This is a genomic window from Curtobacterium sp. VKM Ac-2865, from assembly GCF_015350905.1.
GTDB lineage: Bacteria > Actinomycetota > Actinomycetes > Actinomycetales > Microbacteriaceae > Curtobacterium.
The window spans coordinates 1-55,484 of the sequence record NZ_JADKRZ010000008.1 but is presented as its reverse complement, the minus strand read 5'-3'; the positions used below and the strand labels follow the sequence as shown (position 1 = coordinate 55,484).

56 protein-coding genes, 1 tRNA gene and 1 riboswitch (1 of these 58 running past the window's edge) are annotated in these 55,484 nt (G+C 71.7%); of the genes, 27 read left to right on the top strand and 30 right to left on the bottom strand.

Annotated elements, in window-relative coordinates; all coding sequences use genetic code 11:
- The 4 genes from ITJ54_RS16955 to ITJ54_RS16940 all read right to left on the bottom strand — a co-directional run.
- A protein-coding gene (locus tag ITJ54_RS16955) for a lactococcin 972 family bacteriocin (RefSeq protein ID WP_194630309.1) crosses the window boundary here: on the bottom strand, positions 1-107 show its start. 274 nt of this gene lie to the left of the window's left edge; the window shows 107 of its 381 coding nt (coding positions 1-107); the start codon lies at positions 105-107; the stop codon falls past the left edge of the window.
- A gap of 114 nt (positions 108-221) precedes the next feature.
- A complete protein-coding gene (locus ITJ54_RS16950) occupies positions 222-1,076 on the bottom strand; it encodes an anti-sigma factor domain-containing protein (RefSeq protein WP_194630308.1) in 855 nt (284 codons plus the stop codon).
- A complete protein-coding gene (locus ITJ54_RS16945) occupies positions 1,073-1,672 on the bottom strand; it encodes a sigma-70 family RNA polymerase sigma factor (protein WP_194630307.1) in 600 nt (199 codons plus the stop codon). Before ITJ54_RS16945 ends, ITJ54_RS16950 begins: the two co-directional genes overlap by 4 nt.
- Before the next feature lie 593 nt (positions 1,673-2,265).
- Entirely contained in the window at positions 2,266-2,895 is a 630-nt protein-coding gene (locus tag ITJ54_RS16940; protein ID WP_194630306.1) for a DNA-directed RNA polymerase subunit beta, read from the bottom strand.
- Positions 2,896-2,957: 62 nt separating this feature from the next.
- On the opposite strand from ITJ54_RS16940, the gene ITJ54_RS16935 reads away from it, so the two are divergent.
- The 5 genes from ITJ54_RS16935 to ITJ54_RS16915 all read left to right on the top strand — a co-directional run bounded on the left by ITJ54_RS16935 (position 2,958) and on the right by ITJ54_RS16915 (position 6,803).
- A tRNA-Lys gene (locus ITJ54_RS16935) sits at positions 2,958-3,030 on the top strand.
- A 237-nt stretch (positions 3,031-3,267) separates the two neighbouring features.
- A complete protein-coding gene (locus ITJ54_RS16930) occupies positions 3,268-4,251 on the top strand; it encodes a helix-turn-helix transcriptional regulator (RefSeq protein WP_194630304.1) in 984 nt (327 codons plus the stop codon).
- A gap of 79 nt (positions 4,252-4,330) precedes the next feature.
- The gene (locus ITJ54_RS16925) at positions 4,331-5,473 is read left to right on the top strand and encodes an acyltransferase family protein (RefSeq protein WP_194630302.1); all 1,143 of its coding nucleotides are present in this window, start codon (positions 4,331-4,333) and stop codon (positions 5,471-5,473) included.
- Between the two features lie 57 nt (positions 5,474-5,530).
- Positions 5,531-6,322 (top strand): SGNH/GDSL hydrolase family protein, encoded by a 792-nt coding sequence (locus ITJ54_RS16920; RefSeq protein WP_194630300.1) that lies wholly within the window; start codon positions 5,531-5,533, stop codon positions 6,320-6,322.
- A 160-nt stretch (positions 6,323-6,482) separates the two neighbouring features.
- A complete protein-coding gene (locus tag ITJ54_RS16915; protein WP_194630297.1) occupies positions 6,483-6,803 on the top strand; it encodes a hypothetical protein in 321 nt (106 codons plus the stop codon).
- Positions 6,804-6,891: 88 nt separating this feature from the next.
- Here ITJ54_RS16915 and ITJ54_RS16910 read toward each other — a convergent pair whose 3' ends face one another.
- Positions 6,892-7,824, bottom strand: coding sequence for an aldose 1-epimerase family protein (locus tag ITJ54_RS16910; protein ID WP_194630295.1), 933 nt, complete (start codon positions 7,822-7,824; stop codon positions 6,892-6,894).
- Entirely contained in the window at positions 7,821-8,660 is an 840-nt protein-coding gene (locus ITJ54_RS16905) for a DeoR/GlpR family DNA-binding transcription regulator (RefSeq protein WP_194630293.1), read from the bottom strand. The genes ITJ54_RS16910 and ITJ54_RS16905 overlap by 4 nt, the downstream gene beginning before the upstream one ends.
- A gap of 64 nt (positions 8,661-8,724) precedes the next feature.
- Here ITJ54_RS16905 and galT point away from each other — a divergent pair, with 64 nt between their 5' ends.
- Together galT and galK are read left to right on the top strand one after the other, a co-directional pair.
- Positions 8,725-9,822 carry a galactose-1-phosphate uridylyltransferase gene (gene galT, locus ITJ54_RS16900; RefSeq protein ID WP_194630290.1) on the top strand — a complete coding sequence of 366 codons (1,098 nt, stop codon included), beginning with the start codon at positions 8,725-8,727 and terminating at the stop codon, positions 9,820-9,822.
- Complete coding sequence (gene galK, locus ITJ54_RS16895) at positions 9,819-10,955, top strand: galactokinase (protein ID WP_194630289.1); 1,137 nt, start codon at positions 9,819-9,821, stop codon at positions 10,953-10,955. Before galT ends, galK begins: the two co-directional genes overlap by 4 nt.
- Before the next feature lie 463 nt (positions 10,956-11,418).
- Here the strand turns inward: galK and ITJ54_RS16890 are convergent, their stop codons facing one another.
- Genes ITJ54_RS16890 through glyA form a run of 3 tightly spaced genes read right to left on the bottom strand, consistent with a single transcriptional unit; the run spans position 11,419 to position 14,133 of the window.
- The gene (locus ITJ54_RS16890; RefSeq protein ID WP_194630287.1) at positions 11,419-11,922 is read right to left on the bottom strand and encodes a hypothetical protein; all 504 of its coding nucleotides are present in this window, start codon (positions 11,920-11,922) and stop codon (positions 11,419-11,421) included.
- 46 nt (positions 11,923-11,968) lie between these two features.
- Positions 11,969-12,880: a bifunctional methylenetetrahydrofolate dehydrogenase/methenyltetrahydrofolate cyclohydrolase gene (locus ITJ54_RS16885; protein WP_194630483.1), complete on the bottom strand. Its 912-nt coding sequence runs from the start codon at positions 12,878-12,880 to the stop codon at positions 11,969-11,971.
- A gap of 38 nt (positions 12,881-12,918) precedes the next feature.
- Positions 12,919-14,133, bottom strand: coding sequence for a serine hydroxymethyltransferase (glyA, locus tag ITJ54_RS16880; RefSeq protein ID WP_416354918.1), 1,215 nt, complete (start codon positions 14,131-14,133; stop codon positions 12,919-12,921).
- 172 nt (positions 14,134-14,305) lie between these two features.
- Positions 14,306-14,391: riboswitch (ZMP/ZTP riboswitch) on the bottom strand.
- 37 nt (positions 14,392-14,428) lie between these two features.
- On the opposite strand from glyA, the gene clpS reads away from it, so the two are divergent.
- The 10 genes from clpS to ITJ54_RS16830 all read left to right on the top strand — a co-directional run bounded on the left by clpS (position 14,429) and on the right by ITJ54_RS16830 (position 21,618).
- Complete coding sequence (gene clpS / locus ITJ54_RS16875) at positions 14,429-14,746, top strand: ATP-dependent Clp protease adapter ClpS (protein WP_194630284.1); 318 nt, start codon at positions 14,429-14,431, stop codon at positions 14,744-14,746.
- A gap of 8 nt (positions 14,747-14,754) precedes the next feature.
- Complete coding sequence (locus ITJ54_RS16870) at positions 14,755-15,219, top strand: DUF2017 family protein (RefSeq protein WP_194630282.1); 465 nt, start codon at positions 14,755-14,757, stop codon at positions 15,217-15,219.
- Positions 15,216-16,145, top strand: a complete 930-nt coding sequence (locus tag ITJ54_RS16865; RefSeq protein ID WP_194630280.1) for a GNAT family N-acetyltransferase — start codon at positions 15,216-15,218, stop codon at positions 16,143-16,145. Before ITJ54_RS16870 ends, ITJ54_RS16865 begins: the two co-directional genes overlap by 4 nt.
- 49 nt (positions 16,146-16,194) lie before the next feature.
- Positions 16,195-16,620: a MarR family winged helix-turn-helix transcriptional regulator gene (locus tag ITJ54_RS16860; RefSeq protein ID WP_194630278.1), complete on the top strand. Its 426-nt coding sequence runs from the start codon at positions 16,195-16,197 to the stop codon at positions 16,618-16,620.
- Positions 16,621-16,776: 156 nt separating this feature from the next.
- Complete coding sequence (locus ITJ54_RS16855) at positions 16,777-18,117, top strand: MFS transporter (RefSeq protein WP_323741773.1); 1,341 nt, start codon at positions 16,777-16,779, stop codon at positions 18,115-18,117.
- 71 nt (positions 18,118-18,188) lie between these two features.
- Positions 18,189-19,058 carry a formyltetrahydrofolate deformylase gene (gene purU, locus ITJ54_RS16850; RefSeq protein ID WP_194630274.1) on the top strand — a complete coding sequence of 290 codons (870 nt, stop codon included), beginning with the start codon at positions 18,189-18,191 and terminating at the stop codon, positions 19,056-19,058.
- Between the two features lie 8 nt (positions 19,059-19,066).
- Positions 19,067-19,486 carry a YrdB family protein gene (locus tag ITJ54_RS16845; protein WP_194630272.1) on the top strand — a complete coding sequence of 140 codons (420 nt, stop codon included), beginning with the start codon at positions 19,067-19,069 and terminating at the stop codon, positions 19,484-19,486.
- Complete coding sequence (gene nagA, locus ITJ54_RS16840) at positions 19,483-20,649, top strand: N-acetylglucosamine-6-phosphate deacetylase (protein ID WP_323741771.1); 1,167 nt, start codon at positions 19,483-19,485, stop codon at positions 20,647-20,649. Before ITJ54_RS16845 ends, nagA begins: the two co-directional genes overlap by 4 nt.
- A gap of 52 nt (positions 20,650-20,701) precedes the next feature.
- The gene (locus ITJ54_RS16835; protein WP_194630270.1) at positions 20,702-21,298 is read left to right on the top strand and encodes an NAD(P)H-dependent oxidoreductase; all 597 of its coding nucleotides are present in this window, start codon (positions 20,702-20,704) and stop codon (positions 21,296-21,298) included.
- Positions 21,295-21,618 carry a hypothetical protein gene (locus ITJ54_RS16830; protein WP_194630268.1) on the top strand — a complete coding sequence of 108 codons (324 nt, stop codon included), beginning with the start codon at positions 21,295-21,297 and terminating at the stop codon, positions 21,616-21,618. The genes ITJ54_RS16835 and ITJ54_RS16830 overlap by 4 nt, the downstream gene beginning before the upstream one ends.
- Positions 21,619-21,673: 55 nt before the next feature.
- Here the strand turns inward: ITJ54_RS16830 and ITJ54_RS16825 are convergent, their stop codons facing one another.
- Both ITJ54_RS16825 and ITJ54_RS16820 read right to left on the bottom strand, forming a co-directional pair.
- A complete protein-coding gene (locus tag ITJ54_RS16825) occupies positions 21,674-22,552 on the bottom strand; it encodes a DUF3761 domain-containing protein (protein ID WP_228509592.1) in 879 nt (292 codons plus the stop codon).
- A 97-nt stretch (positions 22,553-22,649) separates the two neighbouring features.
- On the bottom strand, positions 22,650-23,597 hold the full coding sequence (locus tag ITJ54_RS16820; RefSeq protein ID WP_194630267.1) for a hypothetical protein: 948 nt from the start codon (positions 23,595-23,597) through the stop codon (positions 22,650-22,652).
- Between the two features lie 146 nt (positions 23,598-23,743).
- Between ITJ54_RS16820 and ITJ54_RS16815 the strand changes: the two genes are divergently transcribed.
- Complete coding sequence (locus tag ITJ54_RS16815) at positions 23,744-24,865, top strand: sensor histidine kinase (protein ID WP_194630266.1); 1,122 nt, start codon at positions 23,744-23,746, stop codon at positions 24,863-24,865.
- Positions 24,862-25,515, top strand: coding sequence for a response regulator (locus ITJ54_RS16810; RefSeq protein ID WP_194630265.1), 654 nt, complete (start codon positions 24,862-24,864; stop codon positions 25,513-25,515). Before ITJ54_RS16815 ends, ITJ54_RS16810 begins: the two co-directional genes overlap by 4 nt.
- A gap of 4 nt (positions 25,516-25,519) precedes the next feature.
- On the opposite strand, the gene ITJ54_RS16805 is transcribed toward ITJ54_RS16810, so the two are convergent.
- Entirely contained in the window at positions 25,520-26,026 is a 507-nt protein-coding gene (locus tag ITJ54_RS16805) for an AAA family ATPase (protein ID WP_194630264.1), read from the bottom strand.
- Between the two features lie 13 nt (positions 26,027-26,039).
- Positions 26,040-26,438 carry a MerR family transcriptional regulator gene (locus ITJ54_RS16800; RefSeq protein WP_194630263.1) on the bottom strand — a complete coding sequence of 133 codons (399 nt, stop codon included), beginning with the start codon at positions 26,436-26,438 and terminating at the stop codon, positions 26,040-26,042.
- Between the two features lie 94 nt (positions 26,439-26,532).
- On the opposite strand from ITJ54_RS16800, the gene ITJ54_RS16795 reads away from it, so the two are divergent.
- A complete protein-coding gene (locus ITJ54_RS16795; RefSeq protein WP_194630262.1) occupies positions 26,533-27,234 on the top strand; it encodes an SDR family oxidoreductase in 702 nt (233 codons plus the stop codon).
- Positions 27,235-27,301: 67 nt separating this feature from the next.
- On the opposite strand, the gene ITJ54_RS16790 is transcribed toward ITJ54_RS16795, so the two are convergent.
- Together ITJ54_RS16790 and ITJ54_RS16785 are read right to left on the bottom strand one after the other, a co-directional pair.
- The gene (locus ITJ54_RS16790) at positions 27,302-29,767 is read right to left on the bottom strand and encodes a GH92 family glycosyl hydrolase (protein ID WP_323741770.1); all 2,466 of its coding nucleotides are present in this window, start codon (positions 29,765-29,767) and stop codon (positions 27,302-27,304) included.
- Between the two features lie 99 nt (positions 29,768-29,866).
- A complete protein-coding gene (locus ITJ54_RS16785) occupies positions 29,867-30,757 on the bottom strand; it encodes an SDR family NAD(P)-dependent oxidoreductase (RefSeq protein WP_194630259.1) in 891 nt (296 codons plus the stop codon).
- Between the two features lie 79 nt (positions 30,758-30,836).
- Between ITJ54_RS16785 and ITJ54_RS16780 the strand changes: the two genes are divergently transcribed.
- Together ITJ54_RS16780 and ITJ54_RS16775 are read left to right on the top strand one after the other, a co-directional pair.
- A complete protein-coding gene (locus ITJ54_RS16780; protein WP_194630257.1) occupies positions 30,837-31,421 on the top strand; it encodes a TetR/AcrR family transcriptional regulator in 585 nt (194 codons plus the stop codon).
- A 263-nt stretch (positions 31,422-31,684) separates the two neighbouring features.
- Complete coding sequence (locus ITJ54_RS16775) at positions 31,685-32,869, top strand: MalY/PatB family protein (protein WP_194630255.1); 1,185 nt, start codon at positions 31,685-31,687, stop codon at positions 32,867-32,869.
- Positions 32,870-33,115: 246 nt separating this feature from the next.
- Here ITJ54_RS16775 and nagB read toward each other — a convergent pair whose 3' ends face one another.
- On the bottom strand, positions 33,116-33,901 hold the full coding sequence (gene nagB / locus ITJ54_RS16770) for a glucosamine-6-phosphate deaminase (RefSeq protein WP_194630253.1): 786 nt from the start codon (positions 33,899-33,901) through the stop codon (positions 33,116-33,118).
- A 17-nt stretch (positions 33,902-33,918) separates the two neighbouring features.
- Entirely contained in the window at positions 33,919-34,575 is a 657-nt protein-coding gene (locus tag ITJ54_RS16765; RefSeq protein WP_194630251.1) for a hypothetical protein, read from the bottom strand.
- Between the two features lie 36 nt (positions 34,576-34,611).
- On the opposite strand from ITJ54_RS16765, the gene ITJ54_RS16760 reads away from it, so the two are divergent.
- Entirely contained in the window at positions 34,612-35,091 is a 480-nt protein-coding gene (locus ITJ54_RS16760; RefSeq protein ID WP_194630249.1) for an NUDIX hydrolase, read from the top strand.
- Positions 35,092-35,243: 152 nt separating this feature from the next.
- Here ITJ54_RS16760 and ITJ54_RS16755 read toward each other — a convergent pair whose 3' ends face one another.
- The 4 genes from ITJ54_RS16755 to ITJ54_RS16740 are packed head-to-tail and all read right to left on the bottom strand — an operon-like array spanning position 35,244 to position 39,323.
- Positions 35,244-36,314: an ABC transporter ATP-binding protein gene (locus tag ITJ54_RS16755; RefSeq protein WP_194630247.1), complete on the bottom strand. Its 1,071-nt coding sequence runs from the start codon at positions 36,312-36,314 to the stop codon at positions 35,244-35,246.
- Positions 36,311-37,198, bottom strand: coding sequence for an ABC transporter permease (locus tag ITJ54_RS16750; RefSeq protein WP_194630245.1), 888 nt, complete (start codon positions 37,196-37,198; stop codon positions 36,311-36,313). Before ITJ54_RS16750 ends, ITJ54_RS16755 begins: the two co-directional genes overlap by 4 nt.
- Positions 37,195-38,166: an ABC transporter permease gene (locus ITJ54_RS16745; protein WP_194630243.1), complete on the bottom strand. Its 972-nt coding sequence runs from the start codon at positions 38,164-38,166 to the stop codon at positions 37,195-37,197. Before ITJ54_RS16745 ends, ITJ54_RS16750 begins: the two co-directional genes overlap by 4 nt.
- A 5-nt stretch (positions 38,167-38,171) precedes the next feature.
- Positions 38,172-39,323 carry an ABC transporter substrate-binding protein gene (locus tag ITJ54_RS16740; RefSeq protein ID WP_194630241.1) on the bottom strand — a complete coding sequence of 384 codons (1,152 nt, stop codon included), beginning with the start codon at positions 39,321-39,323 and terminating at the stop codon, positions 38,172-38,174.
- Between the two features lie 288 nt (positions 39,324-39,611).
- On the opposite strand from ITJ54_RS16740, the gene ITJ54_RS16735 reads away from it, so the two are divergent.
- Together ITJ54_RS16735 and ITJ54_RS16730 are read left to right on the top strand one after the other, a co-directional pair.
- Entirely contained in the window at positions 39,612-40,049 is a 438-nt protein-coding gene (locus ITJ54_RS16735) for a YdeI/OmpD-associated family protein (protein WP_194630239.1), read from the top strand.
- 45 nt (positions 40,050-40,094) lie between these two features.
- On the top strand, positions 40,095-40,931 hold the full coding sequence (locus tag ITJ54_RS16730) for a hypothetical protein (RefSeq protein ID WP_194630236.1): 837 nt from the start codon (positions 40,095-40,097) through the stop codon (positions 40,929-40,931).
- Positions 40,932-41,101: 170 nt separating this feature from the next.
- On the opposite strand, the gene ITJ54_RS16725 is transcribed toward ITJ54_RS16730, so the two are convergent.
- The 9 genes from ITJ54_RS16725 to ITJ54_RS16685 all read right to left on the bottom strand — a co-directional run bounded on the left by ITJ54_RS16725 (position 41,102) and on the right by ITJ54_RS16685 (position 54,359).
- On the bottom strand, positions 41,102-41,965 hold the full coding sequence (locus tag ITJ54_RS16725) for an NAD(P)H-hydrate dehydratase (RefSeq protein ID WP_194630234.1): 864 nt from the start codon (positions 41,963-41,965) through the stop codon (positions 41,102-41,104).
- The gene (locus tag ITJ54_RS16720) at positions 41,958-42,704 is read right to left on the bottom strand and encodes a histidine phosphatase family protein (RefSeq protein WP_194630232.1); all 747 of its coding nucleotides are present in this window, start codon (positions 42,702-42,704) and stop codon (positions 41,958-41,960) included. Before ITJ54_RS16720 ends, ITJ54_RS16725 begins: the two co-directional genes overlap by 8 nt.
- A 133-nt stretch (positions 42,705-42,837) precedes the next feature.
- Positions 42,838-45,846 (bottom strand): alpha-mannosidase, encoded by a 3,009-nt coding sequence (locus tag ITJ54_RS16715; protein WP_194630230.1) that lies wholly within the window; start codon positions 45,844-45,846, stop codon positions 42,838-42,840.
- 33 nt (positions 45,847-45,879) lie between these two features.
- The gene (locus ITJ54_RS16710; protein ID WP_267425533.1) at positions 45,880-46,710 is read right to left on the bottom strand and encodes a carbohydrate ABC transporter permease; all 831 of its coding nucleotides are present in this window, start codon (positions 46,708-46,710) and stop codon (positions 45,880-45,882) included.
- Between the two features lie 68 nt (positions 46,711-46,778).
- Positions 46,779-47,729, bottom strand: coding sequence for a carbohydrate ABC transporter permease (locus ITJ54_RS16705; RefSeq protein WP_194630226.1), 951 nt, complete (start codon positions 47,727-47,729; stop codon positions 46,779-46,781).
- Between the two features lie 106 nt (positions 47,730-47,835).
- Positions 47,836-49,191 (bottom strand): extracellular solute-binding protein, encoded by a 1,356-nt coding sequence (locus ITJ54_RS16700; RefSeq protein ID WP_194630224.1) that lies wholly within the window; start codon positions 49,189-49,191, stop codon positions 47,836-47,838.
- 321 nt (positions 49,192-49,512) lie between these two features.
- Complete coding sequence (locus ITJ54_RS16695) at positions 49,513-50,349, bottom strand: PhzF family phenazine biosynthesis protein (protein ID WP_194630222.1); 837 nt, start codon at positions 50,347-50,349, stop codon at positions 49,513-49,515.
- 124 nt (positions 50,350-50,473) lie between these two features.
- Positions 50,474-52,936: a lamin tail domain-containing protein gene (locus ITJ54_RS16690; protein ID WP_194630220.1), complete on the bottom strand. Its 2,463-nt coding sequence runs from the start codon at positions 52,934-52,936 to the stop codon at positions 50,474-50,476.
- Positions 52,937-53,117: 181 nt separating this feature from the next.
- A complete protein-coding gene (locus tag ITJ54_RS16685) occupies positions 53,118-54,359 on the bottom strand; it encodes an ROK family transcriptional regulator (protein ID WP_194630218.1) in 1,242 nt (413 codons plus the stop codon).
- Between the two features lie 85 nt (positions 54,360-54,444).
- On the opposite strand from ITJ54_RS16685, the gene ITJ54_RS16680 reads away from it, so the two are divergent.
- Both ITJ54_RS16680 and ITJ54_RS16675 read left to right on the top strand, forming a co-directional pair.
- Positions 54,445-54,897, top strand: a complete 453-nt coding sequence (locus ITJ54_RS16680; protein ID WP_194630216.1) for a GNAT family N-acetyltransferase — start codon at positions 54,445-54,447, stop codon at positions 54,895-54,897.
- Positions 54,897-55,277: an MGMT family protein gene (locus ITJ54_RS16675; protein ID WP_194630214.1), complete on the top strand. Its 381-nt coding sequence runs from the start codon at positions 54,897-54,899 to the stop codon at positions 55,275-55,277. The genes ITJ54_RS16680 and ITJ54_RS16675 overlap by 1 nt, the downstream gene beginning before the upstream one ends.
- Positions 55,278-55,484 lie beyond the last annotated feature (207 nt).

Here is a 55,484-nt window from a genome sequence, read left to right as displayed (position 1 = left end):
CCTGATCCGAGCACCTCGGTGGGCGATGCCGAAGCTGCCGTGGCAGTCCCGGCGATGAGCGCGGCTGCTGCTGCGGCTGCCATCACGATGGTCGTGCGCTTCTTCATGGTGTTCCCCCGTTCCCGTCACTCCGGATGAGCGACGGGGACCACCATTCCACACGTGATACGCCAGTGTAAAACTGGCAACTGCGAGGACTTGTAGCAGCGGGCAGGAACTGACTACGCGGACGTGGTCGGGACCGCGACGATCGGCGTCGTCGTCGGCTGCTTCGACCCACCGGCCGGCTCGACCGTGATGCCCACGGTGGCGCCCTGCGACTTCGCGCCGCTCAGCACTGCCGACCGGACACCGCCGTCGACGTCGTTCATCAGGCCGGCGGACTCGATGGTGCCGCCGGACTCCGCGGAACCGATGTACCAGAGCTCGTAGGTCTTGTCCTTCGGCGCGGCCTTCACCCCGTCGAGGATGACGGCCGACTTGCCGAGCTGGTCGGACCAGACGACCGTGGCCGTCCCGCCGCCCTTGACCGACGACGTGCTCCGAGCGAAGTCGGGGGACGCGTAGATCTGGTCGAGGCCGGACGCCGCCTGCGAGCTGCTCGGGCCGGGGTTCGAGCCCCCGTCGAAGAGCACACCGCCGGCACCGAGACCGACGCCGAGGAAGATGACACCCACGGCGGCAGCAGAGGCCAGGTACCCAGCGGGACGCTGGAACCAGCGACGGTGTGCCGCAGCACTGGCCGAGCCACCGGCGGAGGCGAGGTCCGTGACGGGGGCGATGGGGGCCTCCTGGACGGGTTCCTGTTCTTCGGGGCGGGCGTGAGCCGGTCCGGCCGACGCCTGGGGCGTGGTCTGGATCGCGGCCATCAGCGATGCCTTGAGGGACGCGGGCGGCTCGATCGGCTCGACCGCGTAGGCCAGTGCCCGGGCGGTCTCCGAGAGCGAGTCGGCCTCGGCGCGGAGTTCAGGGAAGGCCGCGAGGGCTTCTTCGATGTCGTGGCGCTCCGCGTCACTGAGGGCGTCGAGGGCGTAGGAGCCGGTCAGGAGCGCGGGGTCGTCGTGTCGTTGGGTCATGACGTCACCCCCATCTCGTCGCGTAGACGGATCATCCCGTCGCGGAGACGGGTCTTCACGGTGCCGATCGGCACTCCGAGTTGTTCGGCCATCTCGCTGTGCGAGTAGCCGCCGTAGTAGGCCAGCTGGACTGCCTGGCGCTGGAACTCCGTCAGGCGGCCGAGGGCACGGCTGACGCGTTCGTGTTCGATGCGGATCTCGACCGATTCCGACACCTGGTCGAACCCGGACTCGAAGTCGCGGATGCCGATCTTGGTGTCACGGTCGCGGGAGGACTGGGCAGCGCGGACACGGTCGACGGCCCGGCGGTGTGCCATGGTCAGCACCCAGCTGGCGGCACTGCCGCGCTTGGTGTCGAACTTGGCTGCCTGCTGCCAGACCTCGAGGAAGACCTCCTGGGCGACTTCCTCGGACTGGGCGCGGTCCCGGAGGAGCCGTGTGATCAGGCCGAGGACCCGACCGGAGAGCTCGTCGTACAGCTCGGAGAAGGCCTGCTGGTCACCTTGGGCGACACGGAGGAGGAGGCGATCCGGCGACGCGGGTGCTGGCTCGTCCGAGCTCCAACTGTCCGTGTCGCGTTCCACGAGGGCAAGCATTGCAGGTTTTCCTCCTTCCGGTGTCGTGCGTTCGTGCTGCGTTCAGGTTGGTGCGTTCAGGACACTTCGTCCTGGGTGTTTCGTTCAGGGTGCTTCGTTCTGGGTGAGGCGAGGGCCCCGCGCGATCCGCAGGGAATTGACCAGCTGGTGGAGCCGGACCGGGTCGAGCAGGACCCTCGCTTCGTGGCCTTCCGTGAAGTCGGTCACGCTGATGATTCGGCACCCTCGCCCGGACGGATTGGCCGGGGTGGCTGCGGTTTCCCGCAAGTCATCCGTGGCACGCCCGGGAACCGGTCTGTCCACCGTGAGTGAACAGGGCAGCGCGTACAGCTCGCGTCTCCTACAATTGACATCGCCGGGCCGCAGCAAGCCCCGGGCTCCAAAATTCGCCGCTTCGAGCGGCCTCGCGCCGAGAGGCGCTTCTGCGGCCCGGTCTTTCTCTGCCCGGATGCGGGCTCCGCACGTTGCGGGTCGGCGGGGTTGGCTCACGCTCGTCACGGGTCGACGGTGCCGGCTCACGCTCGTCGCGGGTCGGCGACGACTGCCGGGAGGCTCGGCTGGTGTCCGGCGGGCCGGTGCGGTCTGGCGGGTGCTCAGTCCAGGGCGTCGCGACGCCAGAGCGCCGCTGCCGCTGACAGGTCCTCGGCGAGCTCGGCCAGGCGGAAGGCGCGGACGGTCAACACGCTCGCACGCTCCTCGGCCGTGATGTCGGAGTCGTCCGCCACGCTCGTCGCTCCCGCGGCGGCGAGACGACAGAAGGCGGCACCGCGGTCGAGCGCCACGGCGAAGTCGCCCGTGTAGAGCCCGTGCAGGATGCTGTCCGCGAGCGCCAGGATCTCGGCGGGACCCGTCGGGGCCTCGGCGCCGGCGACGGCCTGGTCGATCGTGCGGATGCGCTCCGTGCCGCGGGTGAAGAGGTAGGCGACCTCGTCCGGGTTCTGCCGGATGACGGTGCGCATGAGGTAGATCCGCCACAGGGTGCCGGGCAGCGTGTGCGGTCCGACGCGGGCCCAGAGCTCGGCGACGGCTTCGATCCCGTGGACGTCTGTGTAGGTCACGAGGCGCTCGACCACGGCGGGGTCCGGGTCCTGCCGCACGCGGTGGAGCAGGGCGTTGGCGGTCTCGTGCGCGACGCGGTTCACCAGCGCGGGGTCCTCGCCGCCCTTGATGGCAGCGAACTCGGCGTCGGTGAAGTGGACTGGACGGTGGTGATCGCGAGGCACCCGGGAAGTGTAGGCGGCGCCGGTGACACGGGCGTCCTGTCGCCCGATACCCTGGTGGACGAGGGCCTCTAGCTCAGTTGGTAGAGCACCGGACTTTTAATCCGAGGGTCGTGGGTTCGAGCCCCACGGGGCCCACCTTCGGTCATGACGTGCCCGACGCCGGTCGTCCTGCTTCGCTGAGATCGCACTTCGTGTCGCCTCCTCGCGCAGGGAGGCGACACGAAGTGCGACCTCACGCAGGCGTGGGGGGAAGGTCGCGGCCGGTCGGCGGGATCTGTCCCGGGCATGCCGGAAAGCTCCCAGAGCGCGGGACGGTTGAACTCGGCCGCCGCGGGACTTAGCGTGGATCGAGTCCTCTGGGAGGAGGCCGCGATGACCACCGAGCCGCACGCATCCGGCGGAGCAGACACCCCTGCGCCACCGGAGCCCCTGGTGTCGGTCGCCGGACACGACACCGACTCGGCGATCAGCTCCCTCGCCGGCATGTACGCGGGCAGGGCCTGGTACTCCCGGCCGGTGGACGAGCGCTTCTGGTACCGCTACGTCGGTGTCGGCGACGACCAGCTCAGCATCCGACGATCCCAGATGCACGGGTACCTCCGCGGCGACGTCGCCGTCGAGGGCGAGGTCGTCGTGCAGTGGCTCGAACGTGGTCGTGCGCGGGTCGACGTCGGGGGCGACGAGGTCCGGATGCGACCCGGCGTCCCGACGATGTTCCCCGTCGAACGGCGCTTCGACATGGAGTACGAGGACTGGGACCAGCGCCTGGTCCACGTCGACCGCGACCTCGTCCTCGACGTCGCCGCAGAACGCTGGCTCGTCGACGGCACCCTGTCGTTCGACCGCGCCGCTCCTCAGGACCCCGCGGCGGTCGCCCGCTGGCGGAGCGCCGTGTCCGGTGCCGTGCACACGCTCCGCGAGGACGGCCAGGCGTCGCTCGCCTGGCACGAGGCACGACGCACCGTCGCCCGTGCACTGCTGGACCTGTACCCGCTGCAGGCCGAGCTCCTCGGCGCCGGCACAGGCGACCCCGCACATCGACGACTCCGTGCTGCGGTCGAGTTCGTCCACGAGCACGTGCACGAACCGCTGACCGTCGCCGACATCGCGCAGGCCGCCGGGCTGAGCGTCCGCGGGGTCCAGGACGCCTTCCAGCGGACGCTCGACACCACGCCGATGGCCTACGTGCGGGACGTCCGCCTGAGCCGCGCGCACGAGGAACTGCAGTCGCTCGACCCGCGGTCGGCCTCCGTGGCCGAGGTCGCCCGGCGCTGGGGGTTCGCACACATGGGTCGGTTCTCCTCGACCTACGCCTCCCGGTTCGGGGAGTACCCCCGCCAGACGCTGCGACAGTGAGCCACGACCGGGAACGATCTCGAGCGGTTCGAACTGAAGGAGTTTCGTCTTCCGGCTCGGCATTCCGTAGGATCGATGCATGCGCGATCGCCCCGCGGGCAGGATCGGCTCGCTCGACGGCCTGCGCGGTGTCGCTGCGGCCGTGGTCCTGATCCACCACAGCCTGCTCACCATCCCGTCGTTCGCCAACGGGAACCTGCACCTCCCCGTCCCGGACACGCGGGCCTGGCTGGTCTACAGCCCGCTCCACGTCTTCTGGGCCGGGGGCGAGGCCGTGTTCGTCTTCTTCGTCCTCAGCGGGTTCGTCCTCACCCTGCCGGCACTCCGCCGGACACAGGACTGGAACGCGTACTTCCCGAGCCGGCTGATCCGCCTGTACCTGCCCGTCATCGCGTCGGTCCTGTTCGCGCTCGTCCTCTTCCTCCTGGTCCCGAGGACACCGACGACGGGCCAGTCGGCATGGGTGCTCCGGCACGCCCAGTCCCTGTCGCTCGACGGCCTCCTCGGCGACGTCACCCTGCTCGCACCGACCCGGATGAACAGCCCCCTGTGGTCGCTGACCTGGGAGGTGGCCTTCTCACTCCTCCTCCCCCTGTTCGTCTCGATCGCCGCAGTGACCCGTCGGTACTGGTGGATCACGGTGATCGTCGCAGCGCTGCTCTCCACCGCGGGTCATCCGCTCCGGATGCAGTGGCTGACCTACCTGTCGATGTTCCTGGTCGGTTCCGCCCTCGCCGCCGGGTGGGAGCGGATCCCGACCGTCCGGCGCCCCGTCGGCTGGGTCCTGTTCCTCGCGAGCCTGCTCGGGATCACCTGCTCGTGGTGGATCCCGAACGACGCCCCCGGCGCGGTCTTCGGCTCGACCGTGATCCTGCTGTCAGCCGCGATGCTCGTCGTGCTCGCGGGCAAGTGGCTGCCGGCGGAACGGGTCCTCCTCGGGTCCGTCCCACGGACCCTCGGTCGGGTGTCGTTCAGCCTGTACCTCGTGCACGAGCCGATCGCCGTGAGCATCGCCAACCTGGTGCCGACCGCGCACCCATGGCTGACCCCGGTCATCGCCGTGCCGCTCGCCCTGGTCGTGTCGGTGTTCTTCGCGCGGTTCGTGGAGCTGCCGGCGCACCGCCTGGCCAAGACCGTGGCGCGGCGGCTGTCCGGCGCCGACCCGGCCAAGCGACGGGGCCGACGGGTCGCCGACGTCACGGAGCGCTCCCGGGCCTCCTGAGCCCGGTCACATGGAGCTCGGATGTTCCCACCCGCGACCATCCGTAGAATCCCTGACATGCCCAGACGAACCGACGGCGGCGCGGCGGCCGCTCGCGGTCGTGGCGGCGTCCGGCGATCCCGGAGGCCGGCGTTCGCCCTCGGGCTGATGTCGGTCGGTGTCGCCGCGTTCGTCGTGCTGATCCCGTCGGTGTCGGACGCGTGCCAGCCGTCGACCACGACGGCGAGCGACCGGGTCGAGCGGGCGACGGCGGCCGGGGCCGACGTGCTGATCATCGGCGACTCGTACACGGCGGGGCGCGGGTCCTCGGACGCGCACACCGGATGGGCGCAGCTGCTCACGGCGAGCGAGGCCTGGCGGAGCACGATCGACGGCCGTCCGGGCACCGGCTACGCCAACGCCGGTGCCGGCAACCAGTCGCGCAACACCTACCTCCCCCGCATCGCTGCGCACGCGGACCTCGACCCGGACCTCGTGCTCGTGCAGGGCAGCCAGAACGACTGGGTCACGAGCGCCGACGCCCTGCAGCAGCGGGTGGAGGCGACACTGCGGACGGCGGAGCGCCAGTGGCCGGACGCCGTGGTCGTGGCGATCGGCCCGTCGGCACCGCTGCCCCGCGCCGACACGACCGCGGGCATCGACGCCGCGGTCGCCGCCGGAGCGCACACCGTGGGCGTGCCCTACATCGACCCGAACGCGGCGGGCTGGTTCACGACGGTGAACAGTCCCGCCTACGCCGCTCGGGACGGCGAACACCTCGACGACGACGGGTACCGCTACATGGCACGCCGGGTCGGTGCTGCGCTCCGCGGGCTCGGGACCGCTTCCTCGGAGTGCCAGGCGAGCTGACCTCCGGGGGACAACTCGTCCACAGCGTTCTCATGGCGAACCCCCTGCGCACACCGGCCGATCCACAGCGGGCTGGTGGGCGGACGCCGTTAGTGTCGTCTCCGGATCCACTGCTCGTGGGTCATCCGCACCACCAGCAACGAGACGAACGGGGTACACCGTGATCGAGCACATCGACGCCACGCACACCAGCACCACCGGGGAAGCGCGCCGCATCGTCGAGCTCGCCGCAGCGACGAACACCTCCATGAGCGACCGGCTGCTGCTGGACACGCTCCGCCGACGCGCGCAGGTCACGACCAGGCACATCCGCACGGACTTCGTCGAGGTCGCCACGGGTTCGAGCGTCCTCGGGTACGTGTGCCGCCAGCGCAAGCAGTTCCTCGCCCTCCGCGGCGACGACCCGGCCTGGGCGCAGGAGATCGGCCGCTACGCCACCGAGTCGCTCGCGGTCGAGGCCCTGCGCATGCGTCGCGCCTGAGACCCGCGCCACCACTGACGACGTACGAAGGCCCCGCCGGATGACCGGCGGGGCCTTCGTTCATCCAGCAGCGGTCCGACCGGACGGGTCAGGACCAGACGCGGTGGATCCCCCACGAGCCGGTCCAGGTCTCGTCGGGCTCGAGCCAGCGCAGGCCCTCGCCCGAGTTGAGCGCGTCGGCAGGGGCGGTCATCGGCTCGACTGCGACGGCCAGGCCCTTGCCGTCGCCACGAGGGAACTCGCGGGAGGTGAAGACCTGCACGTACGGGAACGACGCGTCCTGCCAGAGCTCGACGCCGTCGCCCTCCGGCCCGTGGATCGTCGTCCGACGGATGCCGTCGCTGCCGGGGGTGACGTCGGTGTAGGCCGTGTCGAGGTCCGAGTCCCCCGCACGACGACCCGCGCGGAGGTCCTGGTCGGTGCCCTCGACGGGCCGCGTGCCGTTCGGGATCTTGCGCTCGTCGACGGTGAAGGCCGTGGCGGCGTCGAGCGTGACGACGAGGTCCTCGGCCGGGGTGTCGCCGGCACGGAGGTACGGGTGGGCACCGACGGCGAAGGGCGCACGCACGTCGGAGCGGTTCGTGACCTCGTGGGTGATGCGGATGCCGTCGTCGACGAGCTCGTGGTGCACCCGGGTCTCGAGGGTGAAGGGCCAGCCGTGCTGCGGGTGGATCGTGGCCTGCTGCAGCACCGACGACTCGGTCTGGTCCACCACGCGGTACGGCGAGAACCGGAGCAAGCCGTGCGAGGCGTTGCCGTACTTCGGCTCGGAGACGTCGAGCTGCTGGGCGGCACCGTCGAGCTGCCAGACACCGCCGGCGACACGGTTCGGCCACGGGACCAGGACGATGCCGTTCGCACCAGCGGGCGCCTGGGACGCCGGGAAGGGCTCGGTGAGGTCGAACCCGGCGACGGTGAGCTGGCGGATGCCGGCGGCGACCTCGGTCACGACCGCCTCGACGACCCCGTCCGGGCCGGCGTGACGGAGGTGGTACTGGCCTCCGGTGGGTGCTGCGGTCATGCGCTGTGGTTCCTTCCCGGTGCGGTGTCGTCGGCGACGACGACCTGGACCCCGGCGGCTCGTACGTGCTCGACGAGCTCCGGCGGGGCCTCCGCCGTCACGATGACGTCGATGTCGTCGAGGCCGCGGACGACCCCGATGTGCGCACGGCCGAACTTCGAGCCGTCCACCACCACGACCGTACGCCGGGCCGTCGCTGCGAGCATCCGCTTGGCCTCGGTCTCCGGCAGGTTCACGTTCGTCAGGCCGTGCTCGACGTCGACACCGGTGCCGCCGAGGAACACCACGTCGGCGGCGATCATCGGCAGGACCGTGGCGTTGAAGGGTGCGACGAGCGAGTGCTGCAGGGGGCGGAGCGTGCCGCCGGTGACGACCACCGTGAACCGCGGCACCGCGCGCTCGAGGGCCAGGGCCGTGGTGAGGGAGTTCGTGACGACGGTGACGTCGACCAGGTCCTCGCGGACGACGAGCGCCTCGGCCACGGCGGCCGGAGTGGTCCCGACGTCGAGCACCACACACTCCCCGGACCGCACGAGGGCGGCCGCAGCGCGGCCGATGGCGGCCTTGGCCGCCTGGTGCTCGACGGCGGTCTCCTCGAACGGGCGCTCCGGCGACCCGACCCCGGGGCGGACCGCACCGCCGTGCACCCGCCTGACCCGGGCCTCCCGGTCGAGGACGGCGAGGTCCTGTCGGACCGTCACCTCGCTCGTGCCGAGCGCGGCGGCGAGCGACGCGGTCCGAACCAGGCCGGGGGCGCCGTCGACGATGGCGACGATGCGGTCCTGCCGCAGGGGCGCCGGCATCGTGCCGGCGAGGAAGAGGTCGTCGTCGCTCACGGGGACAGTTTCGTCTGCTTCCGATCACTTTCGCAATCCTTCGTTCGTTCGGTACGCTGGGGCGGTGATCACCAAGCGCGCGACGAAGCTCGCGGACGGCCGCGACCTCATCTACTTCGACGATGCGGACACGCAGCTGCCCGCTGAACGGAACATCGACGAGCGGACGCTCGACCCGCGGCCGGAGACGGCACGGATGCGCCAGGACGTCCTCACGGGCGAGTGGGTCTCGATCGCGAGTGCCCGGCAGAACCGCGTGTTCCTGCCCCCGGCCGACCAGGACCCCCTGGCACCGCAGACCGCGGCGAACCCGTCAGAGGTCCCGAGTCGGTACGACGTGGCCGTGTTCGAGAACCGGTCCCCGTCGTTCGGCCCCGTGCTCGAGGCCGACGACGCCCCCGAGTCGCTCGCGTCGCTGTTGGACGTCGGACTGAACCGCCAGCTGCGCTCCGTCGGACGGTGCGAGGTCGTCTGCTTCTCCCCCGAGACCGCCGGCTCGTTCGCGTCCATCTCCGAGTCCCGCGCCCGCACCGTGGTCGAGGCCTGGGCCGACCGCACCGCCGCGCTCTCCGCGATGCCCGGCATCCAGCAGGTGTTCCCGTTCGAGAACCGCGGCGAGGCCATCGGCGTCACGCTGCACCACCCCCACGGGCAGATCTACGCCTACCCCTACGTCACCCCGCGCACGCAGCGACTGCTGGCGTCGATCGAGCGCTTCGGCCCCGACCTGTTCGAGCAGCACCTGGCGAACGAGCGCGCCTCCGAGCGGGTCGTCCTCGCCGGGGAGCACTTCACCGCCTTCGTGCCCTTCGCCGCACGGTGGCCGATCGAGATCCACCTGCTGCCGCACCGCCACGTGCCGGACTTCGCCGGGCTGACCGACGCCGAGAAGGACGAGCTCGCGCACATGCACCTGCGGCTCACCCGTGGGCTCGACGCGCTCTACGGCGACCCGACCCCGTACATCGCCGCATGGCACCAGGCGCCGGTGCACACCGGACGCGACACCGTCCGGCTGATGCTGCAGATCACGTCGCCGCGTCGGTCGGCGGACAAGTTGAAGTTCCTGGCCGGCAGTGAAGCCGCCATGGGCGCCTGGATCGGGGACCTCGTGCCCGAGAAGGCGGCCGAGTTCATCCGAGGAGGGATCGAACGAGCATGACGTTCCAGCAGGTGTTCGGGCACGAGCCGACGGTGCGGTACTCCGCCCCCGGCCGCGTGAACCTGATCGGTGAGCACACCGACTACAACGAGGGCTACGTCCTCCCCTTCGCGATCGACCGCCGCACCACGGCGTCCATCGCGCCCCGGTCCGACCGCACCCTGCGGGTCGCCTCGGCGTTCGATCCGGAGACCGTCGTGTCGCTCTCGCTCGACGAACTGTCGCCCGACGCGATGGACGGCTGGTCGGCGTACGTGTTCGGCATCGCCTGGGCGCTGCAGGAGCAGGGCGCGGACCTGTCGGGAGCGACCGGCCTCGACGTCTACATCGAGTCCGAGGTCCCGGTCGGCGCCGGCCTGTCGTCGAGCGCTGCGATCGAGTGCGGCGTGGCGCTGGCCTTCAACGACCTGTGGGAGCTGGGCCTCGACCGCAAGCAGCTCGCTCGCGTGGGCCAGTACTCCGAGAACCACGCGGTCGGTGCGCCGACGGGGATCATGGACCAGTCCGCGTCACTGCTCGGGGAACAGGACGCCGTCGTGTTCCTGGACTGCCGCACGCTCGACACGGCCGTGGTCGACATGGCGCTCCAGGCCGACGGGCTCGAGGTCCTGGTGATCGACACCCGTGTCGAACACGCGCACGCCACCGGTGGCTACGCCGCACGTCGGGCTTCGTGCGAGAAGGGTGCGGAGGTCCTCGGCGTCGAGGCCCTGCGCGACGTCGCGGTGGACGACCTGCCGCGGGCACAGGAGCTCCTGGACGACGAGACCTTCCGGCGCGTGCGGCACATCGTGACCGAGGACCAGCGCGTCCTCGACACCGTCCGGACCCTCCGCGAGCAGGGCGCCCGGGCGATCGGTGACCTGCTCGTCGCGTCGCACGAGTCCATGCGCGACGACTTCGAGATCTCCGTGCCGGAGCTCGACCTGGCGGTCGCGACCGCGATGGCGAACGGTGCCGTCGGGGCGCGGATGACCGGTGGCGGCTTCGGTGGGTCGGCGATCGCGTTGGTCGACCGGGAGGCTCGCCAGACGATCACGACGGCCGTCACCTCCGCCTTCGCGGACGCTGGTTTCCGCGAGCCGACCGTGTTCACGGTGCGCGCGGCGCAGGGCGCGCGGCGCGACGGCTGACGCGGGCGCGGCGCTGCGCGCGCGGCGCGCAGCGCCGGCTGGCGTCGCACAACCGGAACCGGCTCGCGCCACGGATGTCCGTGGCGCGAGCCGGTTCCTGTTGTGCCACGCCGGCCCGAACGACACGCACCAGCCCTGCACCTGCAGGGCCGTCCCGCAGTCGACGCCGACGGCACGGTCAACGGTGTTCGTTCAGAACGATGACGAATCCGGTCATCGAGACTTGGCGAACGCCGACCGGATTCGTCACCTCCGCGCAGAGATGTGGTCGTACGGCCGCTCGGCGCGACATCTGTCGCGGTCGCGGTCGCGGTCGTGGCGCCGGCGTCCCGGAGCCGGGCCGGGCCTCCAGGCCGAGTCTCGTCTGGGCGGACACCTTGCTCCTTGCCGACCCCACGCGACGGCCGCGGAGGTGAGACTCGTCCGGGGCCGGGCCGGAGCGGGCGGCGGCGCAGCGCCACGCTCAGCGCGTGATGTGGCCCGTCGTGATCGTCGTGCCGCTCAGGGGGAAGGCGTGGACCGGCAGCACGTGCTGCTGGATCTGGTCCAGCACGACGTGGCTCTCCCACACCGAGAAGACCAGGACCGTGGCGACGGTGAGCACCGGGAGCGCGACGACGGCGGCGATCCGGACGGTCTGGCCGAGGCGCTCGCGGCCCCACCGTGCGAGCGTCGGTGGGACGAGGACACCGAGCACGCCGACGAGCACGATGAGCGTGACGCTGAGGGGCGACGGGTGGCCGAGGGCCTCGACCGTGGCTGGTGCGGAAGCGACGACGACCCCGGACGCGTCGATCCAGTGCCCGTCCGCGTCGACCCCGCCGTAGTCGGCGCTCGCGCTCCACGTGCCGAGCACCCCGACCACGAACAGGCTGACGATCGTGGCGACGACGACCATCCACCCGCGCAGCGTGAAGCGACGCCCCTCGGCTGCCATCACCGGCACGGCGACCACGTTCTCCCCCATGGGGTGAACGTAGCGCCGAGCAGATGCGACGGCAACGCGCTGGCGGCTACTTCAGTCGGCGCTCGGCGGCCTCGACCACGTTCTTCATGAGCATCGCCCGGGTCATCGGGCCGACACCACCAGGCACCGGCGACATGAAGCCGGCGACGGACGCGACCGCGGGGTCGACGTCGCCGTGCAGCTTGGCCTTGCCGGTCTCCTGGTTCACGACCCGGGTGATGCCCACGTCGATGACCGCGGCGCCCGGCTGGACCCAGTCGGGCTTGACCAGTCCGGCGACCCCGGCAGCCGCGACGACGATGTCCGCGCGGCGGCACTCGGCGGCGACGTCGGCGGTCAGGGAGTGCGTGAGGGTGGCGGTGGCCTCGAGCCGGGTGAGCAGCAGGCCGAGCGGGCGCCCGACGGTCAGGCCCTGGCCGATGATCGTGACGTGCTTGCCGCGGATCGGGATGTCGTACGCACGGAGCATCTCGACGATCCCCCGAGGCGTGCACGGCAGTGGTGCGTCGATCGTGCCGGCACCACCGGGGACGGCGAGCACGAGCTCCCCGAGGTTCGTCGGGTGCAGGCCGTCGGCGTCCTTCGACGGGTCCATCAGCTCGAGCATCGGCGTCGGGTCGATCCCCTCTGGCAGCGGGAGCTGCACGATGAACGCCGTGACCCGGGGGTCGTCGTTCATCTGCAGGATCGCGGCGCGGATGTCGGCGGCCGAGGCGGTCGCGGGCAGGTCGAGGCGGATCGACTCGATGCCGATCTGCGCCGAGTCCCGGTGCTTGCCGGCGACGTACGACAGCGAGCCCGCGTTCTCCCCGACCAGGATCGTGCCGAGGCCCGGGTGGATGCCGCGTTCGTGCAGCCGGTCGACACGCACGCGGAGTTCCTCGAGCGTGCGTGCGGCGAGGGCCGTGCCGTCGATGCGCACGGCCGAGTCCTCCCCCGCCCACCGAGCAGCGGGCAGAGGAGCCACAGCGGTGGGCAGGGGACCCACGGCGCCGCTCACGCGTAGAGCGGGAACGCGTCGGTCAGGGCCTTGACCCGCGCCGAGAGCGCCGGCACGTCCGGGTTCGGCATCAGGGTCAGCGCGATGATGTCCGCGACCTCGGTGAACTCGGCGTCGCCGAAGCCCCGCGTGGCCAGGGCCGAGGTGCCGATGCGGACACCCGAGGTGACCATCGGCGGGCGCGGGTCGAACGGCACGGAGTTGCGGTTCACGGTGATGCCGACCTCGTGCAGGAGGTCCTCGGCCTGCTTGCCGTCGACCTCGGACTCGCGCAGGTCGACGAGCACCAGGTGCACGTCGGTGCCACCGGTGAGGACGTCGACCCCTGCGGCCTTCGCGTCGTCGGCGGTCAGGCGGGACGCCAGGGCCTGGGCGCCGCGGATGGTGCGCTCCTGACGGTCCTTGAACTCCGGCGTGCCGGCGAGCAGGAACGCGGTGGCCTTCGCCGCGATGACGTGCATGAGCGGACCGCCCTGCTGGCCCGGGAACACGGCGGAGTTCAGCTTCTTGAACAGGGTCTCGTCGTTCGACAGGATCAGGCCCGAGCGCGGACCGGCGAGGGTCTTGTGCACGGTCGTGGACACGACGTGGGCGTGCGGGACGGGCGACGGGTGCAGACCGGCGGCGACGAGGCCGGCGAAGTGCGCCATGTCGACCCAGAGCTTCGCGCCGACCTCGTCGGCGATCTCGCGGAACTTCGCGAAGTCGAGCTGCCGCGGGTACGCCGACCAGCCGGCGATGATGACCTTCGGCTGGTGCTCGACGGCCTTGGCGCGGATGTCGTCGTAGTCGACCTCGAACGTGGTGGGGTCGACGCCGTACGACACGGCGTTGTAGATGCGGCCGGAGAAGTTGAGCTTCATGCCGTGGGTCAGGTGGCCGCCGTGCGCGAGCTCGAGCCCGAGGATGGTGTCACCGGCGGCGGCGATGGCGTGCAGGACCGCTGCGTTGGCCGTCGCGCCGGAGTGCGGCTGGACGTTCGCGTAGGCGGCGCCGAACAGCGACTTGGCGCGGTCGATGGCGAGCTGCTCGGCGATGTCGACGTACTCGCAGCCGCCGTAGTAGCGCTTGCCCGGGTAGCCCTCGGCGTACTTGTTCGTGAGCACGGACCCGACGGACTCGAGCACGGCGCGGGGCACGAAGTTCTCGGAGGCGATCATCTCGAGGGTGTCGCGCTGGCGGCCGAGTTCCTGCTGCAGGACGGCGGCGATCTCGGGGTCGACCTCGCTGAGCGGGGCGTTGAACGCGGCACGAGCAGCGGCGGCGTCGGCGGCAGCGGGTCCGGCCGGGGCGGCGGACGTCTCGGACACGAACGGGGGCAGATCGGTGATGGACACGGGTCTCCTTGGTGACGAGCCGAACGAGCCGGCGGCGAGGATCGGTCGGCGTGGCCCAGGCGGACGGCCACGCACCGTGTCGAGTGTCGCTCCCTGATGGTGACCCATCCGACGCCAGTCGCGACACCACGATCGTACCGAGCCGCCCGGCCTGTGTCACCCTGGTTGCATGCCCCTGTCGTTCCCGTCCGTCGACGAGCGCGTCGACACCGACGCCGACCTCGACACCCGCGCCAGCGTGCGCCCGGACGTGCCGTGGGTGACCGTGGTGTGGGACGACCCGGTCAACCTGATGTCCTACGTGACCTACGTCTTCCAGACCTACTTCGGGTTCCCGCGCTCGACGGCGGAGCAGCTCATGCACCAGGTGGACGCCGAGGGCCGCGCGATCGTCGCGACCGGCAACCGGGAGCAGATGGAGCTCCACGTCGAGGCGATGCACGGCTACGGCCTGCAGGCCACCGTCGACCGGGCAGCCGGCGAGTGATCCCCTTCGTGCGCCGCTCCGACGGCATCCACCTCGGGCTGGCCTCCGGCGAGCGCTCGGTGCTCACGAGCCTGGTCGAGCAGCTGCAGCAGATCCTCGACGGGGACCTCGACTCCGACCCCGTGACCCTGCGGATGTTCCCGGACGCCTACCCCGGGGACCGCCAGGCGAGCTCGGAGTTCCGGCGCTACACCCGCGACGACCTGCGCACCGGCAAGGCGTCGAACGCCGACACCGTGCACGCGTGGCTCACCGGAGGACGCGACGGGGCCCTCACCGCCGAGGACGAGCAGGCCTGGCTCCGCTGCCTGACCGACCTGCGGCTCACGATCGCGGACCGGCTCGGCATCGTGGACGCCGAGACCGAGGCCGCGAGCAGTACCGCCGTCGACGGTGTCGGGCTGCGGGACGTCTACGACTGGCTCGGCTACCTGCAGGAGCACCTCGTCACGACGATGACCGCCCCGCGATGACGCTCACCTTCCGCGCGTCCACCACCGCCGACCTGGAGGCCCTGCTCGCCTTCACGACGTCGGAACCCGTCGCGTGGACCGGTCCGGACCGGTACCGGCAAGAGGCGGCGGCGCGGAACCTCCGCCCGGCGTGGTCGTGGCTCGCACTGCGCGACGGCGTCCCCGTCGCACGGGCGATCTGGTGGGGCGGCGCCGACGCCGACGTCCCCGCCACGCTCGACGACGTGCTCGTGACCGGGGCGCGCGACGAGCAGGACCGCGTCACGATCGCCGCGGGACTCGTCCGTGCCGGGGCAGCGTCCTTCGGTGCGACCCCCGAGTGGATCGTCGACGTCGCTGTCGACTGGCGCGACGACCCGGCAGCCGTGGCGTCGGTGGCCTGGCGGGCAGCGGCGGCGAGCGCTGCCGGACTCCCACGGACGACCGAGCGGATCAGCGTCGCGTGGACACCGGACGCCGGCCTGCCAGCGACCCGCCGGGACCTGACCTTCCGGCCCGGTGACGACGACGAGTTCCTCGACCTGTTCGCCCGGGTCGCCGTCGGGAGCCTCGACGACCACACCCGCGCGACCGTCGCCCGGCTCGGCGTCAGGGGCACCGCGGCGGACGACCTGGAGTTCTACGCCTCGTTGCCCGGTCGCCGCGAGGACTGGCGGATCGCGGTCGGTGCCGACGGCATCACGCGCGGGTTCGTCCTGGCCACCCGGACGGCCTACGACGCCGCCGTGAGCTACATCGGCGTCCTCCCCCAGCACCGCGGGAACGGGGTCGTCGACGCACTGCTCGCCGAGGCACTGCGCGTGCACCACGCGGCAGGCGAACCCCGGGTGGTGGGCACGACGGACGCGGCGAACACCCCGATGTGGCGGGCGTTCGAGCGGGCCGGGTTCGGCGTGACGAAGCGGCGCATCGTCTTCGACCGCTGATCAACAGGACACCTTGCAAGTCCACCTGTCGGAGTAGTACCGTCGCGGTATGACCTCCACGGATCCGTCCGACCTCGCCAGCGACCTGCTGGCGCTCCACGGCCGGATCCGCAGGACGACCCTCGTGGGCAAGTCCGACGAGGTCACGGCGTCGCAGTCGGCCGCCCTCGGTCGTCTCGTCCGTGACGGTGCGACGACGACGGCCGAGCTCGCCCGGGCCGAGGGCGTGCGCCCGCAGTCGATGGGCGCCACGATCCAGGTGCTCGTCGAGCTCGGCTTCGTGGACCGCGAGCAGGACCCCACCGACGGCCGACGCACGATCGTCAGCGCCACCGCCGCCGGCCGCGCCGCCCGCCAGGACTCCCTCCGCTCCCGCACCCGCATGCTCGCCGAGCGCCTCGCGGCGCTCGACCCGGACGACCGCGCGGTCCTCGCGCGGTCGTTCGCCATCCTCAGACCGCTCGTCGAGTCGTGACCAGCCAGGAGGCCCGGCGCGCGTCCGCGACGCACCACGGGCCTCCAGGCTGGTCGCGTCCCGGCCACCTCGCCAAGGCAGGCCACCACGTCCACCTCCACCACCCCCGTCCCGACGTCTGCTGACCACGGATCCGGCAGCGGCTTCGGCCCGAAGCTGCTGATCCCGGTCCTGGTCGGGCCGCTGCTGAACCCGATCAACACGACGATGGTGTCGGTCGCCCTCGCGCCGATCTCGCGCGACCTGGGCATCGGAGCGTCGCAGGCGATCTGGCTCGTCGCGGCGCTGTACCTGGCGAGTGCCGTGGCGCAGCCGACGATGGGGAAGCTCGCGGACCGGTTCGGTCCGAAGAAGGTGTTCATGGCCGGGCTCGTCGTGGTGGGGATCGCGGGGCTCGTGCCCGAGGTGCTGACCGGGTTCGGCGGCGCCGTGTTCGCGCGGGTGCTCATCGGCATCGGGACCTCGTCCGCGTACCCGGCGGCGCTGACGACCCTGCGGCACCACTCCGCCCGCATCGGGAAGCCGACGCCGCCGCTGGTCCTGGGTGCGCTCTCGATCACGTCGCTGGTGTCCGCGGCGGCCGGACCACCGCTCGGTGGCGCGCTCATCGCGGGGTTCGGCTGGCACGCGATCTTCCTGGTGAACGTGCCGCTCGCGGCGTTCGGGCTCGTCGTCGCCGGGCTGTGGCTGCCGTCAGACCGACTGCGGCCGCGGTACGACGCCGACGTGCCGGTCCTGACCGCGCTCGACCCGTTCGGCATGGTGCTCATGACGGGCACGGTGTCGGCGCTGCTGGTGTTCCTGCTCGACATCCAGGCGGGCCTGTGGTGGCTGCTCGGCGTCGCGGTCGTGCTGCTCGTGGCCCTGGTGCTCTGGGAGCTGCGCGCCACCCGGCCGTTCGTCGACGTGCGGATGCTCGCGCGGAACGGGGCCCTGACCCGCACCTACCTGCGGCTGTTCCTCGTCTACATGCTCGCCTACACGATGACCTACGGGTTCTCGCAGTGGGTGCAGGACGTCGCGGGGTACTCCAGCGACCAGGCTGGCTACCTGCAGCTGCCGGCAGCGGTCATCGCCGGGCTCGCGTCGGTCCTCGTCGCCCGCCGGACCACCGTGCGCGGGCCGCTCGTCATCGCGGCGACGGTGCCCGTCCTCGGCGGACTGCTGCTGCTCGGGCTGCACACCGGGTCGCCGATCGTGCTGCTGGCCCTCGCCCCGGCGCTGTTCGGAATCCCGCAGGCCCTGGCGTCCGTGTCGAACCAGGCGGCGCTGTACCGGATCGTGCCGCCGGAGTCGATCGGCACCGCGGCGGGGCTGTCCCGCACGAGCGTGTACATCGGGGCGATCGCGGCGTCCTCGCTCATCGGCGGCGTGTTCGGCCAGGCTCCGACCACGCCGGACCTGCACGTGCTCGGGTGGGTGATCGTCGGCATCGCGGTGGTGCTGAGCGCGCTGACGATCGGCGACCGGGCACTGCGGCGTGGGGCGCAGGCGTAGGGCCGGACCAGTTGTCCACAGGGGCTGCGTGACGGGGCCGGGGCGAGCCTCCTGGCCGGTAGCCTGAACCGGTGACCGACCCGAGCGACGCGACTCCCACGCACTGGACCCTGACCCTGGTCTGCGACGACCAGCCCGGGATCGTGCACGCCGTGTCCGGTGCCGTCGTGCAGGCCCACGGCAACATCACCGAGTCGCAGCAGTTCTCGAGCCACGACACCAACACCTTCTTCATGCGCCTGCAGGTCATGGCGCCGGTCGACCGGGCCACCTTCGAGCAGGCGATCGCCCCCGTGGTCGAGCGCTACGCCATGCGCGTCCAGCTCGACGTCGTCGGCCGACCGATGCGCACGCTCGTGCTCGTGTCCAAGGCCGGGCACTGCCTCAACGACCTGCTCTACCGGCAGCGCGGTGGGCAGCTCGCGATCGACGTGCCGCTCGTGCTGTCGAACCACACCGACCTGGCGGAGCTCGCGGCGTTCTACTCCGTGCCGTTCGAGCACCGGCCCGTCACCGACGCCGACAGCAAGGCGGCGATGGAGCAGCGCATCCTCGATGCGGTGCAGGAACACGACATCGAACTCGTCGTGCTCGCCCGGTACATGCAGATCCTCTCCCCCGAGCTCTGCGCCGCGCTGCGTGGCCGGGCGGTCAACATCCACCACTCGTTCCTGCCCGGGTTCAAGGGCGCCAACCCCTACCGTCAGGCACACGCACGCGGCGTGAAGCTCATCGGGGCGACGGCACACTTCGTCACGAGCGACCTCGACGAAGGCCCGATCATCGAGCAGAACGTCGTGCGGGTCGACCACACGAAGGAACCGTCCGAGCTCGTCTCGATCGGCCAGGACGAAGAGTCACGCACCCTCACCCAGGCCGTGCGCTGGATCGCGGAGGACCGGGTCCTCCTCGACGGCGCCCGCACCATCATCTTCAAGTAGGCACCAGCATGAGCAACGTCCCGCGATCCCCGATGGACTGGGACGCGACGCCCGACCCCGCGGCGCCCGTCCCCGCGGCGCCGCGCAGTCCTCGTCGCGCCGACTTCTGGAGCGTGCTGCGTGGCCTGGTCTGCGCGTTCGGGCTGGTCTCGCTGGCGTACTGGGGCTACATCGCGTGGCCGTTCCCGATGCCGGCGGTGCTGTTCATCGTCGGAGCGCCGCTCTTCGCCGCGGTCGTCTGGTACTTCTTCCGGTCGCCGCGGTCCCCGATCGAGACCGACGTCGTCGGCAAGACCATCGTCGAGGTCGCGTTGATCGTGGCCGCCGGGGGTGCCTGGATCTCGATCGGGCACCCGGTCGTCGGCCTGGTCTTCGTCGTGGTGGCCGCGGTGTCCGGTGTGGTCGCGTCGCGACGGGAGGCCCGGTGAGCGGCGGGTCCGGGGCCTTCGGCCTGGAGGCCCGGAGCACCCTGGTCCGCGCTGCCCACGTCGTCGACGTGGCCGGGTCGACGACCGACGGGTGGGTCCTCCTCCACGGTGACACGATCCACGCGGTCGGCGCCGGCCCCGACGTCCCCGCCACCGACGACGTGGTCGACCTCGGCGACGCTGTCCTGACGCCCGGATTCATCGACCTGCACGGGCACGGCGGCGCGACCGTTGCGTACGAGGACGCCTCCTTCGGCCCCTCCCTCGCGATGCACCGCGCGCACGGCACCACCCGGTCGGTGCTGTCGCTCGTCGCGAACCCCGTCGACGTCCTCGCGGATGCACTCGGGCGCATCCGCCAGGTGATGGCCGCCGATCCGCTCGTGCTCGGCGTCCACCTGGAGGGGCCCTTCCTCTCCCCGCACAACAAGGGCGCCCACAACGAGCACTTCCTGATCGACCCGACCCCCGCCCACGTCGACGCCCTGCTGTCGGCCGGCGAGGGCGTCGTCCGTCAGGTCACCATCGCACCCGAGCTCCCTGGCGCACTCGACGCCGTCCGTCGGTTCGTCGACGCCGGGGTCGTCGTCGCGGTCGGTCACACGGTCGGCACGTACGACCAGGCCCGGGCCGCGTTCGACGCCGGCGCATCGGTGCTGACGCACGCGTTCAACGCCATGCCGGGGCTCCACCACCGGGCGCCCGGGCCGATCGGCGCCGCAGTGGCCGACGACCGCGTGACCCTCGAGCTCATCCTCGACGCCGTCCACGTGCACCCGGTCGTGGCCGACACCCTGTTCCGCGCTGCCCCCGGCCGCGTGGCGCTGATCACCGACGCCATGGGTGCTGCCGGCGCCGCCGACGGTGACTACCGCCTGGGGTCGCTCGACGTCACCGTGACGGACGGCGTCGCGCACGTCGCCGGGACGGACACGATCGCGGGATCGACGCTGACGCAGGACGTGGCACTGCGGAACGCCGTCACGCTGGCCGGACGGTCACTGCCCGAAGCCGTGGCGGCGCTGACGGCTGTGCCTGCTCGTGCGCTCGGGCTCGGCGACCGGCTGGGTCGGCTCGCACCGGGCTTCGCCGCCGACCTGGTGGCGCTGTCGCCCGCGCTCGAGGTCGAGCGGGTGTGGGGCGACGGGCACGTGCTGCGCTGAGGCTCCCTGGGTGCAGGCACCGTCGCTCAGCGGGCGTCGGTTGACTGGACTCGTGAAGACCCTCATCGTCACCGCGCACCCTGACCAGGACTCCCTCACCCTCGGAGTCGCACGGCTGCTGCAGGAGGCGTTGCACCCGGGCGACGTCGAACTCGCCGACCTCGCAGCCGAGGGCTTCGACCCCCGTTTCACCATGGCGGACCGAGACCACTACCGCGGCGACGGTGCGGCGCCCGCAGACGTCACCCGCGAGCAGCGTCGACTCGACGAGGCCGATCACCTGGTCCTCGTCTTCCCCGTCTACTGGTGGTCGATGCCGGCGCTCCTGAAGGGGTGGATCGACCGCGTCTTCGTCAACGGGTGGGCGTTCGAGATCGACCCGACCGGTGGGACGCGTCGCACCCTGGGGCGGCTCACGGTGCACCTCCTCCCTGTGGCTGGCGATGCCCTGGGGACGTACGAGCGACACGGCTACGAGCAGGCGCTCCGGACGCAGATCGAGCACGGGATCGTCGACTACTGCGGGGCACAGCGCGGCGCGGTCGCGTTCGTGCACGAGTCGGAACGCGACGACGACGCGGCTCGTCAGGCGGCTGTCGAGGACGCGGTCGACAGGATCGCCCGCGCCGTCCAGGGCACGGGCCGGTGAACGTCGCCGAGGTCGTCGCGCTGCTCACGCCGATGTTCCGCCAGATGCTCAACGACGACGAGCTCACGTCACTCCGGTTCGGCATCGTGCCGCTGGACGACTTCGACGGACCTCACCGACTTCGTGACGACGATCCCGTCCGCTCGAACAGTGCGGTCGTGCGGTGGCAGATCCTCGGCGAACGCGGCTGGTCCCGCGGGCTGGACGGTGACGAGGACCCTGCCACGCTCGTCCGCGGTGTGCAGAGCGACCTGCAGGACTTCATCTCCGAGAGCGACTTCGCGTGGGGGCAGCTCCGCGGTCCGCGCGACCTGATCTGAATCCGACTGTCGGGGTCGTCAGGACCGTGTAGCTCCGAGCTCGCGGGGGCTCAGCTCAGAGCCACGTGGCCACGCCACCGTGCGACGAGCACGTCCCACGCCGGGACTGGCTGAAGCTGTAGGTCCCGTCCCCGCACTTCGCCGTCGCGCCGCTCGGAGCACTCGACGAGACCTCGGGGCGACAGACCGTGTTGCCGGCGGTGTTGACGTAGGAGCCGTTCGTGCACGCGGGTGCAGCGGGTGCGACTGGAGCCGGCGGAGCGACGTACGTCCCGACGGTCGTGACCTGGGTCACCGGTGGAGTCGTCACAGCCTGGCTGGTGAGCGTGCGAGCGGTCTCCACACCGTCGGTGAGCGTCACCGTGTAGGTCTTCGTCTCGACGCCGTTCGCGCCCGCGGTCGTCACCGACGACGTGCCGTTGGCGACCGTCGCGCTCTCGACGCTCGTCGTTGCGAAGGGGATCGCCACCGACTCACTGACGACCTTCGTCGTGACCACCGGGGTCGGTGTCGGGGTGGGAGTCGGAGTCGGTGTGCGGGTCGGGGTCGGTGAGCTCGTCGCGCTTGCCTTGACGTGCGCCGGTGCTGCGGCGACCGCCGCCACCGGCTGGACCGGCTGCGGTGCCACGGGGTGTGTCGCACCGAAGGCCGACGTGGAACCGACCATGACGACGAGCGCGATGCCCGCGCCGATCGCTGCTGCGGCCCGCTTCCGGGGAAGCCGCATCCAGGTCGTCCGACGGAACAGGACGCCGTAGAGCGCGGTCACGAGGACCACCAGCGAGGCCATCACCACCATGGACCACACACCGCCGGAGGCGAACCCGAGCAGCGCCAGGAGCAGCGTGCCGATGATGCCGACCCAGCTCGAGATCGGAACCTTCCGCCTGCGCTTCGGATCGGTCTGCTGGCCGTGCTGTGGGTGGACGGACATGGTGCTCCTTCGGGTACGAACGCCCTGAGTATGACTCATGCTCAGGTCGACTCCGGAGTCTGTCCAGATACGGCGGACCTGCACCGCTGTCCACGGTTCAGTCGGTGCGGGGCCGGCGGAGGACGACTGCAGCCCCGACCGCGACGGCAGCGACGAGCGCCATCGCTGCCGCGACCGTCGACGCGTCGGGTTCGACGAGCGCCTGGCCCCGCTCGGCCTGCCACCACAGCAGCCCGACGAGCACGACGGCAGCACCGCCCGCGACGCGCAGCAGGTCCCGCCGTGTGCGCTCGTCCAGACGTGTGCACCGGAGGAGCACCCAGGCGAGGACCGGGAGCGCCTGGATCATGTGGAGCCCGACGAAGTGCGCGATCCGCAGGTCGCCGTGGTGCAGGCTCCAGTCGGTGAACGGCATGCCCGCGCCGCCGTCCACCGCTCCGACCGTGTGTGCTCCGGTGGTGGTCGAGGTCGCCCCGTTCCCGAGCATGGAGACCGCCTCCACCATGCCGACCACACACAGTCCGAGCCCCCACCGGATCCCGGCAGCCACGCCGAGGTCGAGGCCGCGGGTCCGGAGCGCCAGGACAGCGATGACGATCGTCGCGATGAACACCGCGGACACGCTGACACCACCCGCCGCGTAGGCGGCAGCGTCGAACGGCGCGCCGGTGTTGAAGTGGCTCGTGGTCCCCCGCACGACCTGCACGTCGATCCAGACGACCTCGATCGCGAGGGCGAGCACGATGACCGATGCAAGGACGATCAGCGTCCGCCGGTGCCCGTGGACCGCGCGGAGCATCCACCGCAGCGTCAGCAGGTAGAGCGTGATCGCGATCGCGAACTTCGTCGGCTTGACCCACGCCGGCTCCCCGCCGATCTCCTGCCCGTCCACCGCGAGGGCGACCATGCTCACCAGGAGGGTGACCACGCTGACGGCGGTGGCGATCCCGAGCACCCTCCTGGCCGGCGCTGATGCCTCCGGGTCGGGTGCGCGCGGCGGCAGTGCATCGATGTGGTCGTGGAGCCGGCTGGTGATCGAGGTCATGCACCCATGCTCGATCGGCGTCCTCGTCGCCACATCGTCCTCGCGGACGCGGCAGTCTCGTCCTGTGGGACACCTCGGTCCGCGTCCCCACGACCGGTGTGGTGTCAGCAGCCCGGTTGCTAGCGTTCACCACGGAGAGGACGACGATGAGCGAAGCGCGCCCCGAGCGACCTCGGCAGCTCGAACGGCTGTGGGCCGTGCCGGTCGTGCTCGGCGCGGTCGCCGCGGGCGTCACGTCGTGGGGGTCGCCCCTGGCAGTCGCACTGCTCGTCGTCGCGCTCCTGCCGTGGGCCGCGGAACAGGCACGTCGGCCGCTGCCGGAGTGGCTGTTCGCGGTCCTCGCGATCGCACCGGTCGTCGTCGTCACGGTCCTCGTCGACCTGAACGCCTCGATGTTCCTCGTGACCTCGGCACTGTCGCGGCTCGTCGGTCGTCGGTCCACCAGGAGGCGCATCGCAGCCGCGGCCGTGGTCGGCGTCGTCGCACCGTTCGTCCCGGTCCTGGCGGGGTGGTCCTTGAACGTCGGCGGCGTGTACTTCGCGATCGGCAACCTCCTCGCGATCGTCGTCGGTGTCCTGCTGGCGCACACCCGGTCCCTCGCCGCTGAACTGCGCGCGGCGGACGCGCGACTGGCGGTCGCGCGGGCACAGGAGGAACGCACCCGCCTCGCCCGTGACGTGCACGACCTGGTCGCACACTCGCTCACCGTCGTCGTCCTGCAGATCGGCGGTGCGCGGCGGATCCTCCGCACGGACGGTGACGCGGCGGAGGCAGCGCTGTCCCAGGCGGAACTCGTCTGCCGCGAGAGCCTCGACGGTGTCCGCGAGGTCGTCGGGCTGCTCCGCACCGAGGGCGACGACCCCCTGCGCTCGTGGAGCCTCGACCACCTCGTCGAGACCTACCGAGCCGCCGGCGTCCCGATCGGCTTCGACCTCCGCGCGGACCTCGACGCCCTCCCGATCATCGCCAGGGGAACGCTGTCCCGCGTGGTCCAGGAAGCCCTGGCCAACGCCGCTCGCTACCGCACACCGGGCAGCACCATCGACGTCGTCATCCGACACGACCGCGACGTGCTCGTCGGCCGTGTCACCAACCACCGGCCGCCCGCACCCCAGGCGCCGAGCACCGGCGGGTACGGGCTCCCCGGGCTCCGCGAGCAGGTCGAACGCGTGGGCGGCGGGATCGAGAGCGGCCCCGACGGTGACCGCTGGGTGGTCGAGTGCCGACTCCCGACCGGTGCTCCTCGGTCCGTGGTGGTGGCCCAGTGACCATCCGCATCGTCCTCGCCGACGACCAGGCGATGATCCGGTCCGGGCTGGCGCTCGTGCTGCGTTCCGAGCCCGACCTCGAGATCGTCGAGGAGTGCGCCGACGGCCACGCGCTCCTGCGTGCCGTGACCCTGGCTGCGCCGGACCTCGTCCTCACGGACATCCGGATGCCCGGGATCGACGGCATCGAGGCCACCCGACGCATCCGGGCCCAGGCCGGCGGGCCGCCCGTGCTCGCCCTCACGACGTTCGACGACGACGACGTCCTGTGGCCGACGCTGGACGCCGGCGCGGCCGGGTTCGTGCTCAAGGACAGCGCCGCCGAGGCCCTGGTCGACGCGGTGCGTGTGGTCGCCGACGGTGGCACCTGGATCGACCCGCGGGTGCTCCCCCGGGTCGTCGCACGGGCGGTGGCGCAGCCGCAGGTCTCCGCCGATGCTGCCCGTGCGCTCGCCTCGCTGACGGCCCGCGAACGCGAGGTCCTCGACCTGGTGTGCGACGGGGCCGGCAACGCCGAGATCGCTGCAGTGCTCGACACCGGCGAACGCACCGTCAAGTCCCACGTGTCGGCGATCCTCGCGAAGCTGGGCGCTCGCGACCGTGCCGGCGCCATCGTCATGGCACACCGGGCGGGATGGCGCCGCAGCTGACCCCTCAGACGCCGCGCACGAAGTCCAGCGCCTGCCGCACCGTCTCTTCCAGCGGCCGGGTGCTGTCCACCACGAGCCGGTCGTCCGTCCGCGGCTCGTACTCGGCGCGGACCCGCTCGACCTCGTCCCACGTCGGCAGGACGAACCCGGGCAGGTCGTTCTCCCGCTCCTCCACGCGTCGACGGTGCTCCACGAGGTCCGGGCACACGACCTCGACCACGCGCAGCGGGACCCCGGCCGATGCCGCCGTCGACACCCACCCGGCGCGCGCAGCCTCGACCCCCGAGACCGCGTCGGCCACGACCGTCAACCCGCGGCGGAGGTCGGGGACGGCGAGCGCGTGCATGACCGAGTAGGCCGCGATCCCCGACTGCGACCTGGGGATGCCGTACTTCCACATGGCGGCCTCGATGGCGTCCACGCGCAGGCTCGGGGCGGAGAGCACATCGGCGAGCGCCGACGACAGCGTCGACTTCCCGGACCCGGGCAGTCCACAGACCTGGATCAGCACGAGCTCACCCCGCCTAGCTGGCCTGGGCCATCGGGAGGTCTGGCTGCCGCAGGGCGGGGCAGGACTCCGGGGTCGGGTGCTCGGAGATGCGGATGACCTCGTCGAGCCGTTCCCGTGCGGCTTCGAGTTCCGCCAGCTGCGCCGTGATCCGCGCACGCTCGGACGCCAGGAGCGTGAAGTCCTCGGGGGTGGCACGGCCGACGTCGACGCTCGGCAGGAGTTGCGCGATGGTGCGACTCGCCAGCCCGGCCGCGTAGAGCTGCTGTACGAGCTGGACGCGCTCCACGGCGGCCTCGCGGTAGAGGCGTTGCCCGTTGACGGAGCGGTCGGCCGTGAGGAGCCCCTGCTCTTCGTAGTAGCGGAGCGAGCGGATGCTCACCTTGGCTCGCGCGGCCAGGTCCCCGATGCGCACGACTTCTCCGATCCGGGTTGCCCCTGACACCGACGTGAGGTCTTAGCGTACGTCCGCTGCCGTCGGGATCGACCCGGGCACGGAAGGGAACACCATGGAGATCGCAGGATCCGTCGCACTCGTCACCGGCTCGAACCGGGGCATCGGGCGCCGCTTCGCCGAGGAGCTACTGGCACGCGGCGCGACGAAGGTCTACGCCACCGCACGCCGCCCCGAGAGCGTGCACATCGACGGGGTGGAGGTGCTCCCGCTCGACATCACCGACCAGCGCTCCGTCGATGCGGTGGCCCTCGCTGCGCCGGACGTCACGCTCCTGGTCAACAACGCGGGCATCACGGCCGAGGGCTCGCTGGTCACCGGCCCGCTGGAGGACGCACACCGGGTGATGGACACGAACCACTGGGGCACGCTGTCGATGATCCGGGCGTTCGCGCCGGTGATCGAGTCGAACGGGGGCGGGGCGATCGTGAACGTCCTGTCGGCGCTGTCGTGGTTCGCGTCGCCCGGGTACGGCGGGTACGCCGCCGCGAAGGCCGCCGCGTGGAACATGACGAACGCGGTCCGCATGGAGCTCGCCGGCCGGGGCATCAGCGTGCAGGGACTGCACCTCGGGGCGGCCGACACCGAGATGATGGCCGACTACGACGGCCCGAAGGCGGACCCGGCGGACATCGCCCGGGCGTCGCTCGACGGCGTCGCACGGGGCGCGGCCGAGGTGGTCGCCGACGAGTGGAGCGCGATGGTGAAGGCCTCGCTCGCAGCGGAGCCGGAGCGGCTCTACGCCCAGCTCGGCTGAACGCCCAGGAGCACGACGACGGCGGGCAGCCCCCGATGGGGCCGCCCGCCGTGTCCGTGGCCGCGTCTCAGCGGTCGCGCGGGCGGTCCTCCGGAGCCGTGGCCCAGGTCGTGTCCGGCGTCGCACCGACACGGAGCGAGAGCAGCCCGCCGCGGTTGACGAACGAGGACGGCACCCACGACTGCGTCAGCGTCCGGCCGCTCAGCCGTGCGCCCTGCACGTACGGGTCCGTGCCCGAGGACCGGATGACGATCCGCTGTCCGCTGGCCCGACGGATGTCGACCGTGCTGAACGTCGGGCTCCCGATGAGCATCTCGGCCCGCCCGGGTGTCTGCGGGTACAGCCCGATCGAGGCGAAGACGTACCAGGCGCTCATCGTGCCGAGGTCGTCGTTGCCGGGCAGGCCGCCAGGACCGGTGCCGTAGGCGTCGTCGACGACGCGGCGCACGGTCTCCTGCGTCTTCCAGGGCTGTCCGAGCGCGTTGTACATCCACGGCGTGTGGATGTCGGGCTCGTTGGTCGGGTCGAACTTCGTCGCGTCACCGCCGGTCACCGCGAAGGCACCGGACGCGTCGTGGAAGAACGTGTCGAGTCGGGCGACGGCGGCGGCGTCACCGCCGAGGGCGGACGACAGTCCCTGGACGTCCTGCGGCACGAGCCACGTGTACTGCGCGCTGGTCCCCTGGGCGAAGCCGACTCCGGTCGAGGGCGACCAGTCCGGCGTCCACGACCCGTCGGCCTGGCGCGCGGCCTGGTACCCGACGGCCGGGTTGAACGTGTTCTTCCAGTACTCCCCGCGGGCGGAGAACATCCGGGCGTCGGACCGCAGCCCGAGCGACGAGGCCCAGTACCCGAGGGCGCTGTCCGAGATCGAGTCCTCGAGCGTCTCGGCGGCGCCACCCCAGCAGTGGCAGTCGTCGTTCGCCGCGTACTGCCGCTGCAGGTACTGGTCGAGCCCGGGCCGCTGCGCGAGGCACTGCCCCGGGCACCCGATGTCGCTGAGCGCGTCGGCGTTCTGCACCGTGGCCTGGTGCCGCAGCGACTGGTACGCCGCACGGACGTCGAAGTTCCGGACGCCCATGGCGTACCAGGTGGCCAGCGTCGCCGCGGAGGGGTCGCCGGTCATCACGTGGGTCGGCGCTCCGAGGTGCAGCCACCGGTCCCACACGCCGCCGTTCTGCTCGGCGAAGCGCAGCATCGACTGGGCCATGTCCCCGGCGACGTCCGGACGGAGCAGGGCGAGCAGCTGGATCTGCGCCCGGTACTGGTCCCAGCCGGAGTAGGTGCCGTAGACGGCACGGTGCCCGCGGTCGATGCGGTGCACCCGCATGTCCGGCCCGAGGTACCGGCCGTCGCGGTCGTTCAGCGTGTTCGGCTGCATCAGTGCGTGGTACACGGACGTGTACAGCTGCGTGGTCCGGTCCGCAGTGCCACCACCGACGCGGATCCGCGACAGTTCGCTGTTCCAGGAGGCTCGGGTCGCCGCCGCCACGCTGGCCACCGTCGCGTGCTTCCGCACCTCGCCGTCGCGGTTCGCGACGGCGCCAGCGGCACTGACGTAGGAGATGCCGATGCGGGCGTGCACCGTCGCACCGCGACGCGCGTCGAAGCCGACCCACGCGCCGGAGCCGCGTCCGGCACGGTCGGCCCCGGTCAGGTAGCCCTCCCCACCGGAGACGCGCGTGCCTCCCGGCTGGACGGTGTCGTCCTTCCAGGTGCCGTTGCTCGAGAACGCCCGGTCGAAGGATGCGGTGAAGAACAGACGGTAGTAGCTGCGGCGGTCGGGGTTCGTCGCGCCGCCGCCGTTGGCGCGGCGGCTGCAGAAGCCGCCGGTCAGGACACTGCCGCTGACGGTGCGGGTACGGGGGTCGACGCGGGTGGTGGCGTCCTCGCTGCCGTTGATGGAGTTCGAGGTGCGGAAGAGCAGGTTGGCGGCCTTCCCGGCGGGGAAGGCGAACTCGCCGATGCCGGCGCGGGTCGTGACCGCCAGGTCCGTGCGGACGCCGTTGTCGAGCTGGACGCCGTAGCGGCCGGGGCTCGCGGACTCCTGGTCGTGGGAGTAGCCGGCTGCGTAGACCGCGTCGGTGGTGTCCGCGGACGGCGAGGTCGTCACGGCGGTCGTGACCGGCATGATCGGCACGTCGCCGGCGGCGCCGGGTGCACAGCCTGCGCCGTTGAGGTGCGTCAGGCTCAGGCCGCGGAGCCGGTTGACGTCGTAGGAGTAGCCGTTCGCGACGGGGGTCGAGGTCTGGTCACCGGCGGTGCCGGTTGGGCTCCACTGCAGCATCCCGAACGGCGCGGTCGCGCCCGGCCAGGTGTTGCCGTCGTGGCTGGTCCCGATGAACGGGTCGACGGACGCGGCGGGGTCGGCCACCAGCCGGGAGGCCGTGGTCGCGTTCGCGACGCCGGTCGCGGGATCGGCGATCGCCGGTGATGCGACCACCCCCGTACCGAGCAACGCGGCGATGGCGGCCGCCGCGGCGAGCGGGACCGGGCGGAGGAGCGGGCGGCGGTGCACGCGAGAGCGGTTCACGTCCGCGACGCTAGCCCCCTCGGATGGGGGCCGTGCGTCGGGTCATCGATCGGTCGCGCGGTGTTCACGTCGGGTTCCCGCCGCACGGCGTGGTCGTCGTCAGCGCACGGCGCGTTCGGCCGTCCGGTCCACGAAGCCACGGACCCGCGCGCGGAAGGCCCCGTCGGCAGCGGCGCCGCGGACCGGGATGACGTGGAGACGACGGTCCGAGCGGCGGAGCGGTGGCCCGACGAAGACCCCTTCCTCGATGTCCGGCGCGGTCGCTGCCCAGAGGACGGCACGGGCGCCGTCTTCCACCGTGCGGGCGGCGAGCCGGGCGATCGATCCCGCGAGCGTCGCGAGCAGGGTCTCCGCCTGGCCGTTCATGCCCGTCGCAGCGATGCCCGGGTGCGCGATCACCGACCGGACCACCGAACCGGATGCACGGAGCCGCTCGCCGAGGTCGACCGCCATGGCGGCCGCCGCGGTCTTCGAGGCGGTGTACGCGGCGAACTGGCGGTAGGAGCCTGGGTCGTCGACCGCGTCGAGGTCGGGCACGCGGGCGGTGCGCTGCGAGAGGTTGGAGCCGACCAGGACGACCCGCGGGGACGGTCCGCCGAGCACGGGGAGCATCGCGTCGGCGAGGACCGCCGGGCCGACGACGTTGGTTGCCCAGGTCCGTTCGAGGCCGTCCACGCCGAGCTCGAACCGTGGCGCACTGATCCCCGCGTTGTTGACCAGGGCGTCCACCACGAGGCCGTCCTCGGCGAGGTGCCGGGCGAAGGCCCTGACGGAGGCGACGGACGCGGTGTCGACGACCCGGGCCTCCAGGCCGGCGGGCAGGACGCGTGCTGCCTTGTCGAGGTCGCGGACCCCGGCGACGACGTGCGCCCCGGCGAGGGCGAGCCGGGTGGCGACGGCGAGCCCGAGGCCGCCGGTGGCACCCGTGACCACCACGGTCCGTCCGTGCTGGTCGGGCATCTGGTCGGGTTCCCATGTGAAGGACGGCATCGGTGCTCCTGGTCGTGGTCGCGAACGGCGAATCGGATGATTCATCCGGAACGGTAGCACAAGCGGATACACTGTCCGTATGGTCGACCTCGCCCGCCCGGACTCCCTCCGCTCCGATGCCCTGCGCAACCGCGCAGCGCTGCTCGCCGTGGCGCGCGAGCACCTCGACCGGGGTGAACCCGCCCAGCTGAACACCGTCGCGCGGGAGGCCGGGGTGGGGGTGGGGACCGCGTACCGGCACTTCCCCACGCAACAGCACCTGCTCGAGGCGCTCGCGATCGACGCGTTCGAGACCATGCTCGACCGGGTCCGGGATGCGGTCGCGGTGCCCGACGTCGAGGCAGCGGTCCGCGGCGTCGTGACCGAGGCCTTCCGGGGCCTCGTGGGCGACCCGGCGCTCGGTGACCTGCTGACGGGCGGGACGTTCTCGTGCGCCGACACGGCGGCCCTGGCCGGGGACCTCGTCGACTCGATCGGTGCACTCCTCGAGCGAGGCGCCGCGGCGGGTGTCGTGCGGCCGGACGTGCGGCCGGACGACCTCCGCAGACTCGTCTGCGGGATGCGTCAGGCGGCGACGGCCGGCGGGGTCCAGGTCAGCGAGCCGGACCGGTACGTCGAGATCCTGCTCGCCGGGCTGCGTCCCGCACCACCACGGAGCGCCTGACGAAGCAGACGCCGACGAGCACACCGGAGCTGGCCGCGGCCAGGGCTGCCGCGGCGACCGCGAGGTAGGCGCCCTCGGTCAACCCGCCCGCGTACTGGGTGTCGTCGAGCAGCCCGAGCCCGATGACGACGATGGCGACTCCCAGCGCACCGGCACCAACGAGGACGAGCACGGCGTCGCTGACAGCTCGCAGGACAGTGGTCCGGTCACTTCGCACACCGGGATCCTGACATGTCAGTCTCGACGCTGCCAGGATGGGGCGCATGAGCGTCATGGTCTCCCTCTTCGATGCACGCCGCACCCGCACCAGCGAGAAGTACACGGCCTTCCCGCCGGACGTGCTGCCCATGTTCGTCGCCGAGATGGACTCCGCGCTCGCCGAGCCCGTGCGGGAGGCCCTCGTCCGCGCCGTGACCGACGGCGACACCGGGTACGTCGGGCACGGCCGGGCGCTCCCCGAGGCCTTCACCGCCTTCGCGTCCGACCGGTGGGGCTGGCACGTGGACCCCGACCTGGTCCGGACGACCACGGACGTCTCGGTCGCCGCCGTGGAGACCCTGCGCCGGGTCATCGAGCCGGGCGGGCAGGTCGTCATCATGCCGCCCGTCTACGCGCCGTTCTGGGAGTACGTGTCCGAGGCCGGCGGCACCGCGAACGAGGTCCCGCTCGTCGCACCCGCGGGGCCGGCCGACCCCTTCGACACGACCGCAGGGTGGCGGATCGACCTCGACGGTGTCGCGCAGGCGTTCGCCGACGGCGCCAGGACCGTCCTGCTCTGCAACCCGCACAACCCGCTCGGGCTCGTGCACGACCGCGAGACGCTGGCCGCGCTGGCCCGGCTGGCCGCCGAGTGGGACGCCGTGGTCGTCTCCGACGAGATCCACGCGCCGCTCGTCCACGCGGACGCCACGTTCACGCCCTTCCTCGACTCCTGCCCCGAGGCCGCGGCGGTCGGAGTCGCCCTGACGAGTGCGAGCAAGGCGTGGAACCTGGCGGGCACCAAGTGCGCGCTGATGGTCGGTGCGTCAGAGCGCGCCCGCGGCTGGTTCGACGGGATGCCGGGCGAGGTCGTCGAACGCACCGGGATCCTCGGGTACACCGCGAGCGTCGCCGCGTTCAGCGAGGGCGGGCCGTGGCTGGCGTCGCTGCTGGCCGAGCTCGCGGCGAACCGGCGGATCCTGGCTGAGGAGCTCGGCGCTGCGCTGCCCGGGGTCGGCCACCGGCAGCCGCAGGCGTCGTACCTGGCGTGGCTCGACCTGCGGGCCCTGCCGTGGGGCGACGACCCCGCGGTGCGACTCGTCGACGAGGCGAAGGTGGCGCTGTCGAACGGGCGGGACTACGGGCGGCAGGGCATCGGTCACGCGCGGCTCAACTTCGGCTGCTCGGAGGACACGCTTCGCGAGGGGTTGGCGCGCCTGGCCGCTGCCGCGGGTGCTGCTGCGGGCTGAGACACCGGCGTCTCGACGGACGTTCCGGTCGGAGTGCGTGCGAGACACCACCGTCTGCGCGAGACACCGCAAAGCGCTCGAGACGCCGCCGAAAACTGCGGCGTCTCGACAACTCCGAGGCGTCTCAGCGAGACACCGGCGTCTCACACCAGAGCCGGAGCTCCGCAGACGCGAGACACCGGCGTCTCACGGACACCGGCACCGGGCGCCCCGGTGCCCGATGCCCCGCGTGCCTCGGTGCGACGGCTACTCGAACCGCTGCCAGGACGGCTTGTTCGCGTACGTGTACCGGTAGTAGTCGGCGAGCTGGAGCCCGGCGGCCGCTTCCTCGTCGACGACGACGGTGACGTGCTCGTGCAGCTGCAGCGCCGACCCGGGCACGAAGGACGACAGTGGCCCCTCGACAGCGGCGGCCACGGCGTCAGCCTTCGACGGGCCCTGAGCGACGAGGACGAGCTGGCGGGCCTCGAGGATCGTGCCGAGCCCCTGCGTCATGCAGTGCGTCGGGACCTGGTCGAGCGAGTCGAAGAAGCGGGCGTTGGCCTCGCGGGTCGAGGGCGCGAGCGTCTTGATGCGGGTGCGCGAGGCGAACGAGGACGTCGGCTCGTTGAACCCGATGTGGCCGTTCGCGCCGATGCCGAGGATCTGCACGTCGATCCCGCCGGCGGCACGGATCGCGGCGTCGTACTCCTTGGCGGCGAACTCGATGTCGTCGGCGCGGCCGTCGGGCACGCGGACCCGCGACGGGTCGAAGCCGAGCGGACCGACGACGTCGCGGGCGATGACGCTCGCGTACGACTCGGGGTGCTCGAGGGGGATGCCGACGTACTCGTCGAGGGCGAACCCGCGCGCCTGGGCGAACGAGACCTCCCCCGCGGCGACGCGACGCTGCAGGTCGGTGTAGATGCCCTGGGGGCTCGACCCCGTGGCGAGCCCGACGACCGCGGACGGCTTCTCGGCGACGACCGACGCGATCTTGGCCGCGGCGACGCGACCGACCTCCGCCGGCGTGGGCAGGATGATGATCTCCACGGATCACACCCTACTGGTCATGACCAGTCGTCGGCACCCTGGTGCCGTACCGGATCCAACGCCACCAGCTCGGGCGTCGACCCGAGCGCACGCAGCGCCCCGCGGAGCGACCACGCCGACACGGCCACGATGAGCACGGCGAGCACCAGCACGACGAGGCCGGCCGATCCGGCGACGGCCTCGAGCGCGGCGAGCAGCACCCCCACGCTGACCCCGAGCGCGTGCACGAGCACGGTCGCGGGCAGGGCGGTCTGCTGCACGCGGGCGAACCGTACCAGGGCACGACGGTCTGCGGGATCCACCGACGAGGCGTTCCCGGCGGCGATTGTCTGGTGGACCCGGGCCAGTCGCTCCGGGTCGACCTCGGACGGTGCGACGCGTCGACGATCCGCCATGGTCCAGAACACGAGTTCGACGGCCACGACCAGGTACGCCACGAGCGCCGCGGTCCCGACGAGCACCACGACCGAGACGACCGGCGAGGCCATCCCGCGCACGAGTCCGACGACGACCGCCACGACGAGTCCGAGGGCGACGACACCGAGCGACACGAAGAGCAGGCGACGCCGCCGCGGAGTCACCGCACGCACGACCCCGGCGAGCGCGAGTCGCCACCCGGCGGCCCAGACACCGTGGTCGGACCGCACCTCGAGCGCCCTGTCGCCGCGTGCCATGCCCCGAGCGTATCCACGCCTGGGTACCGTGGCCGCATGCCCACGCCCGACTTCGTCCTGTCCCTGCGCGAGAAGATCGGCACGGACCTGCTCTGGTTGACCGGGGTCACCGCCGTCGTGACCCGCGGCGAGGGCGACGCCCGCGAGCTCCTGGTCGTCCGTCGCGCGGACACCGGCGCGCTGACCCCGGTGACGGGGATCGTCGACCCGGGCGAGGAACCGGCCGTCGCCGCCGAGCGCGAGGTGCTCGAGGAAGCCGACGTCGTCGCCGTGGCCGAACGCCTGGTGTGGGTGCAGGCGCTGCCCGAGATGACCTACCCGAACGGCGACCGGGCGCAGTACCTCGACCTGGTCTTCGCGTGCCGCTGGGTGTCCGGGCACCCCGCCCCCGCCGACGGGGAGAACACCGAGGCGTTCTGGGCCCCCGTCACCGACCTGCCCCCGATGTCCGAGGACATGCGGCGACGCGTCGAGGCCGGTCTGGCCGACGAGCCGCAGGCGCGCTTCCAGCGCTGACCGGACCACCCGCCGGCCGGGAGGCTCGTACCGGCCCCGCCACGAGCCTCCCGTCCGGCGAGACTCGGCTGGGCGGACGTCGTGCGCCTCCGGGACGGCGCGATCTGTCCGCCGGACCGAGACTCGGCCCGGCGGCCCGGCCGGCCGGCGGCCTACGCGAGCGGGGCGACCGCGACCGGTGCGCCGAGCAGGCGCACCGCCACCGCCTGGCCGGCGGTGCGGCGGTCGCCGACCTCGTGCTGCACGGTGACGACCGTGTCGTCGTCGAGACGGACGGTCGTGCGGCGGATCGACCCGAGGAAGCTCGACGAGACGACGGTGCCGGTGACACCCTCGGGCGCGAAGGCGATGTCCTCCGGTCGGACGATGGCGAGCACGGGACCATCGGCCACTCGGGTGTCGAGCGCCGGCACGCGGAACCCGTAGACGAAGACGTCACCGCCACGGAGGTCACCGCGCATCCGGTTCGACTGCCCGACGAAGTCCGCCGTGAACGCCGAGGACGGGGAGCGGTACAGCTCCTCCGGCGTGCCGATCTGCTCCACGTCGCCCGCGTTCATCACGGCGATGCGGTCGGAGACGGCGAGCGCTTCCTCTTGGTCGTGGGTGACGAACACGGTGGTGATGCCGAGGTCGGACTGGATGCGGCGGATCTCCTCGCGGAGGGACACCCGCACCTTCGCGTCGAGCGCCGAGAGCGGCTCGTCGAGGAGCAGCACGCGGGGGCGGGTGACGAGGGCACGCGCCAGGGCCACGCGCTGCTGCTGTCCGCCGGAGAGCTGGTGCGGGAACCGGTCGGCGAAGTCGGCGAGGTGCACCATGTCGAGCGCGTCCACGACCCGGGACTTCCGCTCGGCCGACGGCACCTTGCGCATCTCGAGGCCGAACGCCACGTTCTGCCGGACGGTCATGTGCGGGAACAGCGAGTACTGCTGGAACACCATCCCCATGTCGCGCTTGTTCGCGGGGACGCTCGCGACGTCCACGCCGTCGATGCGGATGGCGCCGGCGTCGACGGCCTCGAGCCCGGCGAGCGCCCGGAGCGCGGTGGTCTTGCCGCAACCGGACGGGCCGAGGAGCGAGAGGAACTCCCCCGGCTCGACGCGGAGCGACAGTCCGGCGAGGGCGCGGTGCGAGCCGTAGCGCTTCTCGACGGCCTGCAGTTCGACGGCGGCGCCGGTCGCGACGAGCGACGCGGGGGCGGCCGGAGCGGTGACGGTCATGCGGACTCCTTGGTGCGGGACCGGCCGGCACGCGTGCGGCGCCGTCCGATCCGGCCGATGGCGACGAGCAGCACGAAGCCGAACAGCAGCGCGCCGAGCGAGAAGATCGCGGCCACGTAGGGGTCGGTCTGCTGCACGAGCACGAGTGCGGTCTGGAAGGTGGTGCGGGAGAGGAAGGACGCGAGGGTGTACTCGCCGAGGACGACGGTGATCGCGAGGAAGCACGCGGCGAGGACGCCACGGCGGAGGTTCGGCAGGAGCACCCGCCACGTGACGGTCCACCACGAGGCGCCGAGGGACCTGGCGGCCTCGGACAGCGTCGTCAGGTCGGTCGCGGTGACGGCGGCGGCGATCGGGCGGAACGCGAAGGGCAGCGAGATGATGCCGATCGCGAAGGCCAGCGTCCAGGCGCCCGAACCGGCCACCCGGGAGACCACCTGGTAGACGGGCACGAACCCGACGACGAGCACCACCGCGGGGACGGTGATCGGCACGATGCAGACGAACTCGAGCAGCCGACGGAGCCGGGGGTACCGCAGCGCGGTGATGAGCTGCGCGGGCAGGAGCACCAGCAGGATGATCGCCACGGTGATCACGGCGATGACGAGCGACGCCCCGAGCCCGTCGAACACCGGCTGGTAGGTGCCGCGGTTCACCGGGTCGGCGATCGCGGCGTAGTGCGCGACCGTCAGGCTGCCGTCGGTGCCTTGCCGGAACGTGAACTGCACCAGTGCCAGGATCGGCACCGCGAAGACCAGACCGACGAGCACGAGGACGACCGTGGCGGTGACCCGTGACGGGGCGGCGCCGAAGCGGCGGAGGCGAGCGGGGCCTCCAGGCCGTGTCGACCCGGCCACCGGCGCGGAGGGAGCCGCCGCGCTCATCGCTGCCACCTGGCGGCCCGGCGCTGCAGGAGTGCGTAGGCACCCATGACCACGGCCATCACGACGACCATGCCGAGGGCGAGCACCCCGGCGACGTTCTGCAGGCCGATGATCGTCTCGCTGGTGAGCTGCTGCCGGATCGTCAGCGGGACGATGCCGCCCTGCGAGATGAGCGCTGCTGCGGTGGCGAACGAGGAGAACCCGTTCGCGAACAGCAGCAACAGCGATCCCCAGAACGCCGGGGCGAGCACGGGGAGGGCGATCCGGCGCCAGTACGTGGCGCGGGAGGCGCCGAGGGTCGCGGCGGCTTCGCCCCACTGGGCCTTCACGCCCTCGAACGCCGGCATGAAGGTGAGGACCATGAGCGGCACCTGGAAGTAGAGGTAGGGGATGACGAGCCCGGGCACCGTGTAGAGGAAGGCGCCGTTCGCGTTGATGTCCCAGTGGAACGTCGTGATGAGCCAGGTGGTCACGAGGCCCTGGGCACCGATCGTGGCGATGAACGCGAACGCAAGCATCACGCCGCCGAACTGGGCCAGGACGCTGGCGACCGAGTCGATCATCGAGCGGACCAGGCCGTCGGGCCGGAGCGCGGAGAGCGCCCAGCAGACGACGGCACCGACGACGGCGCCGATCACCGCGGAGACCGCCGAGAGCGCGGCTGACGCCCCGAAGGCGCGGAGGATGCTCGGGTCGGTGAACGCGGCGAGGTTCGCCAGCGTCGGACGTCCGGCGGCGTCGAAGAACCCGCTGCCGACCGCGACGACGGCGGGGACGGCGAGGAACAGGACGACGTAGACGCTGAACGGCAGCAGGCCGAGCCACGCCAGGCCGGGGCGACGCCGGACGCGGGGTCCGACGGCACCTCTGGCGCTGGGCGGGGTGGTCGTGCTGGTGTCGCTGCGGGGTGCATCGACACCGGCGGACGCGGGGGCCGGCGGTGCAGCCGGTGCCGATGCGGTGGTCATGCTGGTCAGGACCCCATCGTGGCGGACCACTTGGCGGCCAGGACCTTCGCGGCCGCGGTCACCTGGGCGTCCGTCAGCTCGACGTAGTCCTTCGGCGCGCCACCGGCGGCGTCGAGGGCGTCCTCGTCGACCTTGCCGGACTTCTCCATCGCGGCGAGCGTGGCGGGGAAGGCGCCGGCCTGCAGGTACAGGTTCTGTGCCGTCGGGCTGGCGATGTACTCCTGCCACAGGCGCGCGGCCGCGGGGTGCGGGGCGTCCTTGTTGATGGCCTGCGCGTAGTACGAGCCGAGCGCGTCGCCCTTCGGCACGACCGTCTTCCAGTTCTTGTTCCCGCTCGCGCCGGCGGCGGGGCCCCAGGCGAGGTTGTTGTACGACCACTGCACGACGACGGGCGTCTCACCCGAGGCGACCGTCGCCTGCGTCGGCAGCACGTTCTGCCAGTTGCCGGCGGCCTTGAGCTTGCCGAAGTAGTCGACGCCCTTGGTGATGTCGTCGGCCGAGCCGCCGTTCTCCAGCGCCGCGAGGTAGACCGCGCTCGCGGCCTGGTTCGCCTGCGTCGGGTCGCCCGCGACCGAGACCTTGCCCTTGTAGGCCGGGTCGAGCAGGTCGTCCAGGTCCTTCGGCGCCTTCTTGACCTTGCTCGAGTCGTAGCCGATCGACATCAGGCCCGTGTAGTCGCGGGTCCAGGCGCCCTTCTCGTCCTTCAGCGTGGTCGGGATGTCGTCCCAGTTCGCCACCTTGTAGTCCGTCAGCAGACCGAGGTTCTGCTGCAGGACCGCGTTGCCGAGGTCGAGCACGTCGGGGGCGGTGTCCTGGCCCTGCTGCGACTTCACCGCGGCGACCTCGTCGGCGCTCGAGCCGTTCGGGTTGGCCGAGGAGACCGTGATGCCGTACTTCTTCTGGAAGCCGTCGATGATCTTGCCGTAGTTGGCCCAGGTCGGCGGGAGGGCGATGACGTTCAGCTTGCCCTCGGCCTTGGCGGCCTTCACGAGGGCGTCCATGCCGCCGGCGCTCTCGGCGCTCGTGGCGGTCTTCCAGTCGGTGTCGCTCGTGCTGCCGCCGCCGGTCGATGCGGAACTCGTGGCGGAGCAGCCGGCGAGGGTGACGACGGCCGCTGCGGCCAGCGCGAGGCCGGCCATGGTGCGCTTGTACTGCACGGTGGTGCCTTTCGGGTGCTCTGGGGTGAGCCCGAGGGATCGGGTTCAGCGACGATCGTGGGCGCGGTCGGTTTCCAGCGGCTGCTCCGACGGTGAACGGTGGCGGAACAGCGCGTGCGGTTGTACGGTTCTGTCCACTTCTTCATGACGGCGCGGGATGCTCTGAACGGCGTTGTCGGCACCACTGACGGCGTTGTCGACGACGCAGACGGCGTTGTCGACGATGCGGACGGCGTTGTCGACGATGCGGACGGCGCCGTCGGCGCCACTGACGGCCTGGAGGCTCGGATGCAGTTCACGACGACGGTCCTGCAGGCGCGCAGGACGGCGACAGGACTGCCCGTCCCGTCCGACGTCATCGAGGCGCTGGGGTCCGGGAAACGCCCTGCCGTGGTGGTCACGCTGGACGGGGGCTACACCTACCGCTCGACGGTGGGCGTGATGAACGAGCAGTTCCTGGTGCCGCTGTCCGCCGAACACCGCGAGGCATCGGGCGTCGCCGCCGGGGACTCCGTCGTGGTGACCCTGACGCTCGACACGATGCCACGGACCGTCGACCTGCCCGAGGACCTGTCGGCAGCGCTCGCGGAGGCCGGGGTCCGTGCGGCGTTCGACACGCTGTCGGCCTCGCGGCAGCGGGCGCTGGTCGACCCGGTGACGCAGGCGAAGGCGCCGGATACCCGTGCGCGCCGTGTCGCGAAGGCAGTGGAGTCCCTGCAGCCCTGACGTCGCGCGTGAGGCATCATGTCTGACATGTCAGTTCGTCGCGGAGTGGTCCGCTTCCGCGTGTACCGCCAGCATGAAGCACTGCGCGTCGAAGCGAGCAACGCGTTGATGGGGCTCCTCGCGGGAGCGCAGCTCTCCAACCACCTGCTGCAGTTGAACCGAGGCTCACAGCGGCTGCTTCCGGAGGTCTACCCGAACGTGCCCCACATCCGCCGCTTCAACCTCACGGCGGAAGCGGCCAGTGACATCCTCGCCGAAGCAGACGTGCATCTGGGAGCGATGAGCATCGCCTACGCACTCGCCCTGCACGAGGACTACATGAAGACGTGCCTGGCCATGGCTGCTGACGCCGGACTCGTCACACGTCGGCGCGCACGAGAAACGACTGCCGCCAGTCAGCACGATGCGCTGCAGACAGCGTGCGGCTCCCGCGTCGATCCGCTCCCGCTCGAGCAGCTCATGGTCCTGCGGAAGATGCGGAACGCCGTGATCCACGAGGGCGGAAGAGCTGACGGCGGTCTCGTCGACGCGATCACGGGGTTGTCGACGGAGGCGGTCGCAGCCTGGACGAAGGTCGCCGGGCGCGATCCGTCGACCATCAAATCGGGTGATGCACTTCGGCTCGGACATGGGGAGATGCTGCTCTCGCTGGCCGTCACCAAGAACATCGACCGCGCCTGTAACGTGCTCCTCCAGGACGGACTTCCCCGACACGTCTGGGTGAAGATCGCGGTCGATGACGCGCTGCTCGAACACCCGCACGCTGAGCAGGCCGGCATCGCACTCCGGAAGTGCCACGGAGTGGCGCGGCACTGGTACGGACCACTCGGACTGAGCCGACCAGAGATCGAGGACGAACTTCGTCGACGCCGATCAGACTAGGACAAAACGGGGCTCTGCTCGTTGAGCTACGGTCTTCCGCCAGGACTTGCACCTGGATCTCCGCGTTTCTGTGAGAACTCCGGTCATGAACCGGAAGCGACCTACGTCGGTTCCCTCACCAAGAACCTACCAGCGACGAGAACAGATGCCAATCCTGACGTTGCTGCGGCTCAGGCGCCGAGCTCGACCAGGACGCGCGGGATCTCGTTCAGCAGCTCGCTCGCCAGGTACCCCATGGGTCCGACCTGCACGGCGAGGCGGTCCCCCGCGGCTGCGTGCACCTGGGTCGCCCACACGGTGGCCTGCGCGACGTCGGCGCCACGGGCGAGCAACCCGGTGATGGCGCCGGAGAGGACGTCGCCGCTCCCGCTGGTCCCGAGGCCGCCGGCCCCGGTGCCCTTCGCCCACGCCCGGCCGTCCGGTGCGGCGACGACCCCGCCGAGTGACACGACGGCGCCGAAGCGTTCGGCGATCTCCGCGGCGTCGGTGTGGTCGTCGGAGGTGTCGTGCCCGAGCAGGCGTTCGGCCTCGCCCGAGTTCGGCGTCATCACGAGCCGTCCCCGGAGCGGAGCGAGTTCGTCGACCAGGTCGGCTGCCACACCGAGCGCGAAGGCGTCGAGCACGACCACGGTCTCGTCCCCGACGGCGGCGGCGAGTCCGGCCACGAGGTCGCGGCTGCCATCGGGCTCGTCGAGGCCGGGTCCGACGAGCACGGCGTCCGCGCTGCCGAGGTCGTCCGTCAGGCTGGTGATCGCGCCGACCGCCACGTGGCCGTCCGCGTCCTCGTCGAGGGGCTGGACGCCCGACTCCGGCAGCGCGACGGCGACGTGCAGGGCGACGCTGCGGGCCACGGCGAGCGTCAGCCGTCCGCCGCCGACGCGCAGGGCCGCGGTCGCCGAGAGCATCGCGGCGCCGGGGGTCTTGGCAGCGCCGCCGACGACGAGCACCTGCCCGCGGCCGTACTTGCTGCCGCCGGTCTCGGGCAGCGCCCACGCGCGGAGCAGGTTCGGGGTGACCGCGATCGGCTCAGACATGGGCGTCGTCCTTCCGTCCCTCGTGCTCGGTGACCTCGGCCGCCGGGTCCTCGTCGAGGTGCCCGGTGCCCGAGAACTCCTCGAGCGTCCAGGGTGCCCCCACGGCGTCACGGCGGAGCCGCGTCAGCGAGGCGTTGGCGACGGTGTGTTCGGCGGCGAAGTCCATGAGCGCGGTCTCGTCGAGGTCGAGGCAGATCGCGACGACGAGCATGACGACGGCGTCGTGGGCCGCGGCGACCAGCCGCTCGGCGTCGTCGATGCGGTCCACGTCGGCGAGCAGGGAGCGCAGCCTGAGCTTGACGTCGACCCAGGACTCACCACCCGCCGGCCGGTGGTAGTACTTCCCGAGCCGATCGCGGCGCTGCTCCTCGTCGGGATGCAGGTTCCGTGCGCCGGTGCGGGTGAGGCGGTCGAGCACGCCGAGCTCCCGGTCGCGCAGGCGTTCGTCGACGCGCCTCGTCGGCTCAGCGAGCCCACCGGCCTCGAGCGCGATGGCGATCGTCTGCTGCGCTCGGAGGTAGGACGACACCCAGAGCACGACGGGGACGTCGTCGACACCACGTTCCGCGAGCTCGGAGCCGAGCGCCCGCGACTGCTCCTCGCCGAGCGGACTCAGGGGGACGTCGGCGTCGCGGTGGTCGATCTCGATGACGTCGTCACCGGCGGCTTGTGCTCGACCGGCTGCGACGTTCGCGGTGGACTCCCCGTGACGAACGAGCCAGATCTCGGTGACTGCCATGTGGCCACGCTAGGCCGCGCCGGCTCCGGCCGCAGCCAGGATCGCGCTCGGGCCCGGGCGGACCGCGCACGGCACACCCCCACCCCCGCACGACGCCGGACGGACGCACCCGTGCCCGTCCGGCGCCGCGGCTCTACGCCCGCTGCACCCGCAGCGTGACGATCTCGAACGGGCGGAGCGTCAGCGACACCGGCGAACCCGCGTCCCACGTCGCCCCGAGCGGCCGTTCGAGCAGGTCCACCTGGCTCACCGGACCGACGGCGAACCCGAAGTCCACGCCGACCCCGGTCGCCCGACCGCCGAGCGCCTCGTACAACCGGACGATGACATCCCCCGATCGGTCCTCCGCGAGCTTGACGGCCTCGACGAAGACCTGCGGCGACGACACCACGACGAGGGGCTCGACCTCGGCCGATCCGGGGGCCGACCGCACCGGCAGGTTGAGCCGGTAGCCGGAGTCCGCCGCGTCGAGCACCGAGGCACCCACGCGCAGCACCGTGCGGAACACGTGGTGTCCCTGGTCTGCGTGCGGGTCCGGGAACGTCGGCCCGCGCAGCAGCGACTCGCGGACGAGCGTCGTCGTGCCACCGTCCGGCCGGGTCGCCCGCGTGACGTCGTGGCCGTAGGTGGAGTCGTTCGCCACCGCGACGCCGAACCCGGGCTCCGCGACGTGCACCCAGCGGTGTGCAGCGGTCTCGAAGCGGGCGAAGTCCCACGAGGTGTTCTGGTGGGTCGGCCGGTCGATGTGGCCGAACTGGATCTCGCTGGAGGCCTGGTCGGCCTTCAGGTCGAGCGGGAACGCCAGCTTCAGCAGCTTCTGCTGCTCGTGCCAGTCGACCTCGGTCTCGACGACGAGTTCCGGCTCACCCTCGACGGCGGAGTACCGCGTGGTGACGGTGGATCCTCCGGTCGGGCGGACCACGACGAGCGCGTCCCCCTCGATCGTCACCGAGGTCGCCTCCAGCGGCTTCCCGTTGCGCTGGTAGGCGCGGTCGATGTCCCACGCCTCCCACTGGTTCGGGGTGTCGCGGAAGACCGTGTACTCGGCCGCGGCCGATCCGGGGGCGATCGCGTCGCGCCCGGACGCGCGCTCGACGAACGACACGACGTGGCCGGCACCGTCGATGGTCGCCAGGACCACGCCGGTGTCGAACACGAAGCCGTCACCGGAGCGCACGGGAGGCACGGCTCGACCGGGCACGCCGACGGAACCACCCAGGGCGGTCACGTCGCCGGCCGCCACGGGCGAGGCGTTGAACTGGACGACGGAACCGTCGCCGTCACCCCCGGCGAGCGCCGTCGTCGCGGTCCCGATCAGGCCCTCGAGCACCGCGGCCACGCGGGCGTACTGCTCCTCGGCGTTCTCGTAGACCCAGGCGATCGAGGACCCCGGCAGGATGTCGTGGAACTGTTGGAGCAGCACCGTGTGCCAGGCCTCCTCGAGCTCGTCGTACGGGTAGTCCGCGCCGAGCCGGACCGCCGCCGTGGCTGCCCAGAGCTCGGCCTCGCGGAGCAGGTGCTCCGAGCGGCGGTTGCCCTGCTTCGTGCGGATCTGCGACGTGTAGGTGCCACGGTGGAACTCGAGGTACATCTCCCCCGACCAGACGCCGGGCGTCGGGAGGTCCTGCTCGAGCTGCTCGAACACCTGGGCGGGTGTGCCGAGCGTCACGCGGGGTGAGCCGTCGAGGTCGTGCTGCCGGTGCGCGGCGCCGACCATCTCGCGCGTGGGTCCACCACCGCCGTCGCCGAAGCCGTAGAGCAGCATCGACGTGTTCGCGGTGCCGCGCTCCTTGTTCTGGCGCTCCCCGCGGTGCAGGTCGGCGGGTGAGACGTCCGAGTTGTACGTGTCCGCCGGGGGCAGGTGCGTCAGGACGCGGGAGCCGTCGATGCCCTCCCAGTGGAAGGACGTGTGCGGGATGACGTTCGTCTCGTTCCACGAGGGCTTCTGCGTGACGAACCACTTCGAGCCCGCGGCGCGGATGATCTGCGGCAGGGCGCCGGTGTACCCGAACGAGTCGGGGAGCCAGGCCTCGGGGGTGTCGATGCCGAACTCCTCGAGGAAGAAGCGCTTGCCGGCGACGAACTGCCGCGCCAGGGCCTCGCCACCGGGCAGGTTCGTGTCGGACTCGACCCACATGCCGCCGACCGGGATCCACCGGCCCTCGGCGACGCGCTGCTTGATCCGCGCGAAGACGGAGGGGTACTCGTCACGCATCCAGGCGTACTGCTGCGCCGACGAGCACGCGAACGTGAAGTCGGGGTCGCGGTCCATCTGGTCGAGCACGTTCGAGAAGGTCCTGGCGCACTTGCGCTTCGTCTCGCGCACGGGCCACAGCCAGGCGGAGTCGATGTGCGCGTGGCCGACCGCGATCGCACGGTGCGCGGCTGCCGAGGCGGGCACGGCCAGCACGGGCTCGAGCACCGACCGCGCCGAAGCGGCCGTCCCGGCGACGTCGTCGGGGTCGAGCGCGTCGGCGGCTCGCTCGAGCGCACGGAGGATGTCCGCGCCCCGGGTGCCGTCGGTGGGCAGCTCCGCCATCAGCCCACGGAGCACCCAGAAGTCCTGCTGCAGCTCCCACACGGTGTCGTCACGTTCGACGACCTCCAGCGCCTTCAGCCGGTAGATCGGTTCGTCCCCGGCGGTCGAGCGCGACCCGAGGGGCGTCGCCCCCTGGAAGTCGTCGCCCCCGATGTCCGGGTTCGCACCGGCCTCGACGTAGAGCTCGAACGACTCCCCCGGCCCGACCTCGAGCGGGACGGCGTTGTTCCGCGGCTCGATGGCCTTGATCGTCGTGCCGTCGGGGCGGTACGCGAGGCCCTCGGCCTGGAAGCCGGGGTGCCGCTTGGTGAAGCCGAGGTCGACGAACAGCTCCGCCGCCGTGCCCTCGGCGGTCCCGAAGTCGTCCGGCACGGTCCCGGTCACCCGGAACCACGTCGTGCCCCACGGCCGGCCACCCCACGGGGAGCCGACCGCGAAGGGCGTGAACGACTGCGTCACCGCCGAGTCGAACGGCACCGGCTCACCCGGCACCTCCCAGGCCTCGATGGTGACCGGGGCCGAGCGCCGGTGCACGGCGGGGTCGACGCGGTCGCGCACGAGACGGGCGATGCGGGCGTGGACGAGCGGTTCGTCATGGTGCATGGAGATGGGTTCCTTCCCAGCGGTGGAGTTCGGTCAGCCCTTGATGCCGCCGGCGAGGGCGTTGCCCCCGCCGAGGCCGCGGGACACGATCACGTAGAGCGCGATGACGGGCACGGAGTAGACGATGGAGAACGCGGCGAGCTGCCCGTAGGCGACGGCGCCGTTCTGCCCGAAGAAGTTGAAGATGCTCACCGCGGCGGGCACCTTGTCGGGCGAGAGCAGCAGGACGAACGGGACGAAGAAGTTCCCCCACGCCTGGATGAACACGAAGATGAACACGACGGCGATCCCGGGGCGCATCAGCGGGATCACGATGCGCGTCAGCGTGGTGAACATGGACGCGCCGTCGGTCCAGGCCGCTTCCTCGAGCGAGATCGGGACCGAGTCCATGAAGTTCTTCGCCATCCAGATCGCCATCGGCAGGCTGGTCGCGGCGAGGAAGAAGATGCAGCCGTAGATGTTGTCGATCAGGTTGAGCGACACGAACAGCGCGTAGACGGGCACCATCATCGCGGTGATCGGCAGGCCGGTCCCGAACAGGATGCTGTACAGGAACGGCTTGTTCACGCGCATCTTGTACCGGGACAGCGGGTACGCCGCCAGCAGCGCGACGACCACGGTGACGACGGCGGTGCCCCCGGACAGCAGCAGGCTGTTGGCGAGCGGGATGAACGACAGCTCCGGCGTGAGCACCTTCGCGAAGTTGTCGAGGGTGAACTGCGACGGGATCTTCACGGAGAGCGATGCCTGGGCGTCGAGCGAGGCGAACACCAGCCAGAGCAGCGGCACCGCGAAGCACGCCGCGATGACGAGCAGGACGACGTTCGCCGTCCACCGCATGGTGCGGCCGCGCGGCGACGTCATGTGCAGTGCGCCCGGGGCGGTGACCGAGCGGGTGACGTTGGACACGGGACGGTCAGCAGTGAGTGCCATCAGTCCACCTCCGGCTTCAGTGCCTTGATGTAGATGATCGAGAAGACCGCGCCGACCACGAGCAGGATGGTCGCGATCGCCGTCCCGAAGCCGAGCTGCGAGAACTTGAAGGCCTCTTGGTAGGCGAGGATCGGCAGGGTCGACGAGTTCGTCCCCGGCCCGCCGCCAGTCATCACGTAGATGAGCGTGAACACCGACAGGGTCTGCAGCGTCGTCAGCATGAGGTTGGTGGAGATGCTCCGGCGGATCACCGGCAGCGTGATGTAGACGAGTCGCTGCCAGCCGGTCGCGCCGTCGACCTCGGCCGACTCGGTGATCTCCTCGGGGACCTCTTGTACAGCGGCCGAGTAAACGAGCATCGAGAAGGCCGTCCCGCGCCAGATGTTGGCGAGGATGATCGCCAACATCGGGTACGTGTACAGCCAGTTGGCACCGCTGATCCCGAAGACCGACAGGAACGAGTTCAGCGTCCCCTCGTCGTTGAAGAAGGCGTAGGCGGCGAACGAGGCGACGATCTCCGGCAGGACCCAGGCCGCGACGACGAAGGTGCCGACGATCGACCGGACGACCTTGTTCGCCGACCGCATGAGCAGCGCGAGGCCGAGCCCGAGGACGTTCTGCCCCACGACCGCCGAGGCGAACAGGAAGACGATCGTCAGGATGACGGACTTCGGGAAGTCCGGGTCCTGGAACAGCTCGACGTAGTTCTTGAACCCGACGAACTGCTGGTCGGCAGCGCCGGCGCCGGTGAGCGCCGAGTTGGTGAACGACCCGTAGAACGACGAGATGACGGGGCCGAGCAGGAAGACGACGAGGAGGACCACGGCCGGCAGCAGGGGCACGGCTCGGGTGGCGTTGCGCAGGGGTCGCCGCTTGCGCGGGACCGGCGGATCGGTGCGCTTGGGCGCACCGGGCGCCGACAGGGTCGGCGCGAGGGGGGTGGTGGACACGCTGGTTGCCTTCCGGGTGCGGAGAGGGTTCCGAAGGTGGGGAAGAGCCGGACGGGAGGATCGGGGCACGACGTGCGCCGAGCCTCCCGTCCGGTCTGGGGTTGCGTCAGCCCGAGACGGTGTGGTCCTTGCCGACCGTCTGGACGACCGCGTCGTCGTAGGCGGCGGCGGCCTGCTTCGGTGACTGCTGCCCGGTCATCACGGACTCCATGGCGACCTGGACGGCGTTCGAGATCTGCGAGTAGTCGCTCGTCGCCGGGCGGAAGTTGGTGTGTTCCACCAGCCCGGAGAAGAACTTGAACGTGGGGTTGGCGTCCGTGTACGCGGTGTCCTCGGCGACGTCCTTGCGGACGGCGATCTGGCTGTTCTCGGTGTCGTACTTCAGCGAGCCGTCCTTGTTCAGGAACGTCGTGATGAAGTCGAACGCGGCCTGCGGGTTCTTCGACTTGCTGCCGACCGACAGCGTCCAACCGCCCGACATGCTGTTGTAGCCCGGGGCCTGGCCGTTCTGCGTCGGCATCGCTGCCTGACCCATCACGTCGTTCCACTCCGGCCACGGAGCGGTGCCGGACTTGAGCCAGGTGCCCGACTGCCACGAGCCGTCGAGGTCGATCGCGAGCTTGCCCTTCGGCAGCCAGGTCTGGGCGATCGTGGTGCCGACGTTCGTGTCGAGCGCCTGCTGCGGCGTCGGGCCGAGGTCACCCTGGTACACGTCCTTGATGAACTGGAGCGAGTCCTCGAACTGCTTCGAGCCGGTGACCCACTTCTTGTCCTTGTAGAGCGTGTTGCCGGACCCGTCCGCGCCGTACAGGAGCATCTCGAAGCCCTGCATGGTCGAGGCCTCGCCCTGGGCCTTGCCGGAGTAGACGTTGAACGGGATGGTGTCCGGGGACTTCTGCTTGATGGTCTTGGCGGCGTCGAGCACGTCGTCCCAGGTCTTGGGCTGCCACGGGACCGGCAGGCCGACCTTCTTGAAGATGTCCTTGTTGTACCAGAGGGCCCGGGTGTCGGTGCCCATCGGGACGCCGTAGGTCTTGCCGTCCACGCCCTCGCCGGCCTGCTTGGCGTTGTCGAAGAACTGGTCCCAGTCCTTCCACTTCGCCGTGTACTTGTCGAGCGGCAGGAGGTACCCGGCCTGGGCGTCGGCCTTGACGAGGAAGGTGTCCTCGTACATGACGTCGGGCGCGGTCGCGGGCGCCTTGTTCATCAGCGCGAGCTTCGTGTAGTAGTCGTTGCCCTGGGCCTGGATCGGGACGAGCGTGACGTTCTTGCCCGGGTTCGCCTTCTCGTACTCCTTCTTGACGACCTTCATCTGGGCGTCGAGCTGCTGGAAGGCGCCGAACTTCTGGTAGGCGATCTTGATGGTGTCACTCGAGGCGGACCCCGAGCTCGAGCAGCCTGCGAGACCCACTGCGGCGACTGCCACGGCTGCGAGTCCAGCGATGATGCGGGTGCGTTTCATCGGTGCTCCTTTGCACGGATTCGCGGGCTACAGTGCCCGCGCTGCGCAGTTAGTCCACCGTATTGACTTAACCCGTGTCAAGCCCTTCCGCGTCACGGTTCGGGCGCAGTGTCCGTCCGACGCGCGCGGCAGGTCGTTCCCCGCGCGGCAGGTCCTTTCGCGCGTAGCAGGTCGTTCCGCGCGAAGGAGGTCGTTTCGCGCGGAGGAGGTCGGACCTTCCGACCCGCAACGCGCGAAACCGCTTCCCTTCGCAGCCGTGAGGGGAAGGAACGCGCGTTGGCCCCCGCTCGTGGCAGGGGGTCCCGCGCGTCGCACCCTCGACTAGTCCGGGATGGGGGTCGCCCCGCCGCGGACGGTGATCCCGCCACGCTCGGTGACGTCCACCAGCAGGATGCTCGGCCGCCCGACGTGCCGCCCCTGCCGGATCACGACGCGGTCCCCAGCCCGAGCGCGTCCGATCGCCCGGAGGTAGGCGCCCGTCGACGCCGCCGCCGAGCCGGTCGCCGGGTCCTCGGTGATGCGGCCGACGGGGAACAGGTTCCGCGCCTCGTACTCCCCCGGCCCGGTCGGGTGCAGCACGGTCACGGTCCCCGTCCAGCCTCGCTCGCGCTTCAGGTCGGCCAGTGCGACGGGGTCGAACCGGAACTGGTGGAAGAGCTCGCGGTCGTCCAGCACGACGACCGGGTTCCAGTTGCCGGCGTAGGACTCCAACACGGGGTACCCGTCCGCGACGTCGTCGGAGGTCAGGCCGAGCACCGCGAACAGCCGCGCGGGGTCGAACTCGCGGACCTCGGGCTCGACGCTCGTCATCGCGATCTGCACGGCGCCGTGTTCGTCCAGCGTCGTGTCGAGCGCGACGTCCCCCGCGGCGGTCGCGAACACCCGCGGTCCGATGCCGTCACGTTCGGCGAGCACCACCGCGAGCGCCACCGTCGCGTGCCCGCAGAACGGCACCTCGGCGGCCGGCGAGAAGTACCGCACGAGGACGCGGTCGTCGCTCGTGCCGGTGACGAACACGGTCTCCGCGTACCCGACCCGCTCGGCGATCGCGAGCATGTCCGCGTCCGACAGCGCCGTGGCGTCGAGCACGACCCCGGCGGGGTTCCCGCCCTCCGGTTCGGCAGCGAAGGCGGTGTAGCGGAGCACGTCGGGTCCCATGCCCCGACGCTAGCGGAGGCGCTGCCCGCCCCGGGCGCCCTGGAGCACGTCGAGGGAGCAGAAGACGTCGAGTGCTCTCGGGCGACTCGACGATCCCTGCTCCCTCGATGCGTGACGACGGGGGCTAGTCGGTGGGCGCCGACGGTGCACGGCGACGCACTGCCAGCACGCCGGCCCCGGCTGCGACCAGGAGCAGCGCGGCCGCGATGCCTCCGGCGATGTCGGTGCCCGTGTACGCGAGGCCACCGATGACCGCCGTGCCGGTGGTCGGGTCGATCGTGATGGTCGTCCATCCGAGCACGGTGCCGTCGAGCGCCGTGACGACGATGCGGTGGGTACCGGCCGGGGCATCCGCGGGGATGGTGACACGGACGGTGCCGTCCGCTGCGACGGTCTCCGTGCCGAGCAGCACCGGGGTCGAGGTCATCCAGACGTGGACGCGTTCGCCGGCGTGCTCGCGGCCGACGCCGATCGTGATCGTCTCACCCGGGCGTGCGGAGGCCGGCCCGGTCAGGGTGCGGTTCGCGGTCGTGAGCGCGGACTCGGACGGAGCGGTGGGTACCGTCGGCGCCGTGCCGCCGGGGTTCGGTGCCGGGGTCGACCCACCGCCACCCGGGGTCGGGCTGGTGCCACCGTCACCCGGTGTCGGCGTGGTCCCGCCGTCACCCGGGGTCGGCGTGGTCCCACCGTCACCAGGCGTCGGGGTCCCGCCACCGTCACCAGGCGTCGGAGTCGGGGTCGTCTCGACCGTGCACGGGTACGTGCCGGTCCGGAGCGAGAAGCCGTCCGTGTCGTTGTCGTCGGCGTAGAACGTGGCACGCGCACCCGCGGTGCAGACGTCCGAGATCGCGAAGCCCTCGTTCGCGAGCGTGCGGGAGGCGTCGGCCGGGGCCTCGTACACGGTGTCGAGCGTGAAGACGCCGTCGGTGATCGTGTACAGCGCGGTGCGGCCGGCGCATGCGTCGTCGCACACCACCCAGAGCGCGTCGAGCGTCGAGTCGAACTGCACCTCGGCGACCACGCTGAACGGCGAGGCGATGGTGGCCACGCGCTGCGCGGAACCGTCACCCATCAGCGCGTACGCGTACGTGCTCGCGGTGCCCTCGACGCCGACCAGGAACAGCCCGGCGCCGTGGTCTGCGTAGGTCGACGGCGTGTAGACGGCGCCGGCGTGCTCGTCACGGAAGCCGTGCGCGGTCAGCCAGGTGTCCGGGATCCAGGTGACGCCCTCGAGCCCGGCGTTCGCACCGAGCCCCGGGAAGTCCGCCGCCAGGTTCCACTCGTCCGTGGCGCGGAGCGTCGCCTGCGAGCCGTCGGTGGTGGCGAAGCGCAGCACCGACGGGCGGCTCGTCGAGGACACGTCGTTGTCCCGCTCGGTCGACACGTACACGGCACCGGGGTCGTCTGCGGTCACCGTCACGCCCTCGGCGTCCGGGGTCCCGGAGCCGTCGGCGTAGCGCAGGTCCGTCCCCGCAGCGTTCGACGGTGCCCATCCACCGGCACCGTCGGAGACCATGCGGTAGAGCAGCCCGTCGCCGTTCTGCACACCCCAGAGCACGCCGCCGTCCTTCGCGGTGGACGAGGACTGCCAGTCGAGCCCGCTCAGGTCACCCGCGAAGGTGTCGGCGTCGTCGAGCACGGTCTCGTCGGGACCGCCGGGCCAGGCCTCCGCGGTGACGACCCCGGCGAAGCGGTTGGTCGCCCCCTTGGTGGCCTCGGCGGTCTCGGCGAAGTCGCCCGTGCCGTCGGGGTTCCGGCCGTAGGTGGTCGCGGCGTGCGCCGTCCACGAGTACGTGTCGACGAGGGCACCACCGGGGCCGGACAGTCGCGCGGAGTCCGCCTTGCCGAGCCCGAAGCCGAAGGCGGCCTCGTCGAGCACCGCGAAGCCCCCCGCGGCGATCGTGGTACCGGCCGGGATCGTGTACGCGTGGGTGTCGTCGCTGTCACGGAACACGAAGCCACCGAGGTCGACCGACGTGCTGCCCGTGTTCACCAGCTCCACCCAGTCGCCGGGGACGCCGTCCTGCGACTCGACCTCGTTGATGCGGACCGGGGAGGAGCAGTCGTTCGCGGCGCCCTTCGTCGAGCGGGTGGTGTCGACGAGGGCACCGACGCCGTCGGGGCAGCGGCCGTACGTGACCTTCGCGTGCTCCTGGTACGCGTACTCGAGCACCTGCGCCCCGCTGGCGTCCGAGATCCGCACCGCGTCGGGGTTGCCGAGGCCGAAGTCGAACCCGGGCGCGGTCGTCGACTTCTGGTTCAGCACGAAGTAGCCACCCGCGGGGACGACGGACCCGGTCGGCAGCACGTACGGGGTGTGCGTGTCGTCGCTGTCGAGCATCGACCAGCCGCTGACGTCGATCGCAGCGGATGACGTGTTCGCGAGCTCGACCCAGTCGACGTCGTCGCCGTTGGACTCGACCTCGTTCACGACCAACCCGGCGGGGGCCGCAGCAGCGGCAGCAGCTGGGCCAGCAGCGGCAGTGGGGGCAGGAGCGGCGACGGCCGGGGCGCTGGCGAGGACACCGGCCGCCAGCACGGCACAGGTCGCGACGGCGGCGCCGAGGCGCAGGGAGGGGGAGGGCATGCAGGATCCTTCGAGCGGAGCGGGCCGGACCTGCACGACTGTTCAGCATGCGGGCGTCCGGCTGGTGGCCCGGAGGTGAACGGGCGGTGGTCGCGGGTCCCGCACCGACGACGGACGGGAGGCTCACCACCGGTCCGGCACCGAGCCTCCCGTCCGCCACCGGTCGCGACACGCGCCGCCCTCAGCGCCGGATCAGCAGCGCGCTCGCCCGTGGCGACAGCGCCGTGTCGAGCACCAGGCACGCCGCCCCGACCGCGGCCACGTCGGCCCCACGGTCGGTCTCGACCACCGTCACCGGGTGCTTGGGCACGAGGATCGGGGACTCCGTGATCGCTGCCCGCGCCGCCGGCAGCGCAGCAGCGGCGACCCGGGACCAGAACGGCCCGCCGAACACCACGCGGTCGATGTCGAGCAGGTTCACGATGACGACGGCCGCGCGGCCCATCACGGTGCCCGCCTGCGCTGCGAGCTCGATGGCGGTCGGGTCGCCCGCGTCGATCGCAGCGGCGAAGGCGTCCCAGGCCCGGTCGACCGACCCGAGGTCCGTGACGTCCCCCAGGTCGAGCCCCCGTGACGCCCCGATCCGCACGATGCGCTCGGGGGCGACCGCGGCTCCGACCTCACCACGGTCCCCGTGTCCGTCCGGGGTGCCGGCGAACGGTCCCTGCTCGACCATGATGTGGCCGGCGTCACCCGCGTTGCCCCCGGTCCCGCGCACGGGTTCGTGGTCGACGACGAGCCCGACGCCGAACCCGGTGCCGAAGTAGACGAAGGCGAAGTTCCGCGCCGAGGACTCCCCCGCCAGGAACATCTCGCCGACGGCGGCAGCGGTGACGTCCTTCTCGAGCAGGACCGGGTGGCCGGTGGCCTCGGCGAGGGCGTCCCGCAGGGGCACGTCCTTCCACCGCGGCAGGAACGGCGGGTCGAGCACGATGCCGGCGTCGACGTCGATGGGTCCGGGGCTGGCGATGCCGACCCCGAGGACCGCGTCCGCGTCGACGTCGGACGTCCGAACGAGGCCGTCGACCGCCGACGCCATCGTCCGCACGACCTGCTCGGGGTCGTCCGCCGTCGGGGTCGACGTCGTGGTGGAGGCGACGACGGTGCCGGCGAGGTCGAGCAGCACGTAGGTGACGACGGCGGGGTCGATGTGCACGCCGACGGCGAACCGGCTGCCCGGCTCGAGCCGCAGGATCGTGCGGGGCTTGCCGCGCCCGGACACGACCGTGCCGGACTCGACGATCATGCCGGCCTCGATGAGGAACCGCGTGACGTTCGAGACGGTCTGTGCGCTGAGGCCCGTGCGCCCGGCGAGCTCGACGCGGCTCAGCCCGTCGGGCGAGCGGCGGACGGCGTCGAGCACCACCGTGCGGTTGAAGCCGCCGATCGACGGCAGGTTCGCGCCGCGCCGGTGTTCCGCCATGTCGCGACCATACCGCGCAGCCCGCTCTCCCCCGCGAGGACGACCCGACTGGCCCCGGGAGTGCTCGCACCGTTAGCCTGACCGCATGACGGACCTCCGCCTCGAAGAACTCTCCGCCTCGACCGCCGCCGCGGCCAACTCCCTGACGCTCAAGCCAGGGCAGGAACAGTTCGTGCAGCCCACCACGTACGGTGTCGCCGAGTCGGACGTCAAGCCGAGCGCCTCCTGGCCCCGGGTCGTGCTCGACGGTGACGAGGTCGTCGGCCTCATCATCGGCAGCTTCGACGCCGACAACCCGCAAGAGGAACTGCAGGCCTGCATCTGGCGCGTCAACGTCTCGGGCACCGCCCAGGGCCGCGGCGTCGGACGCTTCGCCGTGCACGGCCTGGCCGACGAGGCCCGCAAGCGCGGCTTCGAACGCCTGACCGTCGTCTACGAACCCGGCGAGGGCTCCCCCGAGGACTTCTTCCGCGCCGTCGGCTTCGAGGTCGTCCGCGAGACCCAGTACGGCGACCACTTCGCGGTCCTCTCCCTCTGATGCCCCCGGCCGCCGTCGGGTCACACCCCGACGACGAGCGCCCGGACCCGGCTGACTTCGGCGCCGCCGTCGCCGAGGTCGTCCGCGCCATCCCGCCGGGCCGCGTCATGACGTACGGGGACGTGGCCGCTGCGCTCGGCTCCCGCGCGTCGCGCGCTGTCGGCAAGGTCATGGCCCACGAGGGCTCCGACCTGCCGTGGTGGCGCGTTGTCCGGTCCGGCGGGCTCCCGCCGGTCCGGCACGAGGCACAAGCCCTGGAGCACTACCGCGGCGAGGGCACGCCGCTGCGGTGGGGAGACACGGCCTGGAGGCTCGACATGCCCCGTGCGCGCTGGTCACCCGAGCCGTTCGGTCACGAACCGATAACGGAGCAGAACTGATCCAAACCGCTGCGGCAGGGGCGCCGAATCACTGTCACAACCGGGAAACACCCGGGGCGCTCACCAGCCGCACATCGCTGGTTCTCCACCCTCAAGCGGGGTGTGTTCGGCGCGCAACCAGCAAAGGACTCACCATGCGCAAGATCACCAAGACCACGGTCTCCCTCGCCGCCGCTGGCGCGATCATCCTCACCGGTGCCGGGTTCG

Coding starts and splice junctions, on each gene's coding strand:
- ITJ54_RS16945 (WP_194630307.1), bottom strand. CDS start 1,672: ATGCTTGCCCTCGTGGAACGCGACACGGACAGTTGGAGCTCGGACGAG.
- ITJ54_RS16950 (WP_194630308.1), bottom strand. CDS start 1,076: ATGACCCAACGACACGACGACCCCGCGCTCCTGACCGGCTCCTACGCC.
- ITJ54_RS16795 (WP_194630262.1), top strand. CDS start 26,533: ATGGAGATCGCAGGATCCGTCGCACTCGTCACCGGCTCGAACCGGGGC.
- ITJ54_RS16710 (WP_267425533.1), bottom strand. CDS start 46,710: ATGACGTCGCCGCGCGGCCGCACCATGCGGTGGACGGCGAACGTCGTC.
- ITJ54_RS16845 (WP_194630272.1), top strand. CDS start 19,067: ATGAGCAACGTCCCGCGATCCCCGATGGACTGGGACGCGACGCCCGAC.
- ITJ54_RS16930 (WP_194630304.1), top strand. CDS start 3,268: ATGACCACCGAGCCGCACGCATCCGGCGGAGCAGACACCCCTGCGCCA.
- ITJ54_RS16750 (WP_194630245.1), bottom strand. CDS start 37,198: ATGAGCGCGGCGGCTCCCTCCGCGCCGGTGGCCGGGTCGACACGGCCT.
- ITJ54_RS16775 (WP_194630255.1), top strand. CDS start 31,685: ATGAGCGTCATGGTCTCCCTCTTCGATGCACGCCGCACCCGCACCAGC.
- galK (WP_194630289.1), top strand. CDS start 9,819: ATGACGTTCCAGCAGGTGTTCGGGCACGAGCCGACGGTGCGGTACTCC.
- ITJ54_RS16825 (WP_228509592.1), bottom strand. CDS start 22,552: ATGTCCGTCCACCCACAGCACGGCCAGCAGACCGATCCGAAGCGCAGG.
- ITJ54_RS16865 (WP_194630280.1), top strand. CDS start 15,216: ATGACGCTCACCTTCCGCGCGTCCACCACCGCCGACCTGGAGGCCCTG.
- ITJ54_RS16755 (WP_194630247.1), bottom strand. CDS start 36,314: ATGACCGTCACCGCTCCGGCCGCCCCCGCGTCGCTCGTCGCGACCGGC.
- ITJ54_RS16785 (WP_194630259.1), bottom strand. CDS start 30,757: ATGCCGTCCTTCACATGGGAACCCGACCAGATGCCCGACCAGCACGGA.
- ITJ54_RS16765 (WP_194630251.1), bottom strand. CDS start 34,575: ATGGCACGCGGCGACAGGGCGCTCGAGGTGCGGTCCGACCACGGTGTC.
- ITJ54_RS16780 (WP_194630257.1), top strand. CDS start 30,837: ATGGTCGACCTCGCCCGCCCGGACTCCCTCCGCTCCGATGCCCTGCGC.
- ITJ54_RS16910 (WP_194630295.1), bottom strand. CDS start 7,824: ATGACCGCAGCACCCACCGGAGGCCAGTACCACCTCCGTCACGCCGGC.
- ITJ54_RS16680 (WP_194630216.1), top strand. CDS start 54,445: ATGACGGACCTCCGCCTCGAAGAACTCTCCGCCTCGACCGCCGCCGCG.
- ITJ54_RS16715 (WP_194630230.1), bottom strand. CDS start 45,846: ATGCACCATGACGAACCGCTCGTCCACGCCCGCATCGCCCGTCTCGTG.
- ITJ54_RS16920 (WP_194630300.1), top strand. CDS start 5,531: ATGCCCAGACGAACCGACGGCGGCGCGGCGGCCGCTCGCGGTCGTGGC.
- ITJ54_RS16890 (WP_194630287.1), bottom strand. CDS start 11,922: ATGGGGGAGAACGTGGTCGCCGTGCCGGTGATGGCAGCCGAGGGGCGT.
- ITJ54_RS16860 (WP_194630278.1), top strand. CDS start 16,195: ATGACCTCCACGGATCCGTCCGACCTCGCCAGCGACCTGCTGGCGCTC.
- ITJ54_RS16925 (WP_194630302.1), top strand. CDS start 4,331: ATGCGCGATCGCCCCGCGGGCAGGATCGGCTCGCTCGACGGCCTGCGC.
- ITJ54_RS16725 (WP_194630234.1), bottom strand. CDS start 41,965: ATGTCTGAGCCGATCGCGGTCACCCCGAACCTGCTCCGCGCGTGGGCG.
- clpS (WP_194630284.1), top strand. CDS start 14,429: ATGCCCCTGTCGTTCCCGTCCGTCGACGAGCGCGTCGACACCGACGCC.
- ITJ54_RS16685 (WP_194630218.1), bottom strand. CDS start 54,359: ATGGCGGAACACCGGCGCGGCGCGAACCTGCCGTCGATCGGCGGCTTC.
- ITJ54_RS16690 (WP_194630220.1), bottom strand. CDS start 52,936: ATGCCCTCCCCCTCCCTGCGCCTCGGCGCCGCCGTCGCGACCTGTGCC.
- ITJ54_RS16745 (WP_194630243.1), bottom strand. CDS start 38,166: ATGACCACCGCATCGGCACCGGCTGCACCGCCGGCCCCCGCGTCCGCC.
- ITJ54_RS16820 (WP_194630267.1), bottom strand. CDS start 23,597: ATGACCTCGATCACCAGCCGGCTCCACGACCACATCGATGCACTGCCG.
- ITJ54_RS16695 (WP_194630222.1), bottom strand. CDS start 50,349: ATGGGACCCGACGTGCTCCGCTACACCGCCTTCGCTGCCGAACCGGAG.
- ITJ54_RS16735 (WP_194630239.1), top strand. CDS start 39,612: ATGCAGTTCACGACGACGGTCCTGCAGGCGCGCAGGACGGCGACAGGA.
- ITJ54_RS16700 (WP_194630224.1), bottom strand. CDS start 49,191: ATGAAACGCACCCGCATCATCGCTGGACTCGCAGCCGTGGCAGTCGCC.
- ITJ54_RS16720 (WP_194630232.1), bottom strand. CDS start 42,704: ATGGCAGTCACCGAGATCTGGCTCGTTCGTCACGGGGAGTCCACCGCG.
- ITJ54_RS16760 (WP_194630249.1), top strand. CDS start 34,612: ATGCCCACGCCCGACTTCGTCCTGTCCCTGCGCGAGAAGATCGGCACG.
- ITJ54_RS16675 (WP_194630214.1), top strand. CDS start 54,897: ATGCCCCCGGCCGCCGTCGGGTCACACCCCGACGACGAGCGCCCGGAC.
- ITJ54_RS16815 (WP_194630266.1), top strand. CDS start 23,744: ATGAGCGAAGCGCGCCCCGAGCGACCTCGGCAGCTCGAACGGCTGTGG.